Origin of the sequence: Variovorax glacialis (assembly GCF_051216375.1) — a bacterium.
Classification (GTDB): Bacteria; Pseudomonadota; Gammaproteobacteria; order Burkholderiales; family Burkholderiaceae_C; genus Variovorax.
In genome coordinates, this window is sequence record NZ_JBPJZT010000020.1 from 1 (window position 1) to 57,147 (window position 57,147).

A 57,147-nucleotide genomic window follows, 5' to 3' on the forward strand; every position below is an offset into this window, starting at 1 on the left:
GGCGGCAAGTTGGGAAACCAGACAAGCCGCGCAATCAAGGCCGGATATAAGGACGCAGCCGACTTCTTCACAGCACGACACGACTTCTTCTTGCAACCCGGGAGGCATCCATATAAGTCCATCATGGCATCCGATCTCAACGCCCCTCATCCATGCGGCAATCAAGCGGCATGCCGTCGATCGCAGAGCTCGGTGAAGCAATCGGTCGATATGCCCGCCTGCCCAGGAATCGCCGGGTAAGCTGCCTGGTCGATCACTTGCAATGCACACGCACTATGTCTCGAGAACCCGGCCTGAACCTGAAGAATCCGACTTCGCTGCGTTACTTCTATGAAGTAGCGCAGGCCGGCTCTTTTCGACGGGCGGCTGAGCGGACGCACGTGGCCGCGTCCGCGATCAATCGACAGGTAAAAAACCTCGAAGAGGAAATCGGCGCGCTACTTTTCGAGCGCGGTCGAGGGCGCACTGGCCTCAAGCTCACGTCCGCCGGGGAAGTCTTCATTCATCACCTCAAGCGAGCAATGGGCGAGATCGCGACGGCGCGCACCGAGGTCGATGCACTGCGCGGCCTGCAACGCGGCACCGTCAATTTCGGCGTCAACGAGGGCTTTTCGCGCGAGCTGCTGCCGCAAATGCTGGCCGCATTCCACAAGAAGTACCCTGGCGTGAATTACGAGGTCACGGTAGCGAGTTCGCCGAGGCTGGTTGAATTGGCGCTCGATGATGAGATCGACTTCGCACTGGGCTACAACCCTCCAACCCATGCCGGCTTGACCATTCTGGCCAGACGCGACGTTGGTTCCTGCGTGATGGTGCCGCGCAAGCATCCCCTGGCAGAGCGGAGTTGGGTACGCCTGACCGATTGCGCAGCCTACGAACTCGTGATGCCAGACTCGAGCTTGGCTCTGCGATCCACGCTCGACCAGATGTTCGCGCGCGTTGGCATGAAGCCGCGTGCCGTGCTCACCACTAACTCCTACGAGTTGATGCGCAGCGCCGCTTCGGCCGGAGTCGGCATCGCGATCCTCACGCAATACATCTTCGGTCGCGATCCCAACCATCCGGATGCGGCCTTCGTCCCGATCCGCGATTCGCGCATCAAGCCGCAGGTGCTGGTGTGCTGCACACGTGCGGGTCGCCATTTGTCAGTGGCCAGTCTTTCTCTGATTGAAGAGATCCGCACCGCGCTGCGACACAAGCTCTAGCAGACCTCGCACCAAGCGAATTCTGAAGGGATGGGTTTTCCCTTGTGTTCGAATTTTGCGAACGCAATTCGACGAATTTCATTCTTGCCTGACGCATTGGCGGACGATAGATTCGCCCCCATTAACAACCAGGACGGAATGGAACGGGCATGTTCAAGGCCATACTGCTGCAGCGTCGCGAAGGGCGATTTGGTGCTTCGCTGTGCGAACTCGACGACTCGGCGCTTCCGGAGTTCGACGTCACGCTGCGCGTGGCGTATTCGTCTCTCAACTACAAGGATGCACTGGCGATCGCGGACCGTGGCCCTGTGGTGCGCAAGTGGCCGATGGTGCCGGGCATTGATGGTGCAGGCGTCGTCGAGCGGAGCACGAACCCTGAATTCAAGCCCGGCGACCGCGTGATCCTCAATGGCTGGGGCGCCGGCGAGCAGCACTGGGGCTGCCTGTCAGAGCTCGCTCGACTCAAGGGCGAATGGCTCGTGCCGCTTCCTGAACGGCTTGACGCGCGCACTGCGATGGCCGTGGGCACTGCGGGCTACACGGCCATGCTGTGCGTGCAGGCGCTGGAACGCCATCGCGTGCGGCCGGACGACGGCGAGATCCTCGTGACTGGCGCTTCGGGCGGTGTGGGCAGCGTGGCGGTGAGCTTGCTCGCGGGCCGTGGTTTCCGTGTGGTCGCATCCACCGGCCGCGCTGCAGAGGCCGACTACTTGAAGCGTATTGGTGCCGCGGAAGTCATCGACCGTACGCTGCTGTCTTCGCCCGGCAAGCCCTTGGGCAAGGAGCGCTGGGCCGGTGTGGTGGATTCAGTGGGCAGCCATACGTTGGTCAATGCCTGCGCCACCACGCGCTACGGCGGGGTCGTCACGGCCTGTGGTCTCGCGCAGGGCATGGACATGCCAGGCACGGTAGCGCCCTTCATCCTGCGAGGCGTGAGCCTCGTCGGCGTCGATTCGGTGATGGCGCCGCGCGCTGATCGGATGAGCGCCTGGCAGCGGTTGTCGCAGGAACTCGACCGCGAACGCCTGGCCCTGATCACGCACGAGATCCCCCTTGCCGCAACCCTCGATGCCGCGCTTTCGCTGCTGGCGGGTGGGGTGCGTGGCCGCACCGTCGTGAACGTGCGAGGCTGATATGGAGGCACTCTTTAACGATGCCGCGCCTCTGCGCGATCTCACGCCGCTGATGCGACCCGCCTCCGTCGCCGTGCTTGGCGCTTCGCCCCGGCCAGATTCCTTTGGCAACTCGGTGGTGATGAATCTGCTCGCCGGAGGCTATGCCGGTCGCATCTATCCGATCCATCCCTCCGCCCCCGAGGTGGAAGGCCTGCCCTGTTTCGCCGACCTGCGGGATCTTCCCGAGGCACCCGACTGCGCCGTGGTCGCACTGCCGGCGGACAAGGTGTTGCCCGCCCTGGCACAAGCCGCCTCTCGCGGTTTGCGCGCGGCGGTGATCTTCGCCAGTGGCTTTGCCGAGTTGGGCGACGCCGGCCGCGCATTGCAAGCGGATTTGGCCGCGTTGTGTGCGCAGACCGGGCTACTGGTGTGTGGCCCGAACTGCCTGGGTCTTGCCAATCTGCACGACGGCATCTCCCTTTACAGCGCACCATTGCCGGAACCGCTGCGGGTCGGGGGCGTCGCGATCGCCTCCCATTCGGGCTCGGGTTGCATTGCACTCGGCGGCGTCGGTCGCTTCGGGCTGAGCCACCTCGTGTCGATTGGCAATGCCGCCGTGCTGGACGTCGACGACTACCTCGGGTTCTTCGCCACTGATCCGAACACGCGAGTGGCCGCGCTCTTCATGGAATCGGTGCGTCATCCGCTGCAGTTCATGCAAGCGGCGGCGCGCATGCGCGCTGCTGGAAAGCCGGTGGTGGTGCTCAAGGTCGGACGCTCGATCGAGGGTGCGGCCGCTACCGCCGCGCACACAGGCTCTCTGGCGGGCTCGCATGCGGCGGCAGTCGACTTCTTCCGCCGAGCGGGCGTGGTGCTGGTGGACGACATGGACGAGATGGTCGAGACCTGCGCGCTGATGGTCGAGTCGACGAAACGGCCGGCAGGCGATGGCTTGGCCGTGATCAATGTCAGCGGCGGCGAGGTGGCGCTCACCTGCGATCTCGCGCAGGCGGCCGGGCTCCGCTTTCCAGCCCTTGCGCCGGATACGCTCGATGCCCTGCGGGGCTGCCTGCCGGCCTTTGCCACGCCGAGCAATCCGTTGGACGCCACCGGTGCGGCGGTCTTCGACATGACGATGTACGCACGGGCCATCGACGCTCTGCTGGCGGACCCGGGCGTTGCACTGCTGGCCGTCTCGCAGGACTGTCCGGTGGGCCTCGGCGCAAAGGGTGCGGAGAACTACCGGGCCATCGCCGCCACGACGGCCGCCGCGGCGGCGCGAACCAACAAGCCAATCGCCTTCTATAGCAACGTGGGCGGCGGATTGCACCCGCGAGCCATCGAGCCCCTGGCGGGCAGCGGTGTGGCCGCGCTGCAAGGCGCACGCGCTGCGCTGATGGCCATGCGCCATTTCATCGACTGGCATCTTTGGCAGCCGCAGGTTGCACCGGACGACTCAGCGACGCTCGAAGCCGACCCGGCGTGGGTCGATCGACTCGCGAGCGGACGGGCGCTCTCGGAGCACGAGGCCAAGCGCTTCCTCGAAGCGCACGGCATCCGCGCCACGCGCGAAGCACGCGCCACGGACGCGGAGCAGGCAGCAGATGCGGCAGAAGCGATTGGATTCCCGATCGTCATGAAGATCGACTCGCCAGACATCCCTCACAAGACCGACGCCGGTGGCGTGCGCCTGGCGCTGCTCACGCGGGCCGAGGTGCACGGCGCTTTCGGCGAGATGCTGGCCACCGTGCGCTCACGCATGCCAGGGGCGCGTATCGAAGGCGTACTGATCCAGGAAATGGTGCGCGGAGGCATCGAGATGATCGCGGGGCTGTCGCGTCAAGCGCCCTTCGGCCACGCGGTGGTCGCTGGCTCGGGTGGCGTGTGGGTCGAACTGGTCCGCGACAGCAGTCTCGCGCTGGCTCCGGTCGATGCGCTGCGCGCCACAGCGCTGGTCGGCAGCACACGCGCCGCGCGCCTGCTCGACGGCTTTCGCGGCGGCGCGCCGGCCGATCGCGCAGCCTTCGAGGCGCTCATCGTGCGCCTTTCGCAGATCGGACGCGCCTACGCAGACTACATCGAGGCCATCGACCTCAATCCAGTTGCCGTGCTCGACCAGGGACAAGGCGTGCGCGTGCTGGATGCTCTCGTTGAGCTTCGCCCCGCAGCAGCTTTCCATCCATGAAACCCAGGAGCTTCACCATGAACTACCGCTGCATCAGCGTTTCCATCGACCGCTGGATCGCGACCCTCACGCTCAACCGTCCAGAGAAAATGAATGCGCTCGATGACGACATCCTGCTGGAGATGCAGCATGCACTCGATACGTTGGAGCAAGACGAGTCAGTGCGCGCGCTCGTCATTACCGGGAAGGGCCGTGCCTTCTGCGCCGGCTTCGACCTCAGCCCTCGCGAAGAGCCTTTCACGACCGTCAAGGACTGGCGCGACCACGTGAAGCTCGGCAACGACACCTGGTACCGCATCTGGCGCTCGCGCCTGCCAGTGGTCGCCGCGGTCAACGGCTATTGCCTGGGCGGCGGCTGTGACCTCTCGATGGTGTGTGACATCACCATCGCCTCCGACAAGGCCGAGTTCGGCGAGCCCGAGATCCAGTTCCAGTCCGCGCCGCCCTTCGCGATCATGCCCTGGGTGCTGGGCATGAAGAAGACCAAGGAGTTGCTACTCACGGGCGATCGCATCGGCGCCGACGAAGCAGTGCGCATCGGCTTGGCCAACCGCGTGGTGCCCGCTGACGATCTGATGAAGGAGGCGCTCCGGCTTGCTCAGAAGCTCGCGATGATCCCGCCGCCCGCCATGCAACTCAACAAGCAGGGCCTCAACCGCGCCTACGACTTGCGCGGCTTCCAGTCGACAGTGGACCTCGGCGCGGAGATCTTCACGCTTGTGCTGATGTCGGAGTCTCAGGAGTCGCGCGACTTCTTCGAGGTCGCCGCGAAGCAAGGGCTCAAGGCCGCATTCAAGTGGCGCGATGCGCGCTTCGCGTTGGACGGTGAAGCCGTCGCCTAGGGCCAGCGACATGAGTGCCTCCGCCAAGCTCAGCGTCATTTCCTCCGTCGTACCGGCAGAACGGGGCGACAGCCCGATGATCGAGATCGCAGGTCTCAACAAGATCTATCGCACCCGCGAGGGCCAGCAGATCGAGGCGCTCAAGGATGTGAACTTCGACATCGCCGATGGCGAGTTCGTCACCGTGGTCGGTCCCAGCGGTTGCGGCAAGTCCACGCTGCTGAAAATCCTGGCAGGAACACTGCGGCGATCGAGCGGTTCGGTCAAAGTCCGACAGCGTCCAATCGATGGTCCGAGCCGCGATGTAGGCGTAGTCTTCCAGGCGCCGGTACTGCTGCCCTGGCGGACGGTCCTCGAGAACGTGCTGGTGCCCATCGAGATCCAGGGGCTGAGCATGAAGGAGTACGAGCCGAGGGCGCGCGCCTACCTCAAGCTCGTCGGGCTCGAAGGGTTTGAGAACAAGTATCCGAACGAACTCTCGGGCGGCATGCAACAGCGCGTAGGCATCAGTCGCGGGCTGGTGCATGAGCCGGCTTTCCTGCTGATGGACGAGCCTTTCGGCGCCCTCGATGCCATGACGCGCGAGACCATGAATCTGGAATTGCTGCGAATCTGGTCTCAAAACCGCAAGACTGTCATGCTGGTCACGCACAGCATTCCCGAGGCCGTATTCCTCGCGGACCGCGTCGTGGTGACGTCGCCTCGGCCCGGCCGGATCACCGAGATACTGCAAGTGGACCTGCCACGCCCGCGCACACTCGAGATGATCAACTCGGAACGCTTCGGCGGCTATGTGTCTGCCATCCGCAAGCATTTTCATTCGCTGGGGCTCGACGCATGAACACCGCCTCCACCACCCCGCCCGTTGCAACCCTCGCCCTTGCGGACGACGACCGGGCCGCGGAACGCCCCGCGCTCGCTTGGCTTGGACCGAGACCGGAACTCTCGCTCTCGGCACTGCTGTTCATCGCCGTGGTCGGCGGCTGGGAGTTGGCCGTGCGTCTCCTCGAAGTCACGCCCTTGCTGCTGCCTGCGCCATCGGCCGTGGCCGTGTCGCTGTGGGAAGGCATCCGGAACAACACCTTTGCATACCACCTCGGTGTCACCTTCTACGAGACGATCGCGGGCTTCGTGCTTGGGGCTGGCCTGGGCTTGGTGCTGGGCGCCGTGATTGCCCAGTTTCCCCTGGTCGAACGCACGCTGTACCCATACGTCGTCGCTTTCCAGACGATTCCCAAGGTCGCGATCGCGCCGCTGTTCGTGATCTGGTTCGGCTACGGCATGTCCTCGAAGATCGTCATCACGGCCACCATCGCCTTCTTCCCGGTACTGGCGAACACGGTGGTCGGTTTGCGCTCTGTACCAAGCGACCAGCTCGAGCTGCTGACGGCATTCACGGCCTCGCGTTGGCAGGTGTTCCGCATGGCGCGCATCCCACATGCGCTGCCCTACATCTTCGTCGGGCTCGACGTCTCGATCGTGCTGTCGGTGATCGGCGCCATCGTGGGTGAGTTCGTTGGCGCGCAAGCCGGGCTGGGCTACCTCATCCTGCAGCGCACCTTCTCGATGGACACGGCCGGTATGTTCGCCATCCTCATCCTGCTGTCGGCGATGGGACTTGGCTTGCATTGGTTCGTGCACGCGGTCCAGCGCAAGGTGGTGTTCTGGGCCGAAGATGAGCGTCAGCGGATCTCAGGTGCCTGAGCAGCACCTGAGCCGGATTCATGCCATCTCCTTCCTTCTTCTAGTTGCTGTTCCATTCATTGAGCGAAAGGCAGGGTTCCGAATGCTGAGACTGTCAAAAATCAAATGCGTGCTGGCTGCGTCGTTGCTGGCCGTTGCGTGTATTGCGCCAAGCACGGCGTTGGCGCAACCCACGAAGCTGAAAAAGGTCACCATCGCCGCCGGTGGGGTGACAGTACTCAACGTTTCCTATCCGTGGCTCATGATGCCGATCGCGCTCGACTACTGGAAGGATGAGGGCTACGACGTCCAGGTCATCGCTGCGCCTGGTTCGGTGCAGGCCGTGCAGCAACTTGCCACCGGCAACGTCGACTTCGCGCAGGTCAGCTCCAACGTCGCGATCCAGGCGAACGTCACTAGCAACATTCCAGCGCGGGTGGTCATGAACAACAGCGTGATCGATTGGGCCGTCGCGGTGCAGGCCGACGGAACCATGCAGAAGGTGAGCGACTTCAAGGGCAAAAGCATTGGCATCGTGAGCCTTGCGAGCGGCGGCCTGCCGCTTCTCAAATCCCTGCTCAAGGCCAACGGTCTTGACCCCGACAAGGACGTGAACATCATCGCCACCGGTGCGGGCGCACCAGCCCTGGAGGCGCTGAAGTCCAACCGTGTGCAAGGCCTGATGTTCTGGAATGCGGCCATCGCCGGTTTCGAGAACGCGGGGGCCAAACTGCGCCTGTTCCGAAGCCCCGACTGGCAGCGCTTGCCCGACTTCTCGCTGGCAACCACCCAGCGCGCCATTGACCGCGACCCGGCGATGGTCGAAGCGATCGTGCGTGGCGCGGCCAAGGCCAGCCTGTTCGCGGTCACCAATCCCGAATGCGTGCGCAAGCTGCACTGGGCGCGCTTTCCGGAGAGCAAGCCAACCGGGTCCGACGACGCCACGCTCGCACGCTGGGACGACAACCTGCTGCGCGCGCAGGTGGAATCGATGAAGGCGGCCTTCGAGATGAACGGCGGGAAGCTCTGGGGCCGGGCCACGCCCGAGGCCTTCGGACGCATGCAGGACTTCATGCTTGATGCCAAGCTGATCGATCGAAAGGTCACGCCGGCAACTTTCGTTGTCGCGAGCGAAGGGTTCTTCGAGCGCGTGAATAGCTTTGACGCGCAGGCAGTTGCAAAGCAGGCTCAGGCCTGTTTGATGGCGCGGTAGAGCTCAGCGCCGGGTGAATGCCATGGAGCAAGCAAACGCCACCAGCGAGTTGAATCTTTACCTGCTGAAGTGCCTGGTCGCTCTCGTCGATCACTCGCAGGTCTCTCGCGCCGCGGCGGCGTTGTCCATGAGTCAGCCTGCGATGAGCCGGGCGATGGGCCAGTTGCGGGCGATCACGGCAGATCCGGTGCTGGTCAAGGGTGCCAGCGGACTCATTCCCAGTGCCAAGGCGATCCAGTTGCGCGAGTGCGCCGGCAGGATTCTCCGGGAGTTGGACCAGTTGGTGGCCCATGCGGTCGCCTTCGATCCGAAGCGCTCGCGCCAGGTCTTTCGCGTGGTGGCCTCGGACTACCTGGAACGCGTCTTCATGGACCGCCTGGCGCAGCGCTTCCGCGACGAGGAGATGAGCATCGAGCTGTCCTTGCGGCATCCGATCCATCCCACGGAATTCAACTTGGAGCTGGAGTCCGGCACGGTGGATTTCAGCGTCGGCCTGCTGCCGCCATGCCTTCACGAACTGCGCTACCGGCCGCTCTTCCGCGACCGCATCGTCTGCGCGGCGCGTGCCGGGCACTGGGCTGTGGGCCGGCGCCTTTCGCCCGGGGAATTCGCCGCGCTCGAACACATGGTGATCGTGCCCAACACGGTTACTGCCTTTGGCGAAAGCGTCGATCGGGCGCTGGAGGCCCAACGCGTGCAGCGCAACCGCTGCTACGTAACGCCGAACTACCTGACCGCGCCCCATCTCCTGGGAGATTCGGACATGGTGGCGTTGCTGCCGCTGTCCCTGATGACACGCTTCCGCGATCGCTTCGGCCTGGCCGAGATCGCGATGCCGGTCAACGTCCCGGATTTCGATGTCTGTCTGTGCTGGCACGACCGCACCCATCGCCACGCCGGCCACATGTGGTTTCGCGATCAGGAGTTCGTCGAGGCAGCGCCTCCCGTCCCTGCGTCGGCTGACGCCAGCTCCGTGAAGATCCTCCGGTCCGGCGAGACCGCTCGGGATGGCCGTCGCGTGGCATAGAAGCCAGCGAAAAAAGGCCCGCACGAGGCGGGCCTTAAGGGGGTCGGTCCTTGATGCCGCCCGGGAGAAACCAGGCTCGACATTAGTAGGAGCCTTCCTACAACGCAAGTCGACCGAAAGTACGCGCGCCGGCAGGGGGGTTTTGGCTGCCGCGCTCAGCGCGCGTGCGTCACGCCGCCGTCGACGACGAGCGTCGAACCCACCACGTAGTCGCCGGCGCGCGAAGCCAGATAAATGGCGGCGCCTGCCATGTCCTCCGGTTCGCCGATGCGGCCGGCCGGGATGCCGCCCTTGATCTCGTCCCCGTGGTCGCGTGCCACCCGGTTCATGTCGGAGGCAAAGGCGCCCGGTGCGATCGCGCTGACAGCGATGCGGTCCAGCGCGAGGCGCAAGGCCATGCGGCGCGTGAGTTGGATCAGGCCTGCCTTGCTCGCCGCATACGAATAAGTTTCCTGCGGATTGACCGAGATCCCGTCGATCGACGCGATGTTGATCACCTTCGCGAGATGGTCGGTGGCGGCCTTCTTGAGCATCGGCGTCAGCGCCTGGGTCAGGAAGAAGGGCGTCTTCAGGTTGAGATCGACCACCTTGTCCCATCCGCTTTCGGGAAACTCGTCGTACGGAGCGCCCCAGGCGGCACCGGCGTTGTTGACCAGGATGTCGAGCGAATCTTCATGCCCGGCATAGGCCGCGACGAGGGCATGCGCGCCCTCGACCGTCGACACGTCGGCCGGCAGCGAAACGCAATGGCCGAAGGCCGCGAGCTCCTTGGCGGTCTGGTCGCATGCGGCGGCCTTGCGTGCCGAGATGTAGACGCGGGCGCCCTGCGCCAGGAAGCCCTCCGCGATCATGCGGCCGATGCCGCGCGAGCCGCCGGTGATGAGCGCAGTGCGTCCCTTGAGCGAGAAGAGTTGGGTCGTATCCATGTGGTGTGTCTCCTGGAGGTATCGGCGCGGATTCGACGCCGTTGCGGCCGGAGCTTAGTGCGCCGCGCCGCCGCGATGCGTCACATTGGTGCCAGCAGCGTCCGCGTCGGGATCGAGGCCGAGGACGACGTCCCGCAGCGTGCGTGCGAGCCGATGGCCGTCGAGCGGCTTGTGCAGGACGCGCGCGGCGATACGCTCGAATTCCCGGAGTCGCTCGGGCGCGGTCTCGCCCGTCACGATCACCGCGGGCAGTTCCGGGAGGGACAGCCGCATGCCTCGGATCACGTCGAGCCCGTTTTCCGCGCGGAGGCGGAAGTCCACCATCACGTCGGGCTCGAAGCCTTCGACCAGGGCCCGCTCGGCCTCGCCGCCTGTCGCGGCGCCCCTGACCGTCCATCCCAGTTGCGCGAGGTAGGTGCACATCGCGGACAGGACTTCGACTTCGTCATCGACCAGCAGCACCGCCAGGCGCGTGCCGTCGATCAGGCGCGCCGGCGTGCGGTCCGTCTCGGTGCCGCGCCCGGACGGTGCGGCGGCCGAGGCGATGCGCAGCTCGAAGGTCGTTCCGCGGCCCAGGGTGCTGTCGAGCTTCAGCACGATGTTCAGCAGCGCCGCGGTGCGCTTCACGATGGCAAGCCCGAGTCCCAGCCCCTGGGCGCGGTCGCGCGATGGCTTGCCCACCTGGTAGAACTCCTCGAAGACGCGCTCGCGCTCTTGCTCGGCAATGCCGGGGCCGGTATCGGCCACCTGGACGACGATCTCGCCGGAGGGTGCCTGCCGCGCCGAGAGCGTCACGCCGCCCTGCGTCGTGAACTTGATGGCGTTGTTGATCAGGTTGCCGATGATGCGGATGAACTGGTCGGCGTCGGTCAGCGCCCAGAGCGGTGCTTCCGGCGCTACGACCTTCAGGAACAGGCCCTGCTGGGCCGCCAGCGCCGCGTATTCGTCGCGCGAGGCCCGCAGCATGGCGCCGATGTCGGTCGGTGCGAGCTTCGCTTCGATCGAGCGTGCATCGAGGCGCGAGATGTCGAGCAGCCCGTCGAGCAGGCCGCTGCTCTGCTGCAACGCGCCGTTGATGCCACGGCTCACTTCCCTGAGCAGGGGGTCGTGCGAGCGCCGGGCCAGCACATCCAGCGTGGTCGCGTTGATCGACAGCGCATGGAGGGGCTGGCGGAGGTCATGGCTGGCGGCTGCGAAGAAGCGCGTCTTGGCCTCGCTGGCGGCCGTTGCGCGATCGCGCTCCTGGCTGACGGACACGGACAGCACCGCGTTGTCGTCGACCACGCTCATGAGCGTGTGCAGCATGCGGCCCTGGTCCTTCACCGTCGCCAGCAGCATGAAGTAGACCAGTCCGATGCCGGCTGCGAACAGGTAGTCGACAGCGCCACCGCGCCACGCCCAGCCGCCGGCCAGGCAGCAGAAGGTCAGCGTGCAGAAGCCTGCGAACGCGCGCTGCGAACCCGCGACCGAGGCCGCGCCGATGGTGCAGCCCGCCATCAGCACCGCAGAGACCGCCAGCGGCGCGAAGTCGCCGGGAACGGTGAAGATGAAAGGGACGATGCTCGCGGTCGTCACGCCGTTGAGATCGAAGCCGCGCAGCAGTTCAGGGAGCTTCCTGAGTTGTTCGGTGGGCGGCGTGCGTTCGACGGCCAATCCGAGCCGCCATCGATAGACCATGACCACGCCGGTGGCGACGAGCCAGAGCCACGGCCAGAACGCGAGGCCCTGGCGGACGGCGATGTACGCGACGAGGATGTAGCCCAGGAAATTCAGCGGCAAGCGCCGCGAGTACTGCAGGATCAGTGTCAGGCGCCGATCGAGGATGCGGCGCTCGATGCGCATCTCGCGCGTGCCGCCTGCGAGCAGCGCCTGGCTCGTGACCAGTTCAGTCAACGCGCTGGCCCTGGCGCGAGGCCTGGTAGGCCGCCTCGGTCCGGTTGCGCACGCCCAGCGTCGCGAAGATGGCCGTCAGGTGGGCCTTGACCGTCGATTCGGCAATGTTGAGCTGGCGCGCGATGAGCTTGTTGGGCAGCCCGCGCGCAGCCGCGCGGTAGACCTCCCGCTGCCGTTCGGTCAGGCCCGCGAGGCGAGGGTCGGTGTCGACATCGTCCGCAGGCGCAACCGGGGCTTCGAGGGTTTCCTGCGGCAGGTAGATGCGGCCCGCCAGCACATGGCCGATCGCCTTCACCATCATTTCCGAGCTGTACTTCTTGGGGATGAAGCCGGCCGCGCCCAGCTCGACTGACTTGCGGATGAGGCTCGGGTCCGTCTCGCCCGACAGCACGACGATGCGCGCCATGCAACCGGCCTCGCGCAGCCTGCGGATGGATTCCTCGCCGTCGCATTCGTCGAGATGCCAGTCGAGCAGCACGATGTCGAACGCGGCCTGCCCTGCAAGGTGCACGGCCCGGGCGATCCCGCTCGTCGTCTCCAGGCGCAGTTCGGGCGCCAGGACGTTCAGCAGCTGCTTCATGCCCTGCAAGAACATCACGTGATCGTCGACCAACAGTACGTTCATCCATGCCTTTCCGGTGGGTCGTCCTCCGAATGCGATGGAGGGAGCGGCGACATCCGATTCTGGCCGAAGTGCTCAGGCCGGTAGCGCGAGCGACCTCGGGCTGGTGAAGCGTCGCTCGCTGCCGCTGACCGGATCGCGGAAGGCGACCTCTTTCGCCAGCAGTTGCAGCGGATGGTCGAAGTCGTCCATGCCCTCGGGGCGGAGCGCGGGGTAGATGGCGTCGTTCCGGATCGGCATGCCCAGCGCGGCGCAGTGCACGCGCAACTGGTGCCGGCGACCGGTGACGGGCGACAGGTCCAGCTGCGCCCACCCGTCGCGCTGCGCCAGCAGGCGGAAGTGCGTCTCCGAGTTCGGCTCGCCGGCGACCTCCCTCATCCGCATGAAGTGGTCGTCGGCTTCGAGGCGGCTCCGGTGGATCGCGGGTAGTGCGCGGTCCCCGGGCCACCTCACGATCGCCTCGTAGTGCTTGTGGATGGCGCGATCCGCGAACAGCGCGCTGTAGACGCCGCGCGTGGCGGGCTGCACCGAGAACAGGACGATGCCGGCCGTCTCCCGGTCGATGCGGTGCAGCGGCGCCAGATCGGGGAGGCCGAGCTTGCGCTTGAGGCGCACGAGAAGGCTTTCCTGCACGTACTTGCCCACGGGCGTGACCGGGAGGAAGTGCGGCTTGTCCACCGCCAGCAGGTGCTCATCCTGGTGCAGGACGGCTTCCTCGAACGGGATGCGTGGCTCCGAGTCGAGCGAGCGGTAGTAGTAGACGCGCAGCCTCGGCGCGAAGGCGCGGGTGGCCGTCACGGGGACGCCGTTCTCGTCGATCACGTCGCCGGCCTGGATGCGGGCCTCCCACGTCGAGCGCGGGATCGCGGGGAACCGTTGCACGAGGAATTCGATGATCGTCGGCCAGTCGCCCGTCGGCAGGGCGACGCAGCTCGGGCCGACGCCGTCACGCAGGGGCAGCGGCAGGGCGCGCATGTAGGGAAGGCGTTCAGCGCCCCGCGGGGACGGCCGCGGCGCTCAACAGCGAGGCGATTTCCGCGAACGCGGGTCGCGATGACACGTCAGGGTTGATGCAGTCCTGCTGGAGTCGGGCCATCAGCGCCCGCGTGGCTTCGTCCGTGTCGTCGATCGGGTCGCATTGCGCCAGCAACTCTTCGAGCAGGCACCCGAACGCGCGCACCTCGATGCGCTGCAGCGCTTGCGAACGGGCCTCGTCGTCCGTCGGCAGGAAGGACGCCGCGCCGAAGTCGCCGAGCAGGCAGTCGCCCCGGCCGTTCCACAGGATGTTGTGGCCGTAGACGTCGCCGTGCAGGATGCCGCGCCCGTGCAGTTGCGCGGTGGCGGAAGCGATGCCGCAGGCCATGCGCCATGCGGTATCGATCGACCAGTGCGCGTCGGCACCGTAGACGTCCCGCGTGCAGGATTGCAGGCTGGGCGGCCCGGCGAGATTGCGAAAACTTGCGTCCACCAGTTCCAGCACCAGCCCCGGCGTGCCTTCGGGATGGTTGGCGACCCGCCCCAGCACCGCGATCAGGCCGGGATGCGCGCCGGCCGCGATGCAGGCGGCCATCTCGCTGTGCGGCCAGCCATCGCTGGTCACTGCGCCCTTGAACAGCTTGACCGCCACCGGTTTGACGCCGCCATCGTCCAATTGCCAGTCCGCCTGGTGAATGAAGCCGGAAGCGCCTTCGCCCAGCTTCTGCTTCAGCGAAAGCCGTTGCCAGTCGATGACGGCTGCGGGGCGGGAGAGCGCCACTTCCTCGGGCGACGCGTCGAAGGGATTGCCGGCGAACGCCAGCCACGCCAGGCGCGGCAGCGACAGCAGCCACGCAGGCAGCGCTTCGAGTTCGTTGGCCGAGATGCGCAGCAGTTCCAGTGCGCGGCAGTCAGCCAGCGTTTCGGGCAACGCGCGCAGGCGGTTGCCTGCCAGCATCAGCTTCTGCAACCGCCTGCAGTGGCCCAGCGTGGAAGGCAGGGACTCGATCCGGTTGTCGGTAAGGATCAGCCAGCGCAGCGAAGGCGGTAGCGACGCGGCCGGAACATTGCGGATGCGATTCGCCTTGAACCCGACCATGTCGAGTTGACGGCATTGGCCCACCACTTCCGGCAGCTCGGTGAACTGGTTGTCCGAGCAGAAGAGAACGCGCAAGCGATGCAGCCGGTGCAGGTCGTCGGGCAGGGCGCTCAGCGCATTGCCCGACAGGTTGAGCACCTCCAGCGTGTCCGCCAGTTCGAAGATCTCGCGCGGAAACTCGGTGAGGCCGCAGGACAGATCGAGCCGTTGCGACCCGGCCAATTGGCCCGCGCGCAACTGGCCCAGCACGTTCATGCGAACACGCCGAAGCGATAGATGCCGTCCGCGCCCAGCCGGCGCTGCAACGGGCCCGAGAACCACAGCATGTGCAGGTGGGCCACGGTTTCGCCCATGGCGAAGGTCATCTGGTGCAGGTCGAGCTTCCGCTTGAACAGAATCGGGAGGCCTTCCATCGCGCTGTGGGGCCTGGCGGTGCAGGCTTCCAGCAGTTCGGCGAGGCGGTCGCGGTGGTGTTCCTGCAGTTGCTCGACGCGGCGGTGGATGCCGGTGAAGGGCTTGCCGTGCGAGGGCAGGCCCAGCGTGTCGTTGGGCAGCGACTTGAAGCGCTCGATGCTGTCGAGGAAGAGCCGCAGCGAATTGGCTTCCGGCTCCCCGGCATGCACGCTCACGTTGGTCGAGATGCGCGGCAGCATCATGTCGCCGCCGAGCAGGGCATGGAGTTCGTCGCAGTAGAGCGCGATGTGCTCGGGCGCGTGGCCATAGCCGCTGATGCAGCGCCACTCGCGGCCGCCGATGGCGATGCGGTCACCGTCGAGCATGCGCACGAATTCGTCCGGCACCGAGGGCACCATGTTGACGTAGTAGTTGGTCCGTGCGCGGATCTTGGCGATCGAATCGGCGTCCGTCAGCCCGTGCAGGGCGAAGAAGTCCGCCGCCGCATCGCCGCCGGCGAGCGTGTCGCCGGCGGTGGTGATCACGCGGGCGACGTGGTAGTCGGTCGCGCTGATCCACAGCCGAGCGTTCCAGCGCCGGCACAGCCAGTCGGCCAGCCCGATGTGGTCGGGATGCATGTGCGTGACGATCACGCGCAGGATCGGCAGGCCCTGCAATTGCGTCTCGAAGATCTGCTCCCACTGCGCGCGCGAGGCGTCGTGCGAAATGCAGCAGTCGACCACCGTCCAGCCTTCCACGCCGTCGATGGTGTCGCGCAGCAGCCAGAGGTTGATGTGGTCGAGCACGAAGGGGAGCGCCATGCGGATCCAGCGCACGCCGGGCGCCACTTCGATCGCCTCGCCGGGGGCCGGCAGGGTGTCGCCGAGGGGGTAGTGGAGTTCGCGTTCGAGGAGGTTCATGTACGATTGACGTTTACGTTAACGTCATGGCTAGGAGCCATCATTGTAGGCAGTGCGGTCGCAACGCGCTGTCGCACCCGCAACCATCCGCATGCCGTCGCAGACCTTCACCATCGGCGAACTCGCCAGGGAGTTCGATCTCACCACGCGCGCGATCCGCTTCTACGAGGACGTGGGCCTGCTCACGCCCCAGCGCGCGGGCCTGCAGCGGATCTACACCTCGCGCGATCGTACGCGCCTCACGCTGACCCTGCGCGCCAAGCGGCTCGGCCTCAAGCTCACCGAGGTGAAGGAGATACTCGACATGTACGACAGCCCGAGGGACACGGCGGTGCAGCTGCAACGCTTCCTCGGCGTGCTCGGAACCCACCGCGAGCAACTCGAAGCCCAACTGGCCGAGCTGCAGGCCAACATTGCGGAAGTCCGCGCCCAGGAGAAGCAGGCACGCTCCGCGCTGGCGCGTGCCTCCAAGCCCAAGGCACGCTGAACTTCAGAACCGGCCCATCCAACCCCACCCTCCCCAACGACCATGGAAAACACGCCCGACACCCTTGACGACCTGTTCGCCCACAACCGGACGTGGTCCGCCCGTATGGAGCGAGACCGCCCCGGCTTCTTCACCAGCCTGGTGAAGCAGCAGACGCCGCGCTACATGTGGATCGGCTGCTCCGACAGCCGCGTTCCCGCCAACCAGATCACCGGCCTGGAGCCGGGCGAGGTGTTCGTGCACCGCAATGTGGCGAATATCGTGGTGCACTCCGACCTGAATGCGCTGTCGGCGATCCAGTTCGCCGTCGAACGCCTCAAGGTGCAGCACATCATGGTGGTCGGCCATTACGGCTGCTCCGGGGTGCAGGCGGCGCTCGAAGGTGCGCGCATCGGCATCGCGGACAACTGGCTCCGCCACATCCAGGATGTGCGTGATCGGCATCGCGTGCTGCTCAAGACGCTGCCCGAGGCGGCGCGCGCCAACGCGCTGTGCGAGTTGAACGTGGCGGAGCAGGTCGTCAACGTGGCGGTCAGCACGGTGATGTGCGATGCGTGGAGCCGCGACCAGAAGGTCACCATCCACGGCTGGGCCTTCGGCGTGCACGACGGCCTCCTGCAGGACCTGGGAATCAGCGTCGACGGTTCCAAGCCGCTCGATGCGCTGTACAAGGCCGCCGTCCAGCGCATCCGCTACAAGTGGAGCAAGCCGGCCGAGGAGGCCGCGGCGCCCGCTACCGAGCCCGTCAAGCAAGCGGACTGAGCCCCCTGAAGCCATGTTCCCGCAGCGCCTCGATTCGCCGCTTGCGTACGACATCGCCAAGGCGATGCGGGACGGCTTCAACCGCCACTACCTGCTCTTCCGGTCCGAATCGGCGCGCGCCAAGCATCGTTTCGAGACGGCCGACTGGCACGGCCAGCAGCGCGCGCAACGCGAGCGCATCGAGTTCTACGACCTGCGGGTGAACGAAGCCGTTGCGCGGCTGGAGAAGGAATTCAAGGCCGGCGAGCAGCCGATGGACGTGTGGCACCAGGTCAAGCTGCATTTCATCGGCCTGCTGGTCGACCACCACCAGCCCGAGCTGGCCGAGACCTTCTTCAACTCGGTGACGACCAAGATCCTGCACCGCACGTACTTCCAGAACGATTTCATCTTCGTGCGGCCCGCGATCAGCACCGAGTACATCGAGCCGCGCGACGCGCCAACCTATCGCGCCTACTACCCCGAGCGCGAGACGCTGGCCGACACCGTCGAGCGCATGCTCGATGACTACGCGCTGCTGGGTGGCTACGCCAACCGGGGCCGCGATGCCGAGCGCGTGGCGGCCGCGATCCTGGGGCGCTTTCACCAGATCAAGCTGCGCGCCAATTTCCAGATGCAGGTGCTCTCCGGGCTGTTCTACCGGAACAAGGGCGCCTACGTGGTCGGCAAGATCATCAACGGCTTCGTCGAACTGCCGTTCTCGCTGCCGATCCTGCATGACAGCGCGGGCAAGTTCTACATCGACGCGGTGCTGTTCGGCGAAGAGGACCTGCAGATGCTCTTCAGCTTTGCGCGCGCCTACTTCATGGTCGACATGGAAGTGCCCTCGGCCTATGTGCAGTTCCTGCGCTCGCTGATGCCCAAGAAGCCGCGCGCCGAGATTTACAACGCGCTGGGGCTGGCCAAGCAGGGCAAGACGCTGTTCTACCGCGACTTCCTCTATCACCTCAACTATTCGACCGACAAGTTCCGCATCGCGCCCGGCATCAAGGGCATGGTGATGCTGGTGTTCGACCTGCCCTCCTTTCCCTACGTGTTCAAGGTCATCAAGGACTTCTATCCGCCGCAGAAGGACACCACGCGCGAGCAGATCAAGAGCAAGTACATGCTGGTGAAGCAGCACGACCGGGTCGGGCGCATGGCCGACACCCTGGAGTACAGCGATGTCGGCTTCCCGATGGACCGCTTCGAGCCCGAGCTGATCGAGGAGATCCGGCGCTTCGCGCCCAGCCAGCTCGAGATCGGCGACCGCGACGGCAACGGGGAGATGGAAGTGGTGGTCAAGCACGTCTACATCGAGCGCCGCATGATCCCGCTCAACATCTACCTGCAGGAAGCCTTCGACCAGATGGAGCAGCCCGAGCATGCCAAGCGCGCGGGCAAGCAGCTGGAGCATGCGGTGGTCGAGTACGGCAATGCGATCAAGGACATGGTGGCCGCGAACATCTTCCCCGGCGACATGCTGTTCAAGAACTTCGGCGTCACGCGCGGCGGCAAGGTCGTGTTCTATGACTACGACGAGATCGAATACCTCACCGACTGCAACTTCCGCAAGGTGCCCACCCCGCGCAACGAGGAGGACGAGATGAGCGGCGAAGTCTGGTATTCGGTCGGGCCGAAGGACGTGTTCCCCGAGACCTTCGGACCCTTCCTGCTCGGCAATGCCGCCGTGCGGGAGGCCTTCATGTCCCATCACGCAGACCTGCTCGACGCGGCGTTCTGGCAGAGCCACAAGCAACGCATCCAGGCGGGCCAGATGCTGGATGTCTTTCCCTATGACGAGGCGCAGCGCTTCCGCCACGATGGCCACGCGCCGTATTTTTGACAAACCACTGAAGGAGCAACTTCCATGAGCGAATCAATCGTGATCGTCGGCGCGGCCCGTACCCCGATGGGCGGCTTCCAGGGCGACTTTTCTTCTCTTGCCGCGCACGACCTGGGCGGCGTGGCCATCAAGGCGGCCGTCGAGCGCGCGGGCATCACGGCCGACAGCGTGGGCGAGGTGCTGTTCGGCAACTGCCTGATGGCGGGCCAGGGCCAGGCGCCCGCGCGCCAGGCGGCCTACAAGGGCGGCCTGCCCGACAGCGCCGGGGCCGTGACGCTCAGCAAGATGTGCGGCTCCGCCATGAAGGCAGCGATGCTCGCGCACGACATGCTGCTCGCGGGCACGCACGAGGTGATGGTCGCCGGCGGCATGGAAAGCATGACCAACGCGCCCTACCTGATGCTCAAGGGCCGCGGCGGCTACCGCATGGGCCACGACCGCATCTTCGACCACATGATGCTCGACGGCCTGGAGGACGCCTACCAGCCGGGCCGCTCGATGGGCACCTTCGGCGAGGATTGCGCCGCCAAGTACAAGTTCACGCGCGAACAGCAGGACGCCTTCGCCATCGCCAGCGTCGAGCGCGCCAAGGCGGCAACGACGTCCGGCGCCTTCAAGGCCGAGATCGCCGCGGTGACGGTGAAGGGCCGTGGCGGCGAGACGGTGATCGACATCGACGAAGGCCCGGGCAAGGTCAAGCTCGACAAAATTCCGACGCTCAAGCCCGCCTTCAAGAAGGACGGCGGCACGATCACCGCGGCATCGAGCTCGTCCATCAACGACGGCGCCGCCGCGCTGGTGATGATGACCGAGAGCACCGCGAAGAAGTACGGCGCGAAGCCGATCGCGCGCCTGGTCGCCCATGCCACGCATGCGCAGCAGCCCGAGTGGTTCTCGACCGCGCCCGTCGGCGCCGTCTCCAAGCTCTTCAAGAAGACCGGCTGGGGCGTGAAGGACGTCGACCTCTGGGAAGTGAACGAAGCCTTCGCCGTGGTGCCGATGGCGCTGATGCACGAGCTCTCGGTGTCGCACGACATCGTCAACGTGCACGGCGGCGCCTGTGCGCTGGGCCATCCGATTGGCGCCAGCGGCGCGCGCATCATGGTCACTCTGATCCACGCGCTGCAGCAGCGCGGCAAGAAGCGCGGTGTCGCGACGCTGTGCATCGGTGGTGGCGAAGGCACGGCGGTGGCGCTGGAACTGGTCTGACCGGCACGATGCTGCTCCCTAGAATGGAAGGCTTCTTCCATTCCTGAGATCCAGTTCACATGCATCCGGTCTTTCATCGCAGCGCGCTGGCCGCGCTGCTCGCCTCCGCCTTCGTCGCACCCGCCGCCTGGAGCCAGGCGCGCGACCAGGCCCTGTTCGCCGCCGCCACGGCCGAGAAGCCCGCCGTCATCAAGACGCTGGAGAACCTCGTCAACATCGAGACCGGCACCGGTGATGCCGAAGGCCTGGCTTCGGCCGGCAAGTACCTCGAAGACGAACTGAAGTCGCTGGGCTTCACCGTCACGCGCAGCAAGTCGGCCGGCATCGTGGTCGGCGACAACATCGTCGGCAAGCTCCAGGGCAAGGGCGGCAAGAACCTGCTGCTGATCTCGCACATGGACACGGTCTACCTCAAGGGCATCCTCGCGAAGGCGCCTTTCCGGGTGGACGGCGACAAGGCCTACGGCCCCGGCATCGCCGACGACAAGGGCGGCAATGCGGTCATCGTGTACTCGCTCAAGCTGCTCAAGGCGCGCGGCTTCCAGGACTTCGGCACCATCACCGTGCTGTTCAACACCGACGAGGAGAAGGGCTCCTTCGGCTCGCGCGACTTGATCCAGGAAGAAGCCGCCAAGGCCGACTACGTGCTTTCCTTCGAGCCCACCGGCGCGGGCAAGGAAGACCTCTCGCTCGGCACATCGGGCATCGCCTACGTGCAGGTCAACGTCACCGGCAAGGCCTCGCATGCCGGCGCGGCGCCAGAGCTCGGCGTGAACGCGCTGGTCGAGGCGTCCGACCTGGTGCTGCGCACGATGAGCATCGACGACAAGGCCAAGGGCCTGCGCTTCAACTGGACCATGGCCAAGGCCGGCAACGTCTCCAACATCATCCCGGCGGGCGCCACGCTCAATGCCGACGTGCGCTACGCGAAGAACGAAGACTTCGACGCGGCGATGAAGTCGCTGGAATCCAAGGCGCAGCAGAAGAAGCTGCCGGATTCGGACGTCAAGGTGCTCGTCACGCGCGGTCGTCCGGCATTCAACGCCGGCGAATCCGGCCGCAAGCTGGTCGACAAGGCGGTGGCCTATTACAAGGAAGCCGGCGGCGAGCTCGAGATCGTCGAGCGCACCGGTGGCGGCACCGACGCGGCCTATGCGGCGCTGGCGGGCAAGCCGGTCATCGAAAGCCTGGGCCTGCCCGGCTTCGGCTATCACAGCGACAAGGCCGAATACGTGGACACCAGCGCGATCCCGCGCCGTCTCTACATGGCCAGCAAGCTGATCATGGACCTCGGTCAAGGAAAGTAAGGAACCCGTCATGCTGCTCAGCGCCGACCAGGAAGCCATTCGCGATGCCGTGCGCGCGTTCGCGCAAGCGGAACTCTGGCCCCATGCACCGCGATGGGACCGCGAACACAGCTTTCCGAAGGCGGCGCATGACGGCCTGGCGGCGCTCGGCGCCTACGGCATCTGCGTGCCCGAGGAAGACGGCGGCGCCGGGCTCGACTACCTGACCCTCGCGCTGGTGCTGGAGGAAATCGCCGCCGGCGACGGCGGCACCAGCACCGCGATCAGCGTGACCAACTGCCCGGTCAACGCCATCCTCATGCGCTACGGCAATGCGCAGCAGAAGAAGCAGTGGCTGCAGCCGCTGGCACAGGGCCGGATGCTCGGCGCTTTCTGCCTGACCGAGCCGCAGGCCGGCAGCGATGCATCGTCGCTGCGAACCACCGCGCGCAAGGAGGGCGACGGCTGGGTGATCGACGGCGTCAAGCAGTTCATCACCAGCGGCAAGAACGGGCAGGTCGCGATCGTGATCGCGGTCACTGACAAGGGCGCCGGCAAGCGCGGCATGAGCGCCTTCATCGTGCCGACGGACGCGCCGGGCTACACCGTCGCGCGGCTGGAGGACAAGCTCGGCCAGCATTCCAGCGACACGGCGCAGATCAACTTCGACGCCTGCCGCATTCCCGCGGAAAACCTCATCGGACAGGAGGGCGAGGGCTACAAGATCGCCCTGGGCGCGCTGGAAGGCGGGCGCATCGGCATTGCCGCGCAGAGCGTGGGCATGGCGCGCAGCGCCTTCGAGGTGGCGCTGGCCTATGCGAAGGAGCGCCAGGCTTTCGGCGGCTCGATCTTCGACCAGCAGGGGGTCGGGTTCCGGCTGGCCGACTGCGCGACGCAGCTCGAAGCGGCACGGCAGCTGATCTGGCACGCCGCAAGCCTGCGCGATGCCGGCCAGCCTTGCCTCAAGGAAGCAGCCATGGCCAAGCTCTTCGCCAGCGAGATGGCCGAGCGCGTGTGCAGCGCGGCGATCCAGACGCTGGGCGGCTATGGCTACGTCAACGACTTTCCGCTGGAGCGCATCTACCGCGACGTGCGCGTCTGCCAGATCTACGAAGGCACGTCGGACATCCAGAAACTGCTGATCCAGCGCGCATTGGCCTGAAGGACAGGCAGACAAGCGACGCGGACAGGTGCAGCATGGGGTCTCTGTCCAGGAGATCCGACCCATGCGCCTTCCGCTTCCTCCCCGCAAGTCTGGCACGGCCGCCCTTCTGTGCATCGCCGCCCTGGCCCTGCCGGCGTCGGCGCAGCCTGCGGCGCCGGATATCGCCAACCTGACGGCCAGCGAAGCCGCGCGGCTGATTTGCGCAGGCTCGCTCGACAGCGAGCAACTGGTGGTCGCCTACCTCGCGCAGGCCAAGGCGAAGATGCAACTCAACGCTTTCATCACGCTCGACGAAGCCGGGGCATTGCGGGAGGCCCGCGCTGCCGACGCGTCACGCAAGAAGGGCGGCACCTGCAAGCCGCTGGCCGGCGTGCCGGTGGTCATCAAGGACAACATCCAGGTCAAGGGATTGCCCGCGACCGCCGGGACGCCTGCACTCAGGACTTTCGTGCCGCAGGCGGACGCACCTGTGGTCGCCAAGCTGCGCTCGGCAGGCGCCATCATCCTCGGCAAGACGCACATGCATGAACTCGCCTTTGGCGTCACGGGCTACAACCCCGCCTTCCAGACCGGGCCCGAGGTCGGCGTGCGTAACGCTTACGACAGCACCCGCGTCGCGGGTGGTTCGTCGTCGGGCAACGGCGCCGCGCTCGGTGCGCGCATGGCGCCTGCGGCACTGGGCACCGACACGGGCGGGTCGGTGCGGATTCCCTGCGCGTTCAACGGCTGTGCGTCGTTGCGGCCGACCGTCGGGCGCTATTCGCAGGACGGCATCACGCCGATCTCGCACACGCGCGACACCGCCGGGCCGATGGCGCAGTCGGTGGCCGACGTGGCGTTGCTCGATCGCGTGATCGTCGGCGGCACCGCGATCAAGCCGGCCAACCTGAAGCGCGTGCGGCTCGGCGTGGTGCCGGCCTTCTATGCCAACCTCGATGCCGACACCCGCGCCGTGACCGACGCGGCGCTGGCCAGGCTGCGTGCCGCCGGCGTGACGCTGGTGGATGTGGAGATGCCGAAGCTGATGGAACTCAACGGCGCGGTCGGCTTCCCGGTGGCGCTCTACGAGGCGCACGACGACATCGTGACCTACCTCGCCCGCTACCGCACCGGCGTCAGCATCGAGCAGCTCGCGGCGGGCATTTCGAGCCCGGACGTCAAGGGCACCTTCGACGGGCTGATCATTCCGCGCAAGTTGCCCGCCGCCAAGGGCGTGGTCGACGCCAGGCCCGCCTACGACAACGCCATTCAGGTGGCGCGCCCTGCGCTGCAGAAGCTCTACCGGGACACCTTCACCAACAACAGGCTCGATGCGCTGGTGTTCCCCACCGTCCCGCGCGTGGCCCTCGCCGCGTCGCCGGACGCCAGCAGCGTGGAGAACTTCGTGGTCCTGATCCAGAACACCGACCCCGGCAGCAACGCCGGGGTGCCGGGCCTGCAACTGCCCGCCGGACTCGGCCCCACGACCCACATGCCGGTCGGGCTGGAGTTCGACGGGCCAGCGGGCAGCGATCACCGTCTGCTGGCCCTGGGCCTGGCGGTGGAGAGCCTGCTGGGACGCCTGCCGGCGCCGAAATAGGGGAGCGGCGCGCCCGCCCGGATCAGGGTTTGTGCGAGGGTCTGCACAATACGCCCTGGATTCCCTGCCAAAACCCCCTTCATGTCCGCATCCTCTGCCAGCTCCGCCCGTGTTCCCTGTCCCTGCGGGCGTCGTGACCGCCGGGAGTTGCCGCTGGCCTACACCCAGTGCTGTGGGCGCTATATCGACGATTTCGAGAACACGCCGGCGACCGATGCCGAATCGCTCATGCGCTCGCGCTACACCGCCTTCGTGCTGGAGAAGGCCGATTACCTGTTGGCGACCTGGCACGCGTCCACCCGGCCCGGCGAACTGGCCTTCGAACCTGGCGTGAAGTGGCTGGGGCTCGACGTGCGCTCGCGCTCGGTACTCGACGCCGACCATGCGGAGGTCGAATTCGTCGCCCGGCAGCGCAGCAGCGCCGGCGTGGCCACCCGGCTGCACGAGCGCAGCCGCTTCGTCCGGGAGGAGAGCGGAGTCCTCCATCGGTGGTACTACCTGGACGGCGACCTGCACTGACCGGTCGGCTCGACGAGCCAGCGCTGGCGCTGCGCCTGGGGTGGGTGCTATCGATTGCGTAGCGCCGGGCGATTGTTTGCGGGCGGGACACAGTGCGATTCCCAATGGGGTATTTATCTTGTGGCGCGCCTGGATCACACTCCGTGTCCGAGGGCGCGTAGCGCCCCGGAGCGCGCATTTCCCAACCATCAGCGACAGGGGCCAGCCATGGACGACACGAGATTCCGGTTTGGACACGGTCGGCGTTCACTCGCCGCGGTGGCGTTGCCCATTGCGGCTGCGCTGGTGTGCATGGCAGCCCCGTCCGCCCGCGCCGATGGGGTGTTGACCCCCTTCTCGACCGCGCCGGGACCGCAGGCGCCCGCGCCGTGGCGCTTCTCGACCCTCCCCAACAAGGCGCCGACCAAGTTCGAGATCACGCAGCTCGATGGCCAGAAGGTGCTCAAGGTCGACGCCGACAAGTCCTACGGCAACCTGGTCCATCCCACGCGGATCCAGCTCGATGACGAAGCCACGCTCTCCTGGCGCTGGAAGGTCGAGGAATTCGTCGAAGGTGCCGACCTGCGTACCAAGGGCGGCGACGACGGCGCGGCCAAGGTCTGCGTCTTCTTCGACTTCCCGGCCGATCGGCTGTCGGTGGGCGAGCGCGCCAAGCTCGCACTGGCGAAAAGCTCGACCGGCGAAGCGGTGCCCACCCAGACCCTCTGCTACGTCTGGGACGTCAAGGAAAGCAAGGGCAGCGAATTCGACAACGCCTTCACCAAGCGCATCCGCATGGACGTGCTCGAATCGGGCGCCACCGACAAGTCCGGCGGCTGGCTGACCGAGCGTCGCAAGCTGGTGACCGACTACAAGCGGGCCTTCGGTGCCGAGGCCGGCGATACGCTGCCGGACGTCGTGGGCGTCGCGATCCAGGCCGACGCGGACAACACCAAGGCGCACGGCATCTCCTATTTTTCCGACATCGACCTGCGCGGCGCGACCGCTGCGGCGCCCTCGGCCGCAGCGAAGCCTGCGCAATAGCGCAACGCCATGAACGAATTCGTCTCGCTCCTCGCCGGCCAGGGTGTCCTCCTGGTCTTCATCGTCACGCTCGCGACGCGCCTCGGCGCGCCGGTGCCCGCCGTGCCTTTCGTGATCGTGGCGGGCGGGCTGACGGTGGGCGGGGAACTGTCGCTGGCCAGCGTGGTGGCGGCAGCGGTGATCGGCAACATCATTGGCGACGGCGTGTGGTTTCTCGCGGGGCGGCGCTGGGGCTATCGGGTGATGCGGCTGCTGTGCCGGATTTCGCTGTCGACCGACACCTGCGTGAAGCGCAGCGAATCGATCCTCGGGCGCTGGGGCGGGCTGTCGCTGATCGCGGCGAAGTTCGTGCCGGGTGTCTCGGTGGTGGCGCCGCCGATGGCCGGCGCACTGGGCATGTCGAACCTGCGTTTTCTCTCGTATGAGACCGTTGCGGCGCTGATCTGGACGGTGGGCTTCCTGCTGGTCGGGCGCATCTTCCACGCCGCCATCCAGGACGTGCTCACGGTGATCTCCGACATCGGCCTGACGGCCGCGGTGCTGTTCGCCGTGCTGCTCGCCGCGTTCATCCTCTGGCGCTGGTGGCAACGGCGCATGGCACAGCGTGTCGACGACATCGAACTCATGGAAGTGCGGATGCTGCGCGAAGCCATCGCCGCCGGCGCGAGCCCGACCGTGATCGACGTGCGTTCGGAAGAAGCGCGCGCGCTGGACGATCGGGAGATCCCCGGTGCGATCGGCATCGCGCTCAGCCATCTTCCGAAGCGGCTGGGCAGCTTCTCCGATGGGCGCGAGCTCGTCCTGTTCTGCGACTGCCCCAATGACGAGTCCGCCATCGCCGCCGCGCGCGTGCTGATGGCGGCGGGCCTGCCGAGGGTGCGCGTGCTGGCCGGCGGCCTCGACGCATGGGCTGCGGCGGTGGCGGCGGAGGCCGGCGCCGAAGATTTGCAGGCAGTCTCGCCGCTGGTCGCCGTCCGGCCTACTTGATCCTTCCGGCGAACGAGGCCTAGAATCGGCCCCGCTCCGGGGTGCACGCAGATGTGTGCTGAGATGGCCAAGCGGCCGAACCCGCGAACTTGATCTGGTTCATACCAGCGTAAGAAGAGCTGCGACTCCAAGGTGATGGTCCGTCCTCGGCGGGCACATCACCACCACTGGAGCGATTGCGGAGCACCCCAAGTCCCTCAACAGGAGTGCCCCGCATGAATGCCATCGACAAGTTCGCGTCCCTTCTCACGCTCACGCGTGAACCCTTCCCCGCCTCGACCAAGAGCACCATCGCGGGCAGTCGGCCCGACCTGCGCGTACCGGTGCGCGAGGTGTCGCTCACCAATGGCGAGTGCGTGTCGCTCTACGACACCTCCGGGCCCTACACCGATCCCGCCGCCGACATCGACGTGCGACGCGGCCTGCCGGGCGTGCGCGACGCATGGATTGCCGAGCGTGGCGACACCGAGCGCTACGAAGGCCGCATCCACCTGGCGCTCGACGACGGCGCGACGCATGCCGACCGCGACGCGCAACGCATCGCGGAATTGCGCGCAGGCGCAGCCGCTCTCCAGCGCACGCCACGGCGCGCCCGATCCGGTGCCAACGTGACGCAGATGCACTACGCACGCCGCGGCATCGTCACGCCCGAGATGGAGTACGTCGCCCTGCGCGAGAACGGGCGCCGCGAATGGATGGCCGAATACCTCGCGGACGAAGCGCGCGAGAAGCGCCTGGCCGGCAACCCGATGGGCGCGCGCATCCCGAAGATCATCACGCCCGAGTTCGTGCGCGATGAGGTGGCACGCGGCCGCGCGATCATCCCCGCCAACATCAACCACCCCGAAGTCGAGCCGATGGCGATCGGGCGCAACTTCAAGGTCAAGATCAACGCCAACATCGGCAACTCGGCCGTGACCTCCAGCATCGAGGAAGAAGTCGAGAAGCTCGTCTGGGCGATCCGCTGGGGCGCGGACAACGTGATGGATCTTTCCACCGGCCGCAACATCCACACCACGCGCGACTGGATCGTGCGCAACAGCCCGGTGCCGATCGGCACGGTGCCGATCTACCAGGCACTGGAGAAGGTCGGCGGCGTGGCCGAGGACCTCACCTGGGAGATCTATCGCGACACGCTGATCGAGCAGGCCGAGCAGGGCGTCGACTACTTCACCATCCATGCGGGGCTGCGGCTGCCCTTCATCCACCTCACGGCGGACCGCCGCACCGGCATCGTCTCGCGCGGCGGATCGATCATGGCCAAGTGGTGCATCGCGCATCACAAGGAGAGCTTCCTCTACACGCACTTCGAGGACATCTGCGACGTCATGAAGGCCTACGACGTGAGCTTCTCGCTCGGCGACGGCCTGCGCCCGGGATGCGCGTCGGATGCCAATGACGAGGCCCAGTTCGCGGAGTTGCGCACGCTCGGCGAACTCACGCAGATCGCGTGGAAGCACGATGTGCAGACCATGATCGAAGGCCCGGGCCATGTGCCCATGCACCTGATCCAGGCCAACATGGACGAGCAGCTCAGGCATTGCCACGAGGCGCCGTTCTACACGCTCGGCCCGCTGACCATCGACATCGCGCCGGGCTACGACCACATCGCCAGCGCGATCGGCGCCGCGATGATCGGCTGGGCCGGCACCGCGATGCTGTGCTACGTCACGCCCAAGGAGCATTTGGGCCTGCCGGACCGCGACGACGTGAAGCAGGGGATCATCGCGTACAAGATCGCCGCGCACGCCGCCGACGTGGCCAAAGGCCATCCCGGCGCGCGGGCACGCGACGACGCGCTCTCCAAGGCCCGCTTCGAATTCCGCTGGCAGGACCAGTTCAACCTCGGCCTCGACCCCGACACCGCGCGCGAGTTCCACGACGAGACCCTGCCCAAGGACAGCAGCAAGGTCGCACACTTCTGCTCCATGTGCGGCCCCAAGTTCTGCTCGATGAAGATCACCCAGGAAGTGCGCGAATACGCGGCGCAGCGCGGGCTCGACGAGAAGGCCGCCGTCGAGGACGGCATGGCCGGCAAGTCCGCAGAGTTCAAGGCCGCAGGCGGAGAGATGTACATCCCGATCACCCCCGCTTGATTAAACGTCCGGACAACAGCCAGAAGCCCCGCGGAACCGGCTCCGCCGGGCCGCAGGGGCTGCCCCCTGGAAGGGGGTGCCCGAGCCACACGAAGTGGGCGAGGCTGGGGGTGGTTACCATATTCCGATGAACCCCTTCCCCTTCGACGCCGTCCTCTTCGACTGCGACGGCGTCCTGGTCGACTCCGAACCCATCACCAACCGCGTGCTCGCCGAGATGCTCGGCGAACTCGGCTGGAAGCTCACTGTCGAGGAGTCCATGCGGCTCTTCGTCGGCAAGGCGGTCAAGGACGAGGTCGACCTGATCGAATCGAAGACCGGCTTCGTGGTCACCGACGCGTGGCTTGAAGCTTTCCGAGGCCGTCGCAACGAAGCCCTCGAACGCGACCTGCTGGCGATCCCCAATGCGGCGCGGGCCGTGCGTGCCCTGCACGCTGCGCTGGACGGCCGCATCGCCTGCGCATCGGGCGCCGATCGGAACAAGGTCGAGTTGCAGCTCGAGAAAATCGGCATCCTCGATTGCTTCGAGGGCCGCATCTTCAGCGGCCACGAGACGCCGCGCTCGAAGCCGGCGCCCGATGTGTACCTGGCTGCCGCCGCGGCGCTGGGCGTCGACCCCACCCGCTGCGCGGTGGTGGAAGACACCGCCACCGGCGCCACGGCGGGCGTCGCGGCAGGTGCCACCGTCTTCGGCTACAGCCCCGGCGACCTCGGCCACAGCGGGCCCGAGGCGTTGCGTGCCGTCGGCGCCGTCCAGATCTTCACCGACATGGCGCAGTTGCCGGCGTTGCTGGCCGAGTGGCGCCCCGCATTCGCCTGAGTCCACGACATGCGAGGCCTCCGCGCAGTCTGTGGCCTCCTGATCGCGGTATGTGCCGCGGGCTGTTCGTCGCTGCGGCCCTGGCTCAACGACCCCCTGCCCGAAAACCCGGCGCCGCGCGCCGCCATCGTCGCGACCGCGGGCCGCGATCCGACCATCCTGGTAGCCGTCACGCTGTCCGGCGGCGGCGCGCGTGCCGCCGCCTTCGGCTATGGCGTGCTGGCCGAGTTGCACCGCACCCAGTTCGAGTGGAATGGCCGCGCCACCGACCTGCTGGACGCCACCGACGTCATCAGCGGCGTCTCGGGCGGCAGCATTCTCGCGGCCTACTACGCGGCCTTCGGCGCCGCGAAACTGCCTGACTTCGAGCGCGACTTCCTGCGCCAGAACTTCCAGAACAGCTTGATCCTCCAGGCGCTGCGGCCGCGGAGCCTGTACGACCTCTCCTCGCCCTGGTACGGCCGCACGCACCTGCTGGCGCGCCGTCTCGACGAGATCTACGAGGGCAAGACCTACGCCGACGTGGAGCGCAACCCACGGCATCCCCAACTCGTGATCGCCGCGACCGACATGTCGCTGGGCACGCCCTTCGAGTTCACGGCCGACCAGTTCGAACTGATCTGCTCGGACTTGCAGACGGTGCCGCTGTCCTTTGCCGTGGCCGCTTCGTCGGCGGTGCCGGTGCTCCTGAGCCCGATGACCTTGAAGAACTACGCCCAGGAGTGCCGCGACCGCGGGATCGTCCCCCGGCTGACCGTGCGCGCCCAGGGCAACTACCGCGCGCGCATGTTCCGGATGCAGGCCAACAGTTACCTCGACGCGCAGGCCCGTCCCTTCATCCATCTCGTGGACGGCGGTGTCGCGGACAACCTGGCGGTTCGCAGGTTGCTCGATCGCGCCCTGCTCGGCGGTGGGTTGCGCGAGAGTTTCGAGGAGGTCGGCATCCCGCGCGGCAGCGTCCGCAAGCTGGTGCTGATCAGCGTCAACTCGGCGCGCGATCCGTCGAACAACGTCGATACGAGCGACCGGTTGCCGCGCGTCAGGGAGGTGGCCGATACGCTGCTCTTCGGCGCGGGCGCGCGCTCGACGCTGGAGACGCAGGAATTCCTGCTCGACACCGCCCGTCAGTGGCGGGAGGACCTGAAGACACGCAATTCGGACGGCGCCGATGCCTTCGCGCCCGATGCGGAGATCCATGTGGTGCAGGTCAACCTGCGCGATGCGGCCGATGGCGAATTGCGGCTCAGGTTGCTTCAGGTGCCCACGGCGTTCTCGATCACGGACGAGGAGGTCACCCGGCTGATCGCCGCGGGCCGGAGCGCGCTGCAACGCTCGCCTGAATTCCAGGCATTGCGGAATTCACTGGGCGCCGGGGAGCGCCGGGATTAGTTCAGGAGTTGCCTTGGATGGCCGCCTTGGCCATGGCGGCGAGCGATTGGGTCATCGCCTTGGCGCGGCCCGACCACATCTGGGACACCAGCTTGTCGGCGTTCTCGCTCACCGACGGATGGTTGCGGACGCGCCCCGAGGTGGCGATGAAATCCATGAGGGCGGCGAACTCGGAGCTGTCGGTGTCGGGAACTTGCTGCATCCGGCGATCCTAGGTCGACAAATGCACCCTTCGAGGGCGTTCCGGGCGCGGAGCGCACCCGGGACGTGCTTTTTTCACAGATTGATGGCCGAGTCTGTAACAGGCTGTTCCCCGCGGCGGAAGGCGCCCGGTGTCACGCCCGCCCAGCCGCGGAAAGCGCGGGAAAAGCTCTTCTCGTTGCGAAACCCCACCGCCAGTGCCACCTGCTTGATTGGCCGGTCGGTGCGGCGCAACTGGTCTGCGGCCCACGCATGCCGCACCTCGTCCTTCAGCGCCTGCAGCGAGATGCCTTCCTCCAGCAGCTGCCGGTGCAGCGTGCGGCTCGACACATTCAGGTAGCCGGCGAGCGCCTCGGCCGTGGCGATCTCGCCGTTTCGGGTGCGCAGCAGTTCCCGCACGCGCTGGCCCAGTAGCCGGTCCCTGCGGTACTGGAGCACGGTGAGCGGAAGGGCGCGGCGCAGCATGGTGCGGAGCGCGCGCTCGTCACGCTGGAGCGGCAGCGCCAGGTAGCGTTCGTCAAAACTGTAGCTGGCCTTGGCGGCACCGAAGTGCAACTCGCCGCCGAACATCAGCGGATAGGCGTCGCGGTGCGGCGGCGCTTCGTACGGAAACGACGCCGCGCTCAGCGACACCCGCGAATCGATCGCCCAGCAGGCGTAACCGAGCAGGAAGCGCAGGTTCGACACCAGGCAGAACTCCCGGAGGACGCCCAGCGCGCGATGCTCGGTGATGGCCACGGTGGCGATGCCGCCCGCCACCGACAGGTCGAGGGTGATGTCTTCCGTCAGCAGCCGGTGGTGCCGGCACCAGCGCTTGATCGCAACGCCCAGGTCCGGCGAGCTCAGCGAGGCGCGGCACAGCATTCCGTAGGTGCCCCAGGGCAGGCGGCGCCCGAACCAGCCGAGCGCCTCGTCGTCGAGCTCCTGCATCGCGAAGCCCGACAAGGCCTCGAACTGCGCCGCCGTCACGCGGGCCTGCGGATTTTCGAGATCATGCGGCGCGATCTGTGCCTCCGCGAGCGCGCCGGAGGGGTCCATGCCGTAGCGCTCATAACCCCGGACGATGGCTTGCACAAAGGCCATGGGCGTGGCCGCGCGGCTGCTGCTGCGGAGCGGGGAGGACGACATGGCCGGGCGGAAGATCGTGGCGGGATTTGCAACCATTGTGGCGCCAATTGCAACGGCACACGGCGTAAGCTGCGGCATTCCGCGCGCGATTCCCGGCGCGGCCGACCCGACAGAGGAGACATCCCATGCACGATCCCGGCCTGAACTTCGACCTGGGCGACACCATCGATTCGCTGCGCGACGCGATCCAGAACTTCGCGACCGAGGAGATCGCGCCGCGCGCAGCCGACGTCGACCGCGACAACCTGTTCCCGCACGACCTGTGGAAGAAGCTCGGCGACCTCGGCCTGCACGGCATGACGGTGAAGGAGGAATACGGCGGCACCGAACTCGGCTACCTCGCGCACATCGTGGCCATGGAGGAAGTCTCCCGCGCTTCGGCATCGGTCGGCCTCTCCTACGGCGCGCACTCCAACCTCTGCGTCAACCAGATCCACCGCAACGGCAGCGATGCGCAGAAGAAGAAGTACCTGCCCGGACTGGTGAGCGGCGAGCACGTCGGCGCGCTGGCCATGAGCGAGCCCGATGCCGGCTCCGACGTCGTCAGCATGAAGCTGCGCGCCGAGAAGAAGGGCGACCGCTACGTGCTCAACGGCGGCAAGATGTGGATCACCAACGGCGGCGATGCCGACACGCTGGTCATCTACGCCAAGACCGAGCCCGAGATGGGCGCCCGCGGCATGACGGCCTTCATCGTCGAGAAGGGCTTCAAGGGCTTCTCCGCCGGCACCAAGCTCGACAAGCTGGGCATGCGCGGTTCCAACACCTTCCCGCTGTTCTTCGACAACTGCGAAGTGCCTGAAGAGAACGTGCTGGGCGGCGAGGGCCAGGGCGCCAAGGTGCTGATGAGCGGCCTCGACTACGAGCGCGCCGTGCTCTCCGGCGGCCCGCTCGGCATCATGGCCGCCTGCATGGATGCGGTGCTGCCCTTCGTGCACGAGCGCAAGCAGTTCGGCCAGAGCATCGGCGAATTCCAGCTCATGCAGGGCAAGCTGGCCGACATGTACTCGACCTGGCAGGCCACGCGCGCCTATGTGTACGCCGTCGGCAAGGCCTGCGACCGCAACGACCACGCACGCACTTTCCGCAAGGATGCGGCGGGCGCCATCCTCTACTCGGCCGAGAAGGCGACATGGATGGCCGGCGAGGCGATCCAGGCGCTCGGCGGCGTGGGCTACACCAAGGACTTCCCGGTCGAGCGCCTCTGGCGCGACGCCAAGCTCTACGAGATCGGTGCGGGCACCAGCGAAATCCGCCGCATGCTCATCGGTCGCGAACTCTTCGCGGAGACGGCATAGCATGGGCGTACCCGGAGAGGGAGCAAGACAAGGAGACGACATGCCACTGACGCAAAGCATGGCCAAGGGCGCCACCGACGTGCCGCTGATCGAACAGACCATCGGCGACTTCTTCGACGACATGGCGGCGCGGCAAGGCGACCACGAGGCCCTGGTCAGCGCGCACGAGGGCAGGCGCTTCAGCTACCGCGAACTCCAGCGAGAAGCCAACCGGCTCGCCAGCGCCCTGCTGGGGCTCGGCCTGTCGGCGGGCGACCGCGTGGGCATCTGGTCGCACAACAACGCACCCTGGGTGCTGATGCAGCTCGCCACGGCGAAGGTCGGCATCATCCTGGTCAACATCAACCCGGCCTACCGCACCTCGGAGCTCGAATACGCGCTCAACAAGGTGGCGTGCAAGGCGCTGGTCACGATGAAGAGCTTCAAGACCAGCGACTACGTCGGCATGCTGCGCGAACTCGCACCCGAGCTGGCGGACGCGAAACCCGGCGCGCTCCAGGCCGCCCGCCTGCCGCACCTGCGCACCGTGGCATGGATCGACACGCCGGCCGACAGCGGCGAGCTGCCGGGGCTGATGCGCTTCTCGACCCTGCTCGACAGCGGCACGGCCGACGACCCGCAGGTCGATGCCATCGCGAGGACGCTGAAGGCGACGGATCCGATCAACATCCAGTTCACCAGCGGCACCACCGGCTTCCCCAAGGGCGCGACGCTCACGCATCGCAACATCCTCAACAACGGCTTCTTCATCGGCGAGTGCATGAAGCTCTCGCCGGTCGATCGCCTCTGCATCCCGGTGCCCCTGTATCACTGCTTCGGCATGGTGCTGGGCAACCTCGCGTGCATCACGCACGGCGCGACCATCGTCTACCCGAACGACGGCTTCGATCCGCTCACCGTGATGCAGACGGTTCAGGCCGAGAAGTGCACGGGCCTGCACGGCGTGCCGACGATGTTCATCGCTGAGCTCGACCATCCGCGCTTCAAGGAGTTCGACTTCTCGACCCTGCGCACCGGCATCATGGCCGGCTCGCCGTGCCCGACCGAAGTCATGAAGCGCGTGGTCGACCAGATGCACCTGCGCGAGATCACCATCGCCTACGGCATGACCGAGACCAGCCCGGTGAGCTGCCAGAGTTCGACCGACACGCCGCTCGAAAAGCGGGTGTCCACGGTCGGCACGGTGCAGCCGCACCTGGAGATCAAGATCATCGATCCGGTCACCGGCGACATCGTCGCGCCGGGCGTCTCGGGCGAGTTCTGCACGCGCGGCTATTCGGTGATGCACGGCTACTGGGAAGACGAGGAAAAGACCCGCGAGGCCATCGACGCCGAAGGCTGGATGCACACCGGCGACCTCGCCACGATGGACACCGAGGGCTACGTCAACATCGTCGGCCGCATCAAGGACCTCGTGATTCGCGGCGGCGAGAACATCTATCCGCGCGAGATCGAGGAATTCCTCTATCGCCACCCCAAGGTGCAGGACGTGCAGGTCGTCGGCTTGCCCGACAAGAAATACGGCGAGGAGCTGTGCGCGTGGATCATTCCGAAGCCGGGCCACACCGCGACCGCCGACGAGATCCGCGACTTCTGCAAGGGCCAGATCGCGCACTACAAGGTGCCGAGGTACATCGAGTTTGTCACCGCCTTCCCGATGACCGTCACGGGCAAGATTCAGAAATTCAAGATTCGCGAAGCGATGAAGAGCCAGCTCGGGCTGGATGAGGACACAACTGCATGAAGCTGGAGACGAAACTCAATGCCCGCTCGGCCGAATTCCAGGCCAATGCAAGCGCCATGCGTGCACTGGTCGACGACTTGCACGCGCAGTTCGCCAAGGTCGAGGCCGGCGGCGGCGAGGCCGCGCGCAGCAAGCACACCGCGCGTGGCAAGTTGCTCCCGCGTGATCGCGTCGCGCAACTGCTGGACCCCGGCACGCCCTTCCTCGAAGTGGCACCGCTCGCGGCGCATGCGATGTACCACAACGCCGCGCCCGGCGCGGGCCTGATCGCCGGCATCGGACGGGTCAGCGGCGTGGACTGCATGATCGTGTGCAACGACGCGACGGTGAAGGGCGGCACCTACTACCCGATGACGGTCAAGAAGCACCTTCGCGCGCAGGAGATCGCCGAGCAGAACCGCCTGCCCTGCATCTATCTCGTCGACTCGGGCGGTGCCAACCTGCCGAACCAGGACGAGGTGTTCCCCGACCGCGACCACTTCGGCCGCATCTTCTACAACCAGGCCAACATGAGCGCGCAAGGCATCGCGCAGATCGCCGTGGTGATGGGCTCGTGCACGGCCGGCGGCGCCTACGTGCCGGCAATGAGCGACGAAAGCATCATCGTGAAGAACCAGGGCACCATCTTCCTGGGCGGCCCGCCGCTCGTGAAGGCGGCCACCGGCGAGGTCGTGACGGCCGAGGACCTGGGCGGCGGCGACGTGCACACGCGGCTGTCGGGCGTGGCCGATCACCTCGCGCAGAACGACCTGCACGCACTGGCGCTGGCGCGATCGGCCGTCGCCAACCTGAATGCGCGCAATGGCAGCGCGGCAAAGCCGGCATCCGGCGCGCCGCGCGCACCCGAGTTGCCCGCCGACGAGCTCTACGGCGTGATCCCCGTCGACACGCGCAAGCCCTTCGACGTGCGCGAGATCATCGCGCGCATCGTCGACGGCAGCGAGTTCCACGAATTCAAGTCGCGCTTCGGCAGCACGCTGGTGTGCGGCTTCGCCGAGATCGAGGGCATGCCGGTGGGCATCGTCGCGAACAACGGCATCCTGTTCTCCGAATCGGCGCAGAAGGGCGCGCACTTCATCGAGCTGTGCTGCCAGCGCAAGATCCCGCTGGTGTTCCTGCAGAACATCACCGGCTTCATGGTCGGCCGCAAGTACGAGAACGAAGGCATCGCGCGACACGGCGCCAAGATGGTGACGGCCGTGGCCACGGCCAACGTGCCGAAGTTCACCATCATCATCGGCGGCAGCTTTGGCGCGGGCAACTACGGCATGTGCGGGCGGGCCTACTCGCCGCGTTTCCTGTGGATGTGGCCCAACGCACGCATCAGCGTGATGGGCGGCGAGCAGGCGGCGAGCGTGCTCGCCACCGTCAAGCGCGACGGCATCGAGGGCAAGGGCGGGCAGTGGAGCGCCGAGGAAGAGGAAGCCTTCAAGTCGCCGATCCGCCAGCAGTACGAGGTGCAGGGCCACCCGTACTACGCGACGGCGCGGCTGTGGGACGACGGCATCATCGACCCCGCCGACACGCGCCGCGTGCTGGCGCTGGGCCTGGCCGCGTCGCGCAACGCGCCGATCCCCGAGCCGAAATTCGGCATCTTCCGCATGTAAGGGCCGAACCATGTCGCTCGACAACTACTTCGCGAGCCTGGGCCGCTACCACGTGTGGGCCACCAACAGGCTGATCGATTCGAACCTCGCGGGGCTGACCGACGAGGACTGGAACAGGGACTGCGGTCTCTACTTCCGGTCCGTGCACCGCACCGTCAACCACCTGCTGGTGACCGACAACATCTGGTTCGCGCGCTTCGCCGAAGGGAAGTCGCTGCGCATGTCGCTCGACACCGAACTGCACACGGACCGCGCCGAGGTGTGCGATGCGCTTGCGAAGGCGGTCACGCGGTGGAGCCCGTGGCTCGCGACATTGCCGGCCGATCGCTACGACGGCGACCTGGCCTACACGCGCAACAACGGTGAAAAGGTGCTGATTCCCTTCGCCCCTGCGCTCGGCCACGTGTTCAACCATGCGACCCACCATCGCGGGCAGGTGGCTGCCGCCCTGACGGCCATGGCCCATCCCGGGCCGGAACTGGACTGGGTCTTTCTGCTCCAGCAGGAGTCAAAGGAATGACCCCCCAGGCTTCGCGCACTTCGTGTCGCTTCTCCTACCCCCTTGCAGGGGGCAACACTGGCGGACCGGCTAAGCCGGTTCCGCGGTATTTCCCGAATTTGGCTTGCGGACCATTAGAAGAAGGATTGGAATGAGCGACTTCACCACTCTCGAACTTGCGATCGAAGGCGCCGTGGCGCGGATCTGGCTCAACCGGCCCGAGTTGCGGAATGCCTTCGACGATGTCGTCATCCGCGAACTCGGCGAGGCCTTTGCGCAGGCGAGCGATGCGGCCGCGGTGCGGGTGATCGTGCTGGGCGCGAACGGTCCGGCGTTCTGCGCCGGTGCCAATCTCAACTGGATGCGGTGCGCGGCGGACTTCACGCACGCGCAGAACCTGGCCGACGCCGGCGGTCTCGCCGCGATGCTGCGCACCATCCACGAAAGCCCGAAGCCGGTGATTGCGCGCGTACAGGGCGATGTGTATGCCGGGGGCATGGGCCTGGTCGCGGCCTGCGACATCGCGGTGAGCGTCGACACCGCCTGGTACTGCCTGAGCGAAGTCAAGATCGGGCTCATTCCGGCGACCATCAGCCCCTACGTGCTGCGTGCGATGGGCACGCGTGCGGCGCAGCGCTGGTTCCTCACCGCCGAGCGCTTCAACGCGGCCGAGGCGTACCGCATCGGCTTCGTGCATGAAGTGGTCACCGCGGACACGCTCGACGCCAAGGTCGCGGAGATCGTGAAGGCCCTGACGAGCGCCAGCCCGGCGGCGGTGCGTGCCTGCAAGACGCTGATCGCGGACGTGGCAGGGCGCGAGATCGACGATGCGCTGGTCGCGAAGACGGTGCAGGGCATCGCCGATATCCGCGCCAGCGAGGAAGGCCGCGAAGGTGTCCAGTCCTTCCTGCAAAAGCGCAAGCCCTCCTGGCTGAACGGCTGAAACGAGACGCGCCATGGACTCGCTCGACATGCCCCAACTGCTGGCGCTGGCCGCCGCGCTAGGGTGGGCGAGCGGCGTCCGCCTCTACCTCGTCGTTCTCCTGACCGGCCTGGCGGGCTACTTCGGCTGGGTGCCGCTGCCGAACGGCTTGCACTTGCTGGCCCACCCGGTCGTCATCGCGGCCAGCGGTTTCATGGTCTTCATCGAGTTCTTCGCGGACAAGATCCCGGGGCTCGATTCGATCTGGGACATGGTCCATACCGCGATCCGCATCCCCGCCGGCGCGGCGCTCGCGGCCGGCGTGTTCGGTGCCGATCATGCGGCGATGGCGCTCGTCGCAGCCCTGCTCGGCGGTGGTTTCGCCGCGACCGCGCATGCGGCCAAGGCGACCACGCGCGCGGCGATCAACACCTCGCCGGAGCCTTTCAGCAACGTCGGCGTCTCGCTGCTCGAGGACGGCATGGTGCCCGCGGGACTCTGGCTGGCCGTCGCGCACCCGCTGGTCTTCGGCGTGCTCTTCGTCGCGGTGCTGGTGCTGAGCGTGTGGCTGATCCGCAAGAGTTGGCGCTTCCTCAAATCCCTCTTCGGCCGCGTGGCCCGCATCTTCAGCGGCCGGCCCGATCCTGGCGTGGTCTCCGCGTTCCAGCTCAAGAAGAATCCTCCCGGAGACTCATCGAATGTTTAAGAAGATCCTGATCGCCAACCGTGGCGAGATCGCCTGCCGCGTCGCGGCGACCGCACGCCGCATGGCGATCCGCACGGTGGCCGTGTACTCGGATGCCGATGCGCACGCCAACCACGTGCGTGCCTGCGACGAGTCGGTGTACCTCGGCGGTAGCGCGCCCAAGGACAGCTACCTGCGCTGGGAAAAGATCCTCGAAGCCGCCAAGGCCAAGGGCGCCGAGGCGGTGCATCCGGGCTACGGCTTCCTCAGCGAGAACGAGGAGTTCGCCCAGGCCTGTGCCGACGCAGGCCTGGTCTTCATCGGCCCGCCGCCTTCGGCCATCAAGGCGATGGGCCTGAAGGCCGAGTCCAAGCAGTTGATGGAGAAAGCCGGCGTGCCGCTGGTGCCGGGCTACCACGGCGGTGACCAGAATCCTGAACTGCTGCAGCGCGAGGCCGACCGCATCGGCTACCCGGTGCTCATCAAGGCCAGCGCCGGCGGCGGCGGCAAGGGCATGCGCGTGGTCGAGAAGGCCGGCGATTTCGCCGCGGCGCTCGCTTCCTGCCAGCGCGAGGCGATCAACAGCTTCGGCGACGACGCGGTGCTGATCGAGAAGTACGTGCAGCGCCCGCGCCATATCGAGATCCAGGTGTTCGGCGATACGCAGGGCAACTATGTCTACCTGTTCGAGCGCGACTGCTCGGTGCAGCGGCGGCACCAGAAGGTGCTGGAGGAAGCGCCGGCACCGGGCATGACCGAGGCAATGCGCAAGGAGATGGGCGAGGCGGCAGTGGCGGCGGCGCGCGCGGTGAACTATGTCGGTGCCGGCACGGTGGAGTTCATCGTTGAACAGCGCGCCGACGGCAGCATGAATTTTTTCTTCATGGAGATGAACACGCGGCTGCAGGTGGAGCATCCGGTGACTGAAGCCATCACGGGGCTCGACCTCGTCGAATGGCAACTGCGCGTGGCCTCGGGCGAAGCGCTGCCGCTCGAGCAGGAGCAACTGCAGATCCACGGCCACGCGATCGAGGCGCGCATCTGCGCCGAGAACCCCGACAACAACTTCCTGCCCGCCACCGGCACCCTGAATGTCTACCGCAAGCCGCAGGCGACCGCGTTCCAGCGCAGCCGCGTGCGCATCGACGATGGCGTGCGCGAGGGCGGCGTGATCTCGCCGTTCTACGACTCGATGATCGCCAAGCTGATCGTCCACGGCGCCACCCGCGAGGAAGCGCTCGCGCGGCTCGACCTGGCGCTGGCGCAGACGCACATCGTGGGCGTCGCGACCAACGTGCAGTTCCTGCGCGGCATCCTGCGCACCGATTCGTTCGCGAATGCGAAGCTCGACACGGCGCTGATCGAGCGCGAGCGCGCGGTGCTGTTCGACCAGGAGCCGCTGGGCCTGCCGCTCGCCGCGGCCGCATCGATCGCCTGCACGCTGCTGGCTGAAGGCGCGACCACCGGTGCCGACCCCTTCAGCCGCCGCGACGGCTGGCAGTCGCACGGTGTCGCGACGCGGCCCTTCGAGTTCGAGTTCCGGGGCGAATCGAAGGGAGCCTCGCTGCGCTACCTGCACGACGGCGCGCTGTCGCTGCAGGTAGGCGACGTGTCCGGCCCGCTGGAGATCGGCAGCTTCCCGTCGGGCGAACTCGAATTGCAGTTCGACGGCCAGCGCCACACCCTCAACGTCTACGAAGACGGGGCGACCGCCCACGTCTTCGCCGCGCAAGGTGCCACGAAGATCACCGCCATCGATCGCCTCGCCCACGCGGGCGACACGCACGCCGAAGGCGGCCGCCTCACCGCGCCGATGCCCGGCAAGGTCGTGTCCTTTGCGGTCAAGGCCGGCGACAAGGTCAGCCGCGGCCAGCCGCTGGCCGTGATGGAGGCGATGAAGATGGAGCACACGATCGCGGCACCGGCCGACGGAACGGTCGAGGAACTGCTCTACGCCCCCGGCGATCAGGTCACCGAAGGCGCCGAGTTGCTTCGTATCGCTGCCTGAGCCCTCAGGCCCGTGCCGGCAGCGCGGCGACGCGGGGCCGCAGCATCGCCATCACGTAGTAGACGACGCCGCCGATCAGCACGCCGAAGAACCAGCCGTAGGTGTTCCACCAGACCGGCAGCAGGTTGGTGAAGTTCGGCAGGAAGGTCGAGAACACGCTGCCAACCGCAGCGGCCACCAGCGCATTGGTGTTCCATCCGCCTTCGTAGCGGTACTCGCCATGCTCCTGGTAGAGCGCGGCCACGTTGATGTTGCCCTTGGCCACGAGGTAGTAGTCGACCAGGATGATGCCCAGCAGCGGCCCCATGGTCGCGCCGATGGCGTTCACGAAATGCGCGGCATTGCCTTCCCATGGCGCGAACGGGTAGAGCACCAGCGCGATCGCCGCGGCGATAAAGCCGCCCTTCTTGAAGCTGATCTGGCGCGGGAAGGTGTTCGAGATGTCGAACGCGGCCGATACGAAATTGGCCACGACGTTGATGCCGAGCGTCGCCACCGCGAAAGTCATCGCCGCGATCAGCGCCAGCACCCAGCTGTCGAACTTGGCGGAGATCTGCTCGGGATGCAGCAGGACTTCGCCGTACACCTTGAAGGCCGCGATGGTGGTGACGCCGGCAACCAGCGAGAAGGCGATCAGGTTCACCGGCAGGCCCCACAGGTTGCCGACCCGCACCGCATCCTTGTTCCTCGCGTAGCGCGAGAAATCGCAGAAGTTCAGGTACAGGGCCGCGAAGTAAGTGATCCAGGTGGCGCCGACCGCCATCAGCGCCCAGAAGGAGCCGGGCTCGCCAGGGACGCCGGCGTCCTTGGTCTTGTCGAGCAGAACGTCCATCGGAATGCCATGGCCGAAGGACAGGCCACCGGCCTTGACGCACAGGCCGACGGCCAGGATCAGCATCGCCACCCACACCGCCGGACCGGCCCAGTCCTGGAACCGGCGCACGGTTTCCATCCCCTTCTGGATGATGAGCAACTGGAGCGCCCAGATCACCACGTAGCAGACCAGCTCCAGTCCGGAGTGGCCCATGAGGTGCGTGCTCTTGTGGAATTCCATCATGCTGTCGTTGCGGATCAGCAGGGCGAGCACCGCGCCCGAGGCCGCGGCCGTCTGCGCGCCGTACCAGAAGCAGGCCACGATCGCGCGCACCAGGGCCGCGAGATTGGCGCCCCACACGCCGAACGACGCGCGCGCCAGCACCGGATAGGGCACGCCGGTCTTCTCGCCGGCATAGCCGATCAGGTTCATGAGCGCGAAGATCACCAGCGAACTCAGGCCGATCGCGATCAGGAAGTTGACGAAGCTGCCGCAGAGCAGGAACAGGCTGGCTGCGAGGTAGTAGCCCCAGAGGCTGTGCACGTCCGAGGTCCAGACATTGAAGATGCTGAAGGCGCCCCAGTTGCGTTCCCTGGCGGGCGCAAGGTCCTCGTTGTAGAGACCGGGCGAGGGGTTGTGGATCTCCATGAGCGTCTCCTGGTAGTTGTTGGAATGACTGCTGGCGGTCGAAAACGGTTTTGAACGCATTTCATGGGTTGAGGACCTAGGGTCTTCCCGGGGTGTCCGAAGGCACGTTCTAAGATCGGTCCCCATGCGAATCATCGTCAGCCTCACAGACAACCGCCCCGAACCGTGGATCGCGAGCCTTCGCGCCGCCTTGCCTGAAGCCGAAGTCGAGAACTGGGAGCCCGGCGCCGCGCCGGCCGACCATGCCGTCGTCTGGGCGCCGCCGCAGGCACTCCTGGACGAGCAGCCCGGGCTCCGCGGCATGTTCAACATCGGCGCCGGCGTCGACGCCCTGCTCAAGCTGAAGGTGCCGCCGCACACGCAGGTCGTGCGCCTCGACGATGCCGGCATGTCGGTGCAGATGGCCGAGTTCGTCTGCCATTTCCTGATCCGCCATTACCGCGAATTCGATGCCTACGAGGCCGAGTCCCGCGAAGGCCGCTGGAGCTATCGCAAGCCGCGCGAGCGCAAGGACTTCACGGTCGGCGTCATGGGGCTCGGTGTGCTGGGCGAGCGCGTGGCGAAGGCGATCGGCCAGTTCGAGTTTCCGGTCAACGGCTGGAGCCGGTCGGCCAAGGCCATCGAGGGCGTGCGCTGCTTCTCGGGCGAGTCGGGGTTCGACGATTTCCTCGGCGCGAGCCGGGTGCTCGTGAACCTGCTCCCCCTGACCGCGGCCACCCGCGGCATCCTCAACCGCGACACGCTCTCGAAGCTCAATGGCGGACAGCCCGGCGGCTACCTGATCAACGTGGCGCGCGGCGCGCACCTCGTGGAGGCCGACCTGATCCCGCTGCTCGACAGCGGCCAACTCGCCGGCGCCACGCTCGACGTGTTCGAGGTCGAACCGCTGCCCGCCGAGCATCCGTTCTGGCGCCATCCGAAGATCACCGTCACGCCGCACGGCTCGGCGCGCACCGAGCGCGAGGCGTCGATCGCGCAGATCGCCAGCAAGATCCGCGCGATGGAGCAGGGCGAGCCGATCGCCGGCGTCGTCGACGTCACGCGCGGCTACTGAGCTGTAGTGCAGCCGCAGTCAGGCCGCGTGCGAGATCGCTCGCTGGCGGCTCGCCGCGATCTGCTGCTCCAGCCGTTGCCGGTCGGCCAGCAGCCTGCCGGCGACCAGCGTCACCACCTCGAAGCCGAACGCCGGGTTCTGGTAGTACAGCTGCTTGAAGGTCAGTTCGTCGATGCGAAGCACGTTGCAGTCCGTGGCGCAGCGGGCCGTCAGCGAGCGGCACTTGTCGGGGGAGAAGAAGGCGATCTCGCCGAACAGGCGACCCTCTTCCATCACTTCGCCGATTTCCACGAACTCGATGCGGCCGGCGGCGAGGAAGTACAGGTGCGTGGCCGCGTCCCCCTTGTGGAACAGCACGTGCCCCGCCTTCAGGCGCTGGCTGCGCATGTAGGGCCGGAGCCAGACCCCCGACAGATCGCTCGCCGCGGCCGCCGCGCTCACCCGGCGCGTCAGCCGCACCATCTGCGCCGTGCGGACGATGTTGATCGGCAGCAGCGCCCCGTGCAGCAGCATCATCAGCAGCGAAGGGTGCAACGCGCCGTAGACCAGGAAGCCCAGGTTGCTGCCCACGGCCAGCAAACGCAGCGGAATCATGGTCTTGACCAGGGAGCTGACCACCACCAGCGCACCCGCGATGCCCGCCGAGCACAGCGCAATGACCCCCGACGGCGTGGCGAGCGCCTGCGCCAGTCCGGCGGACGCGGCGTCGATCAGTGCTTGCGTTGACATTCCTGCTCCTGGTAGCGGACGGTGTGAAGCCCTTGTGCAATGTGCCACAGCCGTGTGAATTGCAAGTCCCGCGCCGGGCAAACCCTGATTCGCCCGTGTTGCATCGAAGCCGGAGAAAATGAGGGCTGTGCCGCGAGGCGACCTCCATTCTTTGAACGAGACCTCCCCATGAAGCTTCCCTCCAGAGTCAAGATCGTCGACGTCGGCCCGCGCGACGGCCTCCAGAACGAAAAGCAGCCGGTGTCGGCCGAGATCAAGATCGGCCTCGTGCATCGCCTGCAGGATGCGGGGCTCAAGGAGATCGAGGTCACCAGCTTCGTCTCTCCCAAGTGGGTGCCGCAGATGGCGGATAACGCGGAGGTCATGCACGGCATCCGGCGCAAGGCCGGTGTGCGCTACTCCGTGCTCACGCCGAACATGAAGGGCTTCGAGGCCGCGATCGCCGCGCCGCGCGAGGAGTGGCCCGACGAGATCGTGGTGTTCGGCGCGGCCAGCGAGGCTTTCAGCCAGCGCAACATCAACTGCTCGATCGCGGAGAGCATCGAGCGCTTCCGGCCTGTGGTGGAGGCAGCCCGCGAGAAGGGCATCTACGTGCGCGGCGCGATGTCGTGCACCGTCGGCTGCCCCTACGAGGGCGAGATCGCGCCCTCGCGCGTCGACATGCTCGCCGGCCTCATGAAGGAGATCGGCGTGCAGCACGTGGGCGTCGCCGACACGATCGGCGTCGGCACGCCGCTCAAGGTGCAGCGCGCACTGGAGGCCACGCTCAGGCACTACGGCATCGACGATGTGTCGGGCCACTACCACGACACCTACGGGCAGGCCCTGGGCAACACGCTCGCGAGCCTGGAGATGGGCGTGTGGCAGTACGACACCTCGTCGGCCGGGCTCGGCGGCTGCCCCTACGCCAAGGGCGCGACCGGCAACGTCGCGACCGAGGACGTGGTCTACATGCTGCACGGCATGGGCATCGAGACCGGCATCGACCTGGACAAGCTGATCGATGCCGGCGTGTACATCAGCGAGGCCCTGGGCCGCGAGCCGAACTCGCGCGCCTCGAAGGCGATCCGCACGAAGAGGTGCGACTGATGTGCGGGGCTGAACTCACTTCATTGCCCGACGGCGTGCAGCGCGTCGCGCGCCTCCTGCAGGACAAGGGCCACCCCTACACGCCGCAGATGCTCGACGACGCGGCGCGCACCGCCCAGCAGGCCGCCGATGCGCTGGGCATCGACCTGGGCCAGATCGCCAAGAGCATCGTCTTCCGTCGAAAGACCGACGATGTCGCGGTGCTGGTCGTGACCTCGGGCGACAAGCGCGTGGACGAGAAGAAGGTCGCCGAACTGGTCGGCAAGCTCGGCCGCGCGGACGCCGAATTCGTCAAGACGCGCACCGGCTTCTCGATCGGCGGTGTGTCGCCCTTCGCGCATGCCACGCCGCCGGTGATGCTGATCGATCGCGAGCTCTTCCGCTTTCAGGACATCTGGGCGGCCGCCGGGCACCCGCACGCCGTGGTGCGCCTGCGGCCGCAGGATCTCGAATCCCTCACCGGTGCACCGGTGGCGGACGTGGTGTGAGGGGCGATACCGCGCCGTCGCTGGTCGACCGCGCCGTTGCCGCGCGAGCGATCACGGGCGATGTGCCTTCGCCCTGCATCTCGATCTGCCGCATGGACGCGGACAGCGGCTTCTGCCAGGGCTGCCTGCGCACCATCGACGAAATTGCCGCATGGAGCCGCATGGCCGATGCGGACAAGCGCAGCGTGTGGCGTGCGATCGAACTGCGCGCGGAGGCGGGGTTCCTCATCCCCGAGGGAGACAAGCGATGAAACACATCACCTTCCATCTGGACTTCATCTCGCCCTACGCGTACCTCGCGTTCGAGCAGTTGCCGCAGGCGCTCGAAGGCCTGAGCTACAGCGTCGCCTACCGGCCCGTACTGCTCGGTGCGCTGCTCAAGCACCATGGGCAACTCGGGCCGGGGGAAATCCCTGCAAAGCGGACCTGGACCTATCGCCATGTGCTGTGGCTCGGCCACGCGAAGGACATTCCCATCCAGATGCCGGCCACGCATCCCTACAACCCGCTGCCGCACCTGCGGCTCGCGCTTGCGACCACGGCGGACGGCGACATCAACCGGCATGTGGCCGAGACCATCTTTCGCGACGTCTGGCGCACGGGCGGCGAAGCGGGCGACGCCACCCGGCTCGCAGCGCTGGCTGCGCAGCTGAAACTCGTGCGCGACAGCAGCAGCGACGAGGCCAAGGCGCAACTCAAGGCCAACACTGACGAAGCCATCGCGCAAGGCGTCTTCGGCGTGCCCGCCTTCGTCGTCGACGACCGCCTGTTCTGGGGTTTCGATGGCCTCGCGATGTTGCGCGCCTACCTGGTTGGCGACGCATGGTTCGACGGACCGGACTGGGCCACCGCCGACCAGAGGCCTTCGCTGCTCCGGAAGATTTAGGCTCGCCCCCAGGCTTGCCCACTTCGTGTGGCCGCCTACCCCCTGCCGGGGGCAACACCGGCGGCCCGGCGGAGCCGGTTCCGCGGTGTTCCTGGGATTTGTGCGGTGCAACCTGGGTTTTTCTACAGGCTGAAACGTGGACAGCGGGTTTCACCTTAAGTCGTCAGCGAACGTTCAGTTTCGCGACAGCCTCGGGTCAGTCGCCACTCCAAGAATGCGTCACGTCCCACGCCGTGGGCGCAATTTCTAAGGAGACGACATGGCAGCCACACTAGATTCACGGGGAGCGCCCTCCAGCGCCCCCCGGCCCATGACCGCCGAGGAGAAGAAAGTCATCTTCGCCTCGTCGCTGGGAACCGTGTTCGAGTGGTATGACTTCTACCTCTACGGTTCGCTCGCGGCGATCATTGCCAAGCAGTTCTTCAGTGGCCTGGATGCCGGCGCGGCCTTCATCTTCGCGCTGCTGGCCTTCGCTGCCGGTTTCCTGGTGCGGCCCTTCGGCGCCATCGTGTTCGGCCGGCTCGGCGACATGATCGGACGCAAGTACACCTTCCTCGTCACCATCCTGATCATGGGCCTGTCGACCTTCATCGTCGGCCTGCTGCCCAGCTACGCGACCATCGGCGTCGCGGCACCAGTGATCCTGATCGCATTGCGCATGCTGCAGGGCCTGGCCCTCGGCGGCGAGTACGGCGGTGCAGCCACCTACGTGGCCGAGCATTCGCCGCACGGCAAGCGCGGCGCCTACACCTCGTGGATCCAGACCACCGCAACGCTCGGCCTGTTCCTGAGCCTGGTGGTGATTCTCGGCGTGCGTGAAGGCATGGGCGAGGCAGCGTTCACCGACTGGGGCTGGCGCATTCCCTTCCTGGTGTCGATCCTGCTGCTCGGCGTTTCGGTGTGGATTCGCCTGTCGCTGTCCGAATCCCCCGCCTTCCAGAAGATGAAGGCCGAGGGCAAGACCTCCAAGGCACCGCTGGCCGAATCCTTCGGCGAGTGGAAGAACCTCAAGATCGTGATCCTCGCGCTCATCGGCCTGACGGCCGGCCAAGCCGTGGTCTGGTACTCGGGCCAGTTCTATGCGCTCTTCTTCCTGACGCAGCAGCTCAAGGTCGATGCGACCACGGCCAACCTGATGATCGCGGCCGCACTGCTGATCGGCACGCCCTTCTTCGTCGTGTGGGGCACGCTCTCGGACAAGATCGGCCGCAAGCCGATCATCATGGCCGGCTGCCTGCTTGCCGTGGTCACCTACTTCCCGGTCTTCAAGATGCTGACCGAAGCCGCCAACCCCGACCTGGCCCGCGCGCAGGCCACGGCCGGCGTGACGGTGACCGCCGACCCGCGCTCGTGCTCGTTCCAGGGCAACCCGGTGGCACGCGAGATCGACTTCAGCAGCTCCTGCGACATCGCCAAGCGCTACCTCGTGCAGAACTCGGTGAGCTACGAGCGCGTCGACGGGCCCGCTGGCTCGCCGGCCGTCGTCAAGATCGGGACCGTGGCCATCACGTCGCCGACCGGCAACGTCGTCAACCACAAGTTCGACGAAGCCTCCGCCAAGGACATCGCCGCGTTCAAGAAGAACATCGGCGAGCAACTCAAGGCAGCGGGCTACCCCAGCAAGGCCGACCCGGCCAAGATGAACAAGTTCATGACGGTGCTGCTGCTGTTCTGGCTGGTGCTGCTGGTGACGATGGTCTATGGCCCGATCGCGGCGATGCTGGTGGAACTCTTCCCGACGCGCATCCGCTACACCTCGATGAGCCTCCCGTACCACATCGGCAACGGCTGGTTCGGCGGGCTGCTGCCGACCACCGCCTTCGCGATCGTTGCGAGTACCGGCAACATGTACAACGGCCTGTGGTATCCGATCGTCATCGCGGCGATGACGCTGGTGGTGGGCACGATCTTCATTCGTGAGACCAAGGATGTGGACATCTACGCGAATGACTAGGCACACCCCCAGGCTTTTTCACTTCGTGTAAACGCCTACCCCCTTGCAGGGGGCAATACCTGCGGCCCGGCTGAGCCGGTTCCGCGGTGTTCCTGGCACACCCCCAGGCTTTTTCACTTCGTGTAAACGCCTACCCCCTTGCAGGGGGCGATACCTGCGGCCCGGCTGAGCCGGTTCCGCGGTATTTCGGAAGGGGATCGGGGACTTTTTTTCGGGCCTCGCGGCTTTTGGCGCGGGGCCTTTTATTTTGAGTCGGGAGACTTGATCATGTGGAAGATGGGTGTCGGGTTTGCGATTTTTGCGGTGCTGGTTTTGTTCGTGCTGATGAAGGCGGGGGACAAGGTCGACATGTCGGGGGAGAAGCACGGGGGCGATTCGATGCATGCGCCGGCTGCCGCTGAAGGCGGGGCGAGGAAGTAGGGCTGGGCGGCTGGACTAGGGCCAGACTGCGTTCAGGATCTGGGCGAGGCGTGCGCCTGCGGTTGCCATCTCCTGTTTCTGGACGGCGTTCTTTTCTTTCAGGTAGGCGCTGCGGTTCGGGAAGGTCGTGACCCATTCGTCTGCCTTCTTGGCGCCTGTGTGCGTGTAGGCGAGTCCGGTGAAGGCGGCCTTCGATGTCTGGACGGATTCCGTTGCCCAGACCGCGGGCCATGTGCCTGGGGCGCCGGTGGTGGTCGGCACGGCTTTCGCCATTGCGAGCAGTTCGGGCGTGGGATTCATGGGATCGAAAGACGTCAGCACGCCGTCCCAGTCTGCGTGCAGGTTGCTGCTTCCCACCTCCAGCTTGTTTCCGCCGCGGGTGTCCATCTTGGGGTCGTGGGGGCCGCCGAGTGCGTCGGGGTCGACGGGTTTGTCGTTGGCATCGAGGTACACGGCGCCGACATGCAGGGGCTGATGCACGTCGCCGACCAGGTGGGCCAGCATCAGCATGGCTTCGGCCTTGTCCTTGATGCTGAAAGGCGCCGGCACCGGGTCGCCCTGGAGCTTCGCGATAGCGGCCTGCATTGCGCTGACGATGTCGTGATCGCTCGTGCCGATGAATTCGCGGTCGTAGCCGTCGTGCTGGATCGCGACGTCGGTGAAGTGGTACAGCGCGTGGCAACCCTTGGTAGCCGACGGGTCGTTGCAGGTGCTCCAGTTGCGGCGCGCATAGCTGACCATCCGGTCCTTGCCGATCGTGGTGCCGAAGTTCTTGCAGGCGGCGGCGAAGCGCGGGTCCGGGTTGTAGACGAACTTGCCGGCGGCGGTCTTTTCCACGTCCTTGACGCAGTCGGCCCAGGTCGCAGCGGTGCGCAGGGGATAGCCGAGATTCTTCGAGACCGCGGCCTTCGCTGCCGGGCTCAATTGCGTGTCGGCGATGGCGCCGATCATCTGGTGGCCCTTGGGGCCGTAGGCGCTGCTCGCGCAAGTGACGAGGAGGCCGGCCATGCCGGCCAGGACCGCTGTTGCCGCGCGCATGAGGACCTCCTTGCTGTGCTCCTCGCCAGTGTGGCAGCCGTGGCCTGAACGGCCAACCACAAAGGTGGTGACAAGTCCGCGAAACACGACGCCTGCGTAGGGCTTGCAAGCGGCGCATCGATCGGCTTTTGGAGCCCGGAGCCTACTCTGAAGAGGGTTCGCGGCCCTCCCTTCGACTAACATTCACTCCGGCACGCCATCGCTGCCATCGGGACACGTCCCGCACGGGCTTCACAGGACAAGGACATTCGAATTTTGGGCACCGAGAACGCTTTCGCCGAACTGGGCCTTGCACCGGACGCGACCGACAGCGAGGTCAAGGCGGCATGGCGCCGACTGGTCTCGCAATGGCATCCGGACCGCAACGACAGCTCCGATGCGGTGGCCAAGATGCAGCGCATCAACCGGGCATTCGAGGAAATCCGCCGTGCCGGGGCCCGTGTCCGCACGGATGACCCGGCCGCCGGTGCCACCCCGACCGCCGCGTCGGAACCAACAGCGTCCGGATTCGAGGACGACGACACGGCGTCGGGCGATGCCGGCGGTGCGAGTCGGCAGCGCAAGCCCATCTTCCGCAAGGTGAAGTTGACGCTGGAAGAAGCCGCCGTCGGCTGCATCAAGGTGCTGCGCGGCAAGGTGATCGACGTCTGCTCGACCTGCGCAGGGGCAGGGCACCAGGTGCTCGGCGGCAACTGCGCCCAGTGCGGCGGCTCGGGCGCGATCCCGAAGCGCTCGTTCTTCGGCTGGCCCAGCGGCAATTCCGAATGCGATTCGTGTCTGGGCGGCGGCATCGCCCGGCAGACCTGCCCGACCTGCGAGGGCGCCGGCAAGATGAACGCGCGCACGTACAAGATCAACGTCCGCATTCCGCATGGCGTGCGCCATGGCGACCTGCTCCATGTCGCCGGGCGACGCTCGCGCCCGGACAGCCCGCCCGCCGATCTCGAGATCCGCGTCGAAGTGGCCGCGCACGCGTTCTTCCAGCTCGAGGACGACGGCACCATTCGCTGCGAAATCCCGGTCGACGGCTTCGCCTGGATCGCCAGGCGCTCGATCCAGGTGCCGACCGTCACGGGCCTGCACGCGCTGCAGCTCGACCGGGAGCAGCTGACCTACCGCTTGAAGGGCCAGGGATTCCCGGTGGCGCGTCGCGGCGCGCGCGGGGACCAGTGGGTCACGATCCGGCCGATCTTCCCGGATTCGCTCAGCACCGATCAGCAGATTTTGCTCGACCAGCTGCTGGCGACGTCGGGCGCTGCCGACGAACGCCTGCGTGCATGGAACAAGAAGCTGCGCGCGTGGGAGCGCGGGCTGTCGGAGCGCGGCGCTACAGGAGCTTGAGGCTCGCGGCCTGCGCCGCAAGCTCTTCGCGAAACGCCGGATGCGCGATACCGATGAGTTCCCGCGCCCTTTGCCGTGCCGACTTCCCGCGCAGTTGCGCGACCCCGTACTCGGTCACGACATAGTTGATGTCGTTCTTGCTGGTCGTGACGTGCGTGCCCGGCGAAAGCACCGGCACGATGCGCGAGATGGTGTCGTCCTTGGCCGTCGACGGCAGCACGATGAACGCCTTGCCGCCGCGTGACCGGTTGGCCGCACGCACGAAGTCGGATTGACCGCCCGTGCCCGAGAACGGCGCACAGCCCAGGCTCTCCGAGCCGCACTGGCCCAGCAGGTCGATCTGCAAGGTGGCGTTGATGGCGACCAGGTTGTCGTTCATGCCGGCCAGGGCCGGATCGTTGGTGAAGTTGACGGGATGGATCTCCAGCACCGGGTTGCGCTCCATGAAGCGGTACAGCTTCCGGGAGCCCAACGCGAAGGTCGCGACCATCTTCCCCGGCAGGTAGTTCTTGCGACGATTGGTGACCGCGCCGCACTCCACCAGCGACAGGATGCCGTCGCCGATCATCTCGGTATGCACGCCGAGATCACGCTTGTGCGCGAGTTGCATGACCACGGCATCGGGGATGCCGCCATAGCCGATCTGCAGCGTCGAGCCGTCTTCGATCATGTCCGCGACGTACTTGCCGATCGCTTCCTGCACGATGCCGATCTTCGGCAGTCCGACCTCGAGCACCGGCTCTTCGCTTTCGACCAGCGCGGCGACCTTCGAGACATGCACCCGGCAGTTGCCGAAGGCGAAGGGCACGTTCGGGTTCACCTCCAGCATCACGGCGCGCGCCTTGGCGACTGCGGCCATCGTGTAGTCCGCGCCGAGGCTGAGGGCGAAGAAGCCCTCGTCGTCCATCGGCGATGCCATGCTGAAGACCGCGTCCGCAGGCATCAGGCCCCGCTCGATCTGCATCGGGATCTCGGAGAAGTAGTTCGGGATGAAGTCGATCCAGCCGGCCTGCCCGCCCGCGCGCGTGGCGCCGCCGAAGAAATAGGCGACGTGCCGGACGTGGTCCACGGTGGCCGGATCGATGTAGCCGTACTTCCGCATCGCGAGGATCTGCCCGACCTTGACATCGCGGAAGTCCAGGCGCTGCTCCGACAGGGCGGTCAGCAGCGTCGGCGGCTCACCCACGCCGGTGGGAACGACGATGAAATCGCCGTTGCGCACATGGCGAACGGCTTCGGCGGCGGTGGTCCGCCTTTGCTGGTACATCTCGCGAGCTGACATTCCTGGATTCCCCATGGGGCATGACAGTGGACGGACGTCATTATTGGATACAGAGGTGATCGGGCGCCAGTCCCGGTATCCCGGCCCGTGGCGACGCCACATCGCGCCGGAACCACTTCGACCCGCAGGTGCGCATGTACGTGTGTCTGCGTGTAAGTGATGAAGAAGCCCTGCGCCGCGACCGACCATCCGGAGGCCCGCACGAAGCTTCGCCCGTGTTCCTAGAATGTCTGCCCCATCCCCAAGGCATTCATGACACAGGGCTCCATCCGGATACGCGGTGCACGTCAGCACAACCTCCAGAACCTCGACCTCGACATCCGCACCGGCGAGATGACCGTGGTCACCGGGCCGAGCGGTTCGGGCAAGTCGAGCCTGGTGTTCGACACGCTCTATGCCGAAGGCCAGCGGCGCTACGTCGAGACCTTTTCCGCCTACGCGCGCCAGTTCCTCGATCGCATGGACAAGCCGGCCGTCGACAAGGTCGAAGGCGTGCCGCCCGCGATCGCCATCGACCAGACGAACCCGGTGCGCTCGTCGCGCTCCACCGTCGGCACGATGACCGAACTCAACGACCACCTGAAGCTGCTCTTTGCGCGCGCGGCGCAGTTGTTCGACCGCGAGACCGCGCTGCCCGTGCGGCACGACTCGCCGGACTCGATCTACGCCGAACTGGTCTCGCGCGCCGCAGCGTCGGGCGACCCGCGTGTGGTGCTGACCTTCCCGGTGGAACTGCCCGCCAGCACCAGCGCCGACGAGGTGACGCAATGGCTGTCGGCCAGCGGCTTCACGCGCGTGCAGGCCGAGCGCGAGGTCGCGACGCCGACGGGCCCGCGCAAGGTACTCGACGTGGTGGCCGACCGCTTCCGAATCGCCGGCGCCGAGCGCGCGCGCGTGGTCGAGGCGATCGAAGTGGCATTGAAGCGCGGCACCGGCCGGCTCACGGTGTACGCACTGTCGGCGGACGAGGGTGTCGAGCCGGAGATCTGGAAGTTCTCGACCGGGCTGCATTGCCCCGAGAGCGACATTCGCTACACCGACCCGATCCCGTCGATGTTCTCGTTCAACTCCGCGGTCGGTGCCTGCGAAACCTGCCGCGGCTTCGGCCGCGTGATCGGTGTCGACCTCGGCCTCGTGATCCCGAACGACAGGCTCACCTTGCGCGCCGGCGCCATCAAGACCATCCAGACGCCCGCGTGGAAGGAAGCGCAGGACGACCTCATGCGCCATGCGGAGGTGGCCGGCATTCCGCGCGACACGCCGTGGAACAAGCTCACGGACGAGCAGAAGCACTGGGTGATCGAGGGCACGCCCAACTACAGGGAAGGCAACTGGAACAAGCAGTGGTATGGCGTGCGGCGCTTCTTCGCCTATCTGGAGAGCAAGGCCTACAAGATGCACATCCGCGTGCTCTTGTCGAAGTACCGCAGCTACACGCCGTGCCCGGTCTGCTCCGGCGCCCGGCTCAAGCTCGAAAGCCTGCTGTGGCGCATCGGCAGCAAGGAAGACGCCGATGCGGTGCTCGACCCCGCGAAGCGCTTCATGCCGGTCGGCACGAAGTGGTCGCGCGAACAGCTGGAGGCCTTGCCCGGCCTGTGCGTGCATGACCTGATGCTGCTGCCCATCGAGCGGCTGCGTCGTTTCTTCGACGGCATCGAAAGCCATGGCAACGGCAGCACTGCGAGCGAAGGCGATGTACAGGCGCTCAAACTGCTGTTCGACGAAATAACGACCCGCCTGCGCTACCTGCACGATGTCGGCATCGGCTACCTCACGCTCGACCGCCAGAGCCGCACGCTGAGCGGCGGCGAGGTGCAGCGTATCAACCTCACGACGGCGCTCGGCACTTCGCTGGTCAACACGCTCTTCGTGCTCGACGAGCCCAGCATCGGACTGCATCCGCGCGACATGAACCGCATCACCGAGGCGATGCTGCGCCTGCGTGATGCCGGCAACACGCTCGTGGTGGTGGAGCATGACCCGGCCGTGATGCTGGCCGCCGACCGCGTGATCGACATGGGCCCCGGCCCCGGTATCCGAGGCGGGCAGATCGTCTTCGACGGCAGCACCGACGCCCTTCGTGATGCCGAGACATTGACCGGCCAATACCTCGGCGGTCGCAAGCAGATCGGCATGGGCTTCCGGCGCATGGTGACCGACAACACGCCGCGCCTCATCCTTGAAGGCGTGCGCGAGCACAACCTGCAGGACGTGACAGTCGAGCTGCCGCTCTCGCGGCTGGTGTGCATCACCGGCGTGAGCGGCTCGGGCAAGTCGACGCTGGTGCAGGACGTGCTCGCTCCCGCGCTGATGCGGCACTTCGGCAAGGCGACCGAAACACCCGGGGCGCACGACCGGATGCTGGGCGCCGATCACCTGAGCGACGTGGTCTTCGTCGACCAGTCACCGATCGGCAAGACGGCGCGTTCCAATCCCGCGAGCTACGTGGGCGCGTGGGACGCGATCCGCGAAATTTTCGCTACGGCGGGGCTCTCGCGGCAACGCGGCTACACCGCATCGAAGTTCAGCTTCAACAGCGGCGACGGGCGTTGCCCGACCTGCGGCGGCTCGGGTTTCGAGCACGTGGAGATGCAGTTCCTCTCCGACGTCTACCTGCGCTGCCCCGATTGCGACGGCAAGCGCTACCGTCCCGAGATCCTCGAAGTGACGATCGAGCGCGCCGGACGCAACTTCAACGTGGCCGACGTGCTCGACCTCACGGTGGCCGAAGCGGCCGCCGCGTTCCAGGGCGACCGCGAGGTGCTGCGCATGCTGCAGCCCATCGTCGATGTCGGCCTCGACTACGTGAAGCTCGGCCAGCCGGTGCCCACGCTCAGCGGCGGCGAGGCGCAGCGCCTCAAGCTGGCGGGCTTTCTTGCGGAAGCCGCGAAGAGCGGCAGCGCCAGCAAGCAGCCGCTGGCACGCAAGGGCACGCTGTTCCTCTTCGACGAGCCGACCACCGGCCTGCACTTCGACGACATCGCCCGGCTGATGCGCGCCTTGCGCAAGCTGCTCGATGCCGGGCATTCGCTGGTCGTCATCGAACACAACCTCGACGTGATCCGTGCCAGCGACTGGCTGATCGACCTCGGGCCGGAAGGCGGCGAGGGCGGCGGCCAGATCGTCGCGGTGGGTACGCCCGAGCAGGTGCGCGAGAACCGCGCGTCGCTCACGGGCGCCGCGCTGGCCGACTACGAACTCGCGATCGGCCCCGGCGCGTACAAGGTGGCGGAACGTGCGGCGCGGTCGTACGCCGCACGCGCGCAGCCGGCGGCGGGTCGCGATGCGATCCAGATCGTCAACGCGCGCGAGCACAACCTCAAGAACCTGTCGGTCGATATTCCGCGCGGCAAGTTCAGCGTCGTCACCGGCGTAAGCGGCTCGGGCAAGTCCACGCTGGCCTTCGACATCCTCTTCAACGAAGGGCAGCGCCGTTACCTCGAATCACTGAATGCCTATGCGCGCAGCATCGTGCAGCCGGCGGGTCGGCCGGAGGTGGATGCCGTCTACGGCATTCCGCCCACCGTGGCGATCGAGCAGCGCCTGTCGCGCGGCGGCCGCAAGAGCACCGTCGGCACGACCACCGAGGTGTGGCACTTCCTGCGCCTGCTCTACGTCAAGCTCGGCATCCAGCACTGCATCCACGATGGTTCGGCGGTGCAGCCGCAGACGCCGGACAGCATCGCGGCGCAGCTCCAGAAGAACTTCAAGGGCCAGCACATCGGCCTGCTCGCGCCGCTGGTGAGCAACCGCAAGGGCGTCTACACCGAACTGGCCGACTGGGCGCGGCCGCGCGGCTACACGCACCTGCGGGTCGACGGCGAGTTCCTGCCGACCACGAACTTCCCGCGCATCGATCGCTTCAAGGAACACAGCATCGAGCTGCCCGTGGCGAGCCTGGACGTGTTGCCGTCGCAGGAGGCGGAACTGCGCGAGGCGCTCACGCGTGCGCTCGAACACGGCAAGGGCGTGGTGCATGTGCTGAGCGATCTCACCGGCCTGCGCGGCGCCATGATGGCCGGCGCACCGACCGCCGGCATCGGGCGAGCACACGTGTTCTCGACGTT

At 66.7% G+C, this 57,147-nt stretch carries 49 protein-coding genes and 1 riboswitch (1 of these 50 only partly in view); of the genes, 37 read left to right on the plus strand and 12 right to left on the minus strand.

The genetic code is table 11. The features are described from left to right. The first annotated feature begins 170 nt into the window (after positions 1-170). The 8 genes from ACSFBL_RS31055 to ACSFBL_RS31090 all read left to right on the plus strand — a co-directional run bounded on the left by ACSFBL_RS31055 (position 171) and on the right by ACSFBL_RS31090 (position 9,270). Positions 171-1,205 carry a LysR family transcriptional regulator gene (locus ACSFBL_RS31055; protein ID WP_435519666.1) on the plus strand — a complete coding sequence of 345 codons (1,035 nt, stop codon included), beginning with the start codon at positions 171-173 and terminating at the stop codon, positions 1,203-1,205. Positions 1,206-1,354: 149 nt separating this feature from the next. Then, the gene (gene acuI, locus ACSFBL_RS31060) at positions 1,355-2,338 is read left to right on the plus strand and encodes an acrylyl-CoA reductase (NADPH) (RefSeq protein WP_435519667.1); all 984 of its coding nucleotides are present in this window, start codon (positions 1,355-1,357) and stop codon (positions 2,336-2,338) included. Between the two features lies 1 nt (position 2,339). Then, positions 2,340-4,505, plus strand: coding sequence for an acetate--CoA ligase family protein (locus tag ACSFBL_RS31065; RefSeq protein WP_435519668.1), 2,166 nt, complete (start codon positions 2,340-2,342; stop codon positions 4,503-4,505). 17 nt (positions 4,506-4,522) lie between these two features. Continuing rightward, positions 4,523-5,347 carry an enoyl-CoA hydratase/isomerase family protein gene (locus ACSFBL_RS31070; RefSeq protein WP_435519669.1) on the plus strand — a complete coding sequence of 275 codons (825 nt, stop codon included), beginning with the start codon at positions 4,523-4,525 and terminating at the stop codon, positions 5,345-5,347. Positions 5,348-5,423: 76 nt separating this feature from the next. Beyond that, complete coding sequence (locus tag ACSFBL_RS31075; RefSeq protein WP_435519740.1) at positions 5,424-6,188, plus strand: ABC transporter ATP-binding protein; 765 nt, start codon at positions 5,424-5,426, stop codon at positions 6,186-6,188. Then, entirely contained in the window at positions 6,185-7,051 is an 867-nt protein-coding gene (locus ACSFBL_RS31080) for an ABC transporter permease (protein ID WP_435519670.1), read from the plus strand. The genes ACSFBL_RS31075 and ACSFBL_RS31080 overlap by 4 nt, the downstream gene beginning before the upstream one ends. Before the next feature lie 82 nt (positions 7,052-7,133). Next, entirely contained in the window at positions 7,134-8,243 is a 1,110-nt protein-coding gene (locus ACSFBL_RS31085; RefSeq protein WP_435519671.1) for an ABC transporter substrate-binding protein, read from the plus strand. Between the two features lie 22 nt (positions 8,244-8,265). Beyond that, positions 8,266-9,270 (plus strand): LysR family transcriptional regulator, encoded by a 1,005-nt coding sequence (locus ACSFBL_RS31090; RefSeq protein WP_435519672.1) that lies wholly within the window; start codon positions 8,266-8,268, stop codon positions 9,268-9,270. A gap of 155 nt (positions 9,271-9,425) precedes the next feature. Here ACSFBL_RS31090 and ACSFBL_RS31095 read toward each other — a convergent pair whose 3' ends face one another. The 6 genes from ACSFBL_RS31095 to ACSFBL_RS31120 all read right to left on the minus strand — a co-directional run bounded on the left by ACSFBL_RS31095 (position 9,426) and on the right by ACSFBL_RS31120 (position 16,098). Further along, positions 9,426-10,196, minus strand: coding sequence for an SDR family oxidoreductase (locus ACSFBL_RS31095; protein ID WP_435519673.1), 771 nt, complete (start codon positions 10,194-10,196; stop codon positions 9,426-9,428). Between the two features lie 54 nt (positions 10,197-10,250). Continuing rightward, positions 10,251-12,089, minus strand: coding sequence for a sensor histidine kinase (locus tag ACSFBL_RS31100; RefSeq protein ID WP_435519674.1), 1,839 nt, complete (start codon positions 12,087-12,089; stop codon positions 10,251-10,253). Then, positions 12,082-12,714: a response regulator gene (locus tag ACSFBL_RS31105; RefSeq protein WP_435519675.1), complete on the minus strand. Its 633-nt coding sequence runs from the start codon at positions 12,712-12,714 to the stop codon at positions 12,082-12,084. Before ACSFBL_RS31105 ends, ACSFBL_RS31100 begins: the two co-directional genes overlap by 8 nt. A gap of 72 nt (positions 12,715-12,786) precedes the next feature. After that, positions 12,787-13,686 carry a pseudouridine synthase gene (locus tag ACSFBL_RS31110; RefSeq protein WP_435519676.1) on the minus strand — a complete coding sequence of 300 codons (900 nt, stop codon included), beginning with the start codon at positions 13,684-13,686 and terminating at the stop codon, positions 12,787-12,789. Positions 13,687-13,699: 13 nt separating this feature from the next. Further along, complete coding sequence (locus tag ACSFBL_RS31115) at positions 13,700-15,040, minus strand: leucine-rich repeat-containing protein kinase family protein (RefSeq protein ID WP_435519677.1); 1,341 nt, start codon at positions 15,038-15,040, stop codon at positions 13,700-13,702. Beyond that, on the minus strand, positions 15,037-16,098 hold the full coding sequence (locus tag ACSFBL_RS31120; RefSeq protein WP_435519678.1) for an MBL fold metallo-hydrolase: 1,062 nt from the start codon (positions 16,096-16,098) through the stop codon (positions 15,037-15,039). The genes ACSFBL_RS31115 and ACSFBL_RS31120 overlap by 4 nt, the downstream gene beginning before the upstream one ends. 91 nt (positions 16,099-16,189) lie before the next feature. Here ACSFBL_RS31120 and ACSFBL_RS31125 point away from each other — a divergent pair, with 91 nt between their 5' ends. The 13 genes from ACSFBL_RS31125 to ACSFBL_RS31185 all read left to right on the plus strand — a co-directional run bounded on the left by ACSFBL_RS31125 (position 16,190) and on the right by ACSFBL_RS31185 (position 31,245). Beyond that, entirely contained in the window at positions 16,190-16,585 is a 396-nt protein-coding gene (locus ACSFBL_RS31125) for a MerR family transcriptional regulator (protein ID WP_435519679.1), read from the plus strand. A gap of 42 nt (positions 16,586-16,627) precedes the next feature. Further along, positions 16,628-17,347, plus strand: a complete 720-nt coding sequence (gene can, locus ACSFBL_RS31130) for a carbonate dehydratase (RefSeq protein WP_435519680.1) — start codon at positions 16,628-16,630, stop codon at positions 17,345-17,347. A 13-nt stretch (positions 17,348-17,360) separates the two neighbouring features. Then, positions 17,361-19,172: a bifunctional isocitrate dehydrogenase kinase/phosphatase gene (aceK, locus tag ACSFBL_RS31135; RefSeq protein WP_435519681.1), complete on the plus strand. Its 1,812-nt coding sequence runs from the start codon at positions 17,361-17,363 to the stop codon at positions 19,170-19,172. 24 nt (positions 19,173-19,196) lie between these two features. Continuing rightward, a complete protein-coding gene (locus ACSFBL_RS31140; RefSeq protein ID WP_435519682.1) occupies positions 19,197-20,381 on the plus strand; it encodes an acetyl-CoA C-acyltransferase in 1,185 nt (394 codons plus the stop codon). Between the two features lie 59 nt (positions 20,382-20,440). Beyond that, complete coding sequence (locus ACSFBL_RS31145) at positions 20,441-21,688, plus strand: glutamate carboxypeptidase (RefSeq protein WP_435519683.1); 1,248 nt, start codon at positions 20,441-20,443, stop codon at positions 21,686-21,688. Positions 21,689-21,698: 10 nt separating this feature from the next. Continuing rightward, positions 21,699-22,829 carry an acyl-CoA dehydrogenase family protein gene (locus ACSFBL_RS31150; RefSeq protein ID WP_435519684.1) on the plus strand — a complete coding sequence of 377 codons (1,131 nt, stop codon included), beginning with the start codon at positions 21,699-21,701 and terminating at the stop codon, positions 22,827-22,829. A gap of 64 nt (positions 22,830-22,893) precedes the next feature. Next, positions 22,894-24,411, plus strand: a complete 1,518-nt coding sequence (iaaH, locus tag ACSFBL_RS31155; RefSeq protein ID WP_435519685.1) for an indoleacetamide hydrolase — start codon at positions 22,894-22,896, stop codon at positions 24,409-24,411. Positions 24,412-24,492: 81 nt separating this feature from the next. Next, positions 24,493-24,930 (plus strand): YchJ family protein, encoded by a 438-nt coding sequence (locus ACSFBL_RS31160; protein WP_435519686.1) that lies wholly within the window; start codon positions 24,493-24,495, stop codon positions 24,928-24,930. Between the two features lie 207 nt (positions 24,931-25,137). Then, the gene (locus tag ACSFBL_RS31165; protein ID WP_435519687.1) at positions 25,138-25,953 is read left to right on the plus strand and encodes a DUF3047 domain-containing protein; all 816 of its coding nucleotides are present in this window, start codon (positions 25,138-25,140) and stop codon (positions 25,951-25,953) included. Between the two features lie 9 nt (positions 25,954-25,962). Then, a complete protein-coding gene (locus ACSFBL_RS31170) occupies positions 25,963-26,940 on the plus strand; it encodes a rhodanese-like domain-containing protein (protein WP_435519688.1) in 978 nt (325 codons plus the stop codon). Between the two features lie 27 nt (positions 26,941-26,967). After that, a riboswitch (TPP riboswitch) is annotated at positions 26,968-27,073 on the plus strand. Positions 27,074-27,155: 82 nt separating this feature from the next. Next, positions 27,156-29,036, plus strand: coding sequence for a phosphomethylpyrimidine synthase ThiC (gene thiC, locus ACSFBL_RS31175; RefSeq protein ID WP_435519689.1), 1,881 nt, complete (start codon positions 27,156-27,158; stop codon positions 29,034-29,036). Between the two features lie 127 nt (positions 29,037-29,163). Next, on the plus strand, positions 29,164-29,856 hold the full coding sequence (locus tag ACSFBL_RS31180; RefSeq protein ID WP_435519690.1) for an HAD family hydrolase: 693 nt from the start codon (positions 29,164-29,166) through the stop codon (positions 29,854-29,856). Between the two features lie 9 nt (positions 29,857-29,865). Then, complete coding sequence (locus ACSFBL_RS31185; protein ID WP_435519691.1) at positions 29,866-31,245, plus strand: patatin-like phospholipase family protein; 1,380 nt, start codon at positions 29,866-29,868, stop codon at positions 31,243-31,245. Between the two features lies 1 nt (position 31,246). Here ACSFBL_RS31185 and ACSFBL_RS31190 read toward each other — a convergent pair whose 3' ends face one another. Next, a complete protein-coding gene (locus tag ACSFBL_RS31190; RefSeq protein ID WP_435519692.1) occupies positions 31,247-31,447 on the minus strand; it encodes a hypothetical protein in 201 nt (66 codons plus the stop codon). A gap of 74 nt (positions 31,448-31,521) precedes the next feature. Beyond that, on the minus strand, positions 31,522-32,574 hold the full coding sequence (locus tag ACSFBL_RS31195) for an AraC family transcriptional regulator (protein WP_435519741.1): 1,053 nt from the start codon (positions 32,572-32,574) through the stop codon (positions 31,522-31,524). A 125-nt stretch (positions 32,575-32,699) separates the two neighbouring features. Between ACSFBL_RS31195 and ACSFBL_RS31200 the strand changes: the two genes are divergently transcribed. The 7 genes from ACSFBL_RS31200 (at position 32,700) to ACSFBL_RS31230 (ending at position 41,337) form a co-directional block, all read left to right on the plus strand. Beyond that, positions 32,700-33,872, plus strand: coding sequence for an isovaleryl-CoA dehydrogenase (locus ACSFBL_RS31200; RefSeq protein WP_435519693.1), 1,173 nt, complete (start codon positions 32,700-32,702; stop codon positions 33,870-33,872). Positions 33,873-33,912: 40 nt separating this feature from the next. Further along, complete coding sequence (locus tag ACSFBL_RS31205; protein ID WP_435519694.1) at positions 33,913-35,616, plus strand: AMP-binding protein; 1,704 nt, start codon at positions 33,913-33,915, stop codon at positions 35,614-35,616. After that, a complete protein-coding gene (locus ACSFBL_RS31210) occupies positions 35,613-37,223 on the plus strand; it encodes a carboxyl transferase domain-containing protein (protein WP_435519695.1) in 1,611 nt (536 codons plus the stop codon). Before ACSFBL_RS31205 ends, ACSFBL_RS31210 begins: the two co-directional genes overlap by 4 nt. Positions 37,224-37,233: 10 nt before the next feature. Then, a complete protein-coding gene (locus ACSFBL_RS31215; RefSeq protein WP_435519696.1) occupies positions 37,234-37,743 on the plus strand; it encodes a DinB family protein in 510 nt (169 codons plus the stop codon). A 130-nt stretch (positions 37,744-37,873) separates the two neighbouring features. Next, positions 37,874-38,665, plus strand: a complete 792-nt coding sequence (locus ACSFBL_RS31220; protein WP_435519697.1) for an enoyl-CoA hydratase/isomerase family protein — start codon at positions 37,874-37,876, stop codon at positions 38,663-38,665. Positions 38,666-38,678: 13 nt separating this feature from the next. Next, a complete protein-coding gene (locus ACSFBL_RS31225; protein ID WP_435519698.1) occupies positions 38,679-39,350 on the plus strand; it encodes a DUF4126 domain-containing protein in 672 nt (223 codons plus the stop codon). After that, positions 39,343-41,337, plus strand: coding sequence for an acetyl/propionyl/methylcrotonyl-CoA carboxylase subunit alpha (locus ACSFBL_RS31230; protein WP_435519699.1), 1,995 nt, complete (start codon positions 39,343-39,345; stop codon positions 41,335-41,337). The genes ACSFBL_RS31225 and ACSFBL_RS31230 overlap by 8 nt, the downstream gene beginning before the upstream one ends. 4 nt (positions 41,338-41,341) lie before the next feature. Here the strand turns inward: ACSFBL_RS31230 and ACSFBL_RS31235 are convergent, their stop codons facing one another. After that, positions 41,342-42,799 carry an NCS1 family nucleobase:cation symporter-1 gene (locus ACSFBL_RS31235; protein WP_435519700.1) on the minus strand — a complete coding sequence of 486 codons (1,458 nt, stop codon included), beginning with the start codon at positions 42,797-42,799 and terminating at the stop codon, positions 41,342-41,344. A 124-nt stretch (positions 42,800-42,923) separates the two neighbouring features. On the opposite strand from ACSFBL_RS31235, the gene ACSFBL_RS31240 reads away from it, so the two are divergent. Next, positions 42,924-43,853 (plus strand): 2-hydroxyacid dehydrogenase, encoded by a 930-nt coding sequence (locus tag ACSFBL_RS31240; protein ID WP_435519701.1) that lies wholly within the window; start codon positions 42,924-42,926, stop codon positions 43,851-43,853. Positions 43,854-43,871: 18 nt separating this feature from the next. Here ACSFBL_RS31240 and ACSFBL_RS31245 read toward each other — a convergent pair whose 3' ends face one another. Beyond that, entirely contained in the window at positions 43,872-44,582 is a 711-nt protein-coding gene (locus ACSFBL_RS31245) for a Crp/Fnr family transcriptional regulator (protein WP_435519702.1), read from the minus strand. Between the two features lie 168 nt (positions 44,583-44,750). On the opposite strand from ACSFBL_RS31245, the gene ACSFBL_RS31250 reads away from it, so the two are divergent. The 6 genes from ACSFBL_RS31250 to ACSFBL_RS31275 all read left to right on the plus strand — a co-directional run bounded on the left by ACSFBL_RS31250 (position 44,751) and on the right by ACSFBL_RS31275 (position 49,419). Further along, the gene (locus ACSFBL_RS31250) at positions 44,751-45,671 is read left to right on the plus strand and encodes a hydroxymethylglutaryl-CoA lyase (RefSeq protein WP_435519703.1); all 921 of its coding nucleotides are present in this window, start codon (positions 44,751-44,753) and stop codon (positions 45,669-45,671) included. After that, positions 45,671-46,159, plus strand: a complete 489-nt coding sequence (locus tag ACSFBL_RS31255; RefSeq protein ID WP_435519704.1) for a YbaK/EbsC family protein — start codon at positions 45,671-45,673, stop codon at positions 46,157-46,159. Before ACSFBL_RS31250 ends, ACSFBL_RS31255 begins: the two co-directional genes overlap by 1 nt. Continuing rightward, positions 46,156-46,410: a DUF1289 domain-containing protein gene (locus ACSFBL_RS31260; RefSeq protein ID WP_435519705.1), complete on the plus strand. Its 255-nt coding sequence runs from the start codon at positions 46,156-46,158 to the stop codon at positions 46,408-46,410. The genes ACSFBL_RS31255 and ACSFBL_RS31260 overlap by 4 nt, the downstream gene beginning before the upstream one ends. Beyond that, positions 46,407-47,045 (plus strand): 2-hydroxychromene-2-carboxylate isomerase, encoded by a 639-nt coding sequence (locus tag ACSFBL_RS31265; protein WP_435519706.1) that lies wholly within the window; start codon positions 46,407-46,409, stop codon positions 47,043-47,045. Before ACSFBL_RS31260 ends, ACSFBL_RS31265 begins: the two co-directional genes overlap by 4 nt. 259 nt (positions 47,046-47,304) lie before the next feature. Continuing rightward, positions 47,305-48,999 (plus strand): MFS transporter, encoded by a 1,695-nt coding sequence (locus ACSFBL_RS31270; protein WP_435519707.1) that lies wholly within the window; start codon positions 47,305-47,307, stop codon positions 48,997-48,999. Positions 49,000-49,260: 261 nt separating this feature from the next. Continuing rightward, positions 49,261-49,419: a hypothetical protein gene (locus ACSFBL_RS31275; RefSeq protein WP_435519742.1), complete on the plus strand. Its 159-nt coding sequence runs from the start codon at positions 49,261-49,263 to the stop codon at positions 49,417-49,419. A 15-nt stretch (positions 49,420-49,434) separates the two neighbouring features. Here ACSFBL_RS31275 and ACSFBL_RS31280 read toward each other — a convergent pair whose 3' ends face one another. Continuing rightward, positions 49,435-50,457, minus strand: coding sequence for a S1/P1 nuclease (locus ACSFBL_RS31280; protein WP_435519708.1), 1,023 nt, complete (start codon positions 50,455-50,457; stop codon positions 49,435-49,437). A 255-nt stretch (positions 50,458-50,712) separates the two neighbouring features. Between ACSFBL_RS31280 and ACSFBL_RS31285 the strand changes: the two genes are divergently transcribed. Then, complete coding sequence (locus ACSFBL_RS31285) at positions 50,713-51,798, plus strand: DnaJ C-terminal domain-containing protein (RefSeq protein WP_435519709.1); 1,086 nt, start codon at positions 50,713-50,715, stop codon at positions 51,796-51,798. On the opposite strand, the gene ACSFBL_RS31290 is transcribed toward ACSFBL_RS31285, so the two are convergent. Next, on the minus strand, positions 51,785-53,080 hold the full coding sequence (locus ACSFBL_RS31290) for an acetyl-CoA hydrolase/transferase family protein (protein WP_435519710.1): 1,296 nt from the start codon (positions 53,078-53,080) through the stop codon (positions 51,785-51,787). The two genes, ACSFBL_RS31285 and ACSFBL_RS31290, sit on opposite strands and share 14 nt — an antisense overlap. 252 nt (positions 53,081-53,332) lie before the next feature. Between ACSFBL_RS31290 and uvrA the strand changes: the two genes are divergently transcribed. Further along, positions 53,333-57,147, plus strand: the 5' portion of a protein-coding gene (uvrA, locus tag ACSFBL_RS31295) for an excinuclease ABC subunit UvrA (RefSeq protein ID WP_435519711.1). The gene runs 2,002 nt beyond the window's last position; the window shows 3,815 of its 5,817 coding nt (coding positions 1-3,815); it begins with the start codon at positions 53,333-53,335; its stop codon lies off the right edge, out of view.

Excerpts from the sequence above, each read along its gene's own strand:
- ACSFBL_RS31055 (WP_435519666.1), top strand. The coding sequence starts at position 171 with ATGCCGTCGATCGCAGAGCTCGGTGAAGCAATCGGTCGATATGCCCGC.
- acuI (WP_435519667.1), top strand. The coding sequence starts at position 1,355 with ATGTTCAAGGCCATACTGCTGCAGCGTCGCGAAGGGCGATTTGGTGCT.
- ACSFBL_RS31065 (WP_435519668.1), top strand. The coding sequence starts at position 2,340 with ATGGAGGCACTCTTTAACGATGCCGCGCCTCTGCGCGATCTCACGCCG.
- ACSFBL_RS31070 (WP_435519669.1), top strand. The coding sequence starts at position 4,523 with ATGAACTACCGCTGCATCAGCGTTTCCATCGACCGCTGGATCGCGACC.
- ACSFBL_RS31075 (WP_435519740.1), top strand. The coding sequence starts at position 5,424 with ATGATCGAGATCGCAGGTCTCAACAAGATCTATCGCACCCGCGAGGGC.
- ACSFBL_RS31080 (WP_435519670.1), top strand. The coding sequence starts at position 6,185 with ATGAACACCGCCTCCACCACCCCGCCCGTTGCAACCCTCGCCCTTGCG.
- ACSFBL_RS31085 (WP_435519671.1), top strand. The coding sequence starts at position 7,134 with ATGCTGAGACTGTCAAAAATCAAATGCGTGCTGGCTGCGTCGTTGCTG.
- ACSFBL_RS31090 (WP_435519672.1), top strand. The coding sequence starts at position 8,266 with ATGGAGCAAGCAAACGCCACCAGCGAGTTGAATCTTTACCTGCTGAAG.
- ACSFBL_RS31095 (WP_435519673.1), bottom strand. The coding sequence starts at position 10,196 with ATGGATACGACCCAACTCTTCTCGCTCAAGGGACGCACTGCGCTCATC.
- ACSFBL_RS31105 (WP_435519675.1), bottom strand. The coding sequence starts at position 12,714 with ATGAACGTACTGTTGGTCGACGATCACGTGATGTTCTTGCAGGGCATG.
- ACSFBL_RS31110 (WP_435519676.1), bottom strand. The coding sequence starts at position 13,686 with ATGCGCGCCCTGCCGCTGCCCCTGCGTGACGGCGTCGGCCCGAGCTGC.
- ACSFBL_RS31115 (WP_435519677.1), bottom strand. The coding sequence starts at position 15,040 with ATGAACGTGCTGGGCCAGTTGCGCGCGGGCCAATTGGCCGGGTCGCAA.
- ACSFBL_RS31120 (WP_435519678.1), bottom strand. The coding sequence starts at position 16,098 with ATGAACCTCCTCGAACGCGAACTCCACTACCCCCTCGGCGACACCCTG.
- ACSFBL_RS31125 (WP_435519679.1), top strand. The coding sequence starts at position 16,190 with ATGCCGTCGCAGACCTTCACCATCGGCGAACTCGCCAGGGAGTTCGAT.
- can (WP_435519680.1), top strand. The coding sequence starts at position 16,628 with ATGGAAAACACGCCCGACACCCTTGACGACCTGTTCGCCCACAACCGG.
- aceK (WP_435519681.1), top strand. The coding sequence starts at position 17,361 with ATGTTCCCGCAGCGCCTCGATTCGCCGCTTGCGTACGACATCGCCAAG.
- ACSFBL_RS31140 (WP_435519682.1), top strand. The coding sequence starts at position 19,197 with ATGAGCGAATCAATCGTGATCGTCGGCGCGGCCCGTACCCCGATGGGC.
- ACSFBL_RS31145 (WP_435519683.1), top strand. The coding sequence starts at position 20,441 with ATGCATCCGGTCTTTCATCGCAGCGCGCTGGCCGCGCTGCTCGCCTCC.
- ACSFBL_RS31150 (WP_435519684.1), top strand. The coding sequence starts at position 21,699 with ATGCTGCTCAGCGCCGACCAGGAAGCCATTCGCGATGCCGTGCGCGCG.
- iaaH (WP_435519685.1), top strand. The coding sequence starts at position 22,894 with ATGCGCCTTCCGCTTCCTCCCCGCAAGTCTGGCACGGCCGCCCTTCTG.
- ACSFBL_RS31160 (WP_435519686.1), top strand. The coding sequence starts at position 24,493 with ATGTCCGCATCCTCTGCCAGCTCCGCCCGTGTTCCCTGTCCCTGCGGG.
- ACSFBL_RS31165 (WP_435519687.1), top strand. The coding sequence starts at position 25,138 with ATGGACGACACGAGATTCCGGTTTGGACACGGTCGGCGTTCACTCGCC.
- ACSFBL_RS31170 (WP_435519688.1), top strand. The coding sequence starts at position 25,963 with ATGAACGAATTCGTCTCGCTCCTCGCCGGCCAGGGTGTCCTCCTGGTC.
- thiC (WP_435519689.1), top strand. The coding sequence starts at position 27,156 with ATGAATGCCATCGACAAGTTCGCGTCCCTTCTCACGCTCACGCGTGAA.
- ACSFBL_RS31180 (WP_435519690.1), top strand. The coding sequence starts at position 29,164 with ATGAACCCCTTCCCCTTCGACGCCGTCCTCTTCGACTGCGACGGCGTC.
- ACSFBL_RS31185 (WP_435519691.1), top strand. The coding sequence starts at position 29,866 with ATGCGAGGCCTCCGCGCAGTCTGTGGCCTCCTGATCGCGGTATGTGCC.
- ACSFBL_RS31190 (WP_435519692.1), bottom strand. The coding sequence starts at position 31,447 with ATGCAGCAAGTTCCCGACACCGACAGCTCCGAGTTCGCCGCCCTCATG.
- ACSFBL_RS31195 (WP_435519741.1), bottom strand. The coding sequence starts at position 32,574 with ATGTCGTCCTCCCCGCTCCGCAGCAGCAGCCGCGCGGCCACGCCCATG.
- ACSFBL_RS31200 (WP_435519693.1), top strand. The coding sequence starts at position 32,700 with ATGCACGATCCCGGCCTGAACTTCGACCTGGGCGACACCATCGATTCG.
- ACSFBL_RS31205 (WP_435519694.1), top strand. The coding sequence starts at position 33,913 with ATGCCACTGACGCAAAGCATGGCCAAGGGCGCCACCGACGTGCCGCTG.
- ACSFBL_RS31210 (WP_435519695.1), top strand. The coding sequence starts at position 35,613 with ATGAAGCTGGAGACGAAACTCAATGCCCGCTCGGCCGAATTCCAGGCC.
- ACSFBL_RS31215 (WP_435519696.1), top strand. The coding sequence starts at position 37,234 with ATGTCGCTCGACAACTACTTCGCGAGCCTGGGCCGCTACCACGTGTGG.
- ACSFBL_RS31220 (WP_435519697.1), top strand. The coding sequence starts at position 37,874 with ATGAGCGACTTCACCACTCTCGAACTTGCGATCGAAGGCGCCGTGGCG.
- ACSFBL_RS31225 (WP_435519698.1), top strand. The coding sequence starts at position 38,679 with ATGGACTCGCTCGACATGCCCCAACTGCTGGCGCTGGCCGCCGCGCTA.
- ACSFBL_RS31230 (WP_435519699.1), top strand. The coding sequence starts at position 39,343 with ATGTTTAAGAAGATCCTGATCGCCAACCGTGGCGAGATCGCCTGCCGC.
- ACSFBL_RS31235 (WP_435519700.1), bottom strand. The coding sequence starts at position 42,799 with ATGGAGATCCACAACCCCTCGCCCGGTCTCTACAACGAGGACCTTGCG.
- ACSFBL_RS31240 (WP_435519701.1), top strand. The coding sequence starts at position 42,924 with ATGCGAATCATCGTCAGCCTCACAGACAACCGCCCCGAACCGTGGATC.
- ACSFBL_RS31245 (WP_435519702.1), bottom strand. The coding sequence starts at position 44,582 with ATGTCAACGCAAGCACTGATCGACGCCGCGTCCGCCGGACTGGCGCAG.
- ACSFBL_RS31250 (WP_435519703.1), top strand. The coding sequence starts at position 44,751 with ATGAAGCTTCCCTCCAGAGTCAAGATCGTCGACGTCGGCCCGCGCGAC.
- ACSFBL_RS31255 (WP_435519704.1), top strand. The coding sequence starts at position 45,671 with ATGTGCGGGGCTGAACTCACTTCATTGCCCGACGGCGTGCAGCGCGTC.
- ACSFBL_RS31265 (WP_435519706.1), top strand. The coding sequence starts at position 46,407 with ATGAAACACATCACCTTCCATCTGGACTTCATCTCGCCCTACGCGTAC.
- ACSFBL_RS31270 (WP_435519707.1), top strand. The coding sequence starts at position 47,305 with ATGGCAGCCACACTAGATTCACGGGGAGCGCCCTCCAGCGCCCCCCGG.
- ACSFBL_RS31280 (WP_435519708.1), bottom strand. The coding sequence starts at position 50,457 with ATGCGCGCGGCAACAGCGGTCCTGGCCGGCATGGCCGGCCTCCTCGTC.
- ACSFBL_RS31290 (WP_435519710.1), bottom strand. The coding sequence starts at position 53,080 with ATGTCAGCTCGCGAGATGTACCAGCAAAGGCGGACCACCGCCGCCGAA.